General features: G+C 49.7%; 42 protein-coding genes and 3 tRNA genes (1 of these 45 running past the window's edge). 28 read left to right on the top strand and 17 right to left on the bottom strand.

Going from position 1 to position 57671, the window contains the following annotated elements; genetic code table 11:
* The 5 genes from EK22_RS09805 to EK22_RS09780 all read right to left on the bottom strand — a co-directional run.
* Nucleotides 1-1479 carry the 5' portion of a TonB-dependent receptor gene (locus EK22_RS09805; RefSeq protein WP_036250488.1) on the bottom strand. 621 nt of this gene lie to the left of the window's left edge, so the window shows 1479 of its 2100 coding nt (coding positions 1-1479); the start codon lies at nucleotides 1477-1479; its stop codon lies beyond the left edge, outside the window.
* 126 nt (nucleotides 1480-1605) lie between these two features.
* Complete coding sequence (locus EK22_RS09800; protein WP_369798206.1) at nucleotides 1606-2025, bottom strand: transcriptional repressor; 420 nt, start codon at nucleotides 2023-2025, stop codon at nucleotides 1606-1608.
* Between the two features lie 528 nt (nucleotides 2026-2553).
* The gene (locus EK22_RS09790; RefSeq protein ID WP_020160379.1) at nucleotides 2554-3177 is read right to left on the bottom strand and encodes a response regulator transcription factor; all 624 of its coding nucleotides are present in this window, start codon (nucleotides 3175-3177) and stop codon (nucleotides 2554-2556) included.
* Entirely contained in the window at nucleotides 3164-5020 is a 1857-nt protein-coding gene (locus EK22_RS23150; protein WP_152565068.1) for a PAS domain-containing sensor histidine kinase, read from the bottom strand. The genes EK22_RS09790 and EK22_RS23150 overlap by 14 nt, the downstream gene beginning before the upstream one ends.
* Before the next feature lie 117 nt (nucleotides 5021-5137).
* Nucleotides 5138-8038 (bottom strand): CheR family methyltransferase, encoded by a 2901-nt coding sequence (locus EK22_RS09780; protein WP_036250481.1) that lies wholly within the window; start codon nucleotides 8036-8038, stop codon nucleotides 5138-5140.
* 648 nt (nucleotides 8039-8686) lie between these two features.
* Between EK22_RS09780 and EK22_RS24695 the strand changes: the two genes are divergently transcribed.
* The 6 genes from EK22_RS24695 (at nucleotide 8687) to EK22_RS09750 (ending at nucleotide 15762) form a co-directional block, all read left to right on the top strand.
* Nucleotides 8687-8854 carry a hypothetical protein gene (locus EK22_RS24695; protein ID WP_020160383.1) on the top strand — a complete coding sequence of 56 codons (168 nt, stop codon included), beginning with the start codon at nucleotides 8687-8689 and terminating at the stop codon, nucleotides 8852-8854.
* 376 nt (nucleotides 8855-9230) lie between these two features.
* Nucleotides 9231-11387: a sensor domain-containing protein gene (locus tag EK22_RS09770; protein ID WP_020160384.1), complete on the top strand. Its 2157-nt coding sequence runs from the start codon at nucleotides 9231-9233 to the stop codon at nucleotides 11385-11387.
* A gap of 155 nt (nucleotides 11388-11542) precedes the next feature.
* Complete coding sequence (locus EK22_RS09765; protein ID WP_020160385.1) at nucleotides 11543-11743, top strand: DUF2934 domain-containing protein; 201 nt, start codon at nucleotides 11543-11545, stop codon at nucleotides 11741-11743.
* Between the two features lie 101 nt (nucleotides 11744-11844).
* Nucleotides 11845-12591, top strand: coding sequence for a hypothetical protein (locus EK22_RS09760; RefSeq protein WP_152565067.1), 747 nt, complete (start codon nucleotides 11845-11847; stop codon nucleotides 12589-12591).
* A 244-nt stretch (nucleotides 12592-12835) separates the two neighbouring features.
* Nucleotides 12836-14785, top strand: coding sequence for an ATP-dependent zinc metalloprotease FtsH (gene ftsH / locus EK22_RS09755; RefSeq protein WP_020160387.1), 1950 nt, complete (start codon nucleotides 12836-12838; stop codon nucleotides 14783-14785).
* A 149-nt stretch (nucleotides 14786-14934) separates the two neighbouring features.
* Nucleotides 14935-15762: a zinc metalloprotease HtpX gene (locus EK22_RS09750; protein WP_161786416.1), complete on the top strand. Its 828-nt coding sequence runs from the start codon at nucleotides 14935-14937 to the stop codon at nucleotides 15760-15762.
* Between the two features lie 173 nt (nucleotides 15763-15935).
* Here the strand turns inward: EK22_RS09750 and EK22_RS09745 are convergent, their stop codons facing one another.
* Nucleotides 15936-16256 carry a heavy metal-binding domain-containing protein gene (locus EK22_RS09745; RefSeq protein WP_020160389.1) on the bottom strand — a complete coding sequence of 107 codons (321 nt, stop codon included), beginning with the start codon at nucleotides 16254-16256 and terminating at the stop codon, nucleotides 15936-15938.
* 928 nt (nucleotides 16257-17184) lie between these two features.
* Between EK22_RS09745 and EK22_RS09740 the strand changes: the two genes are divergently transcribed.
* The gene (locus EK22_RS09740; protein ID WP_036250475.1) at nucleotides 17185-18924 is read left to right on the top strand and encodes a multicopper oxidase domain-containing protein; all 1740 of its coding nucleotides are present in this window, start codon (nucleotides 17185-17187) and stop codon (nucleotides 18922-18924) included.
* Nucleotides 18925-19015: 91 nt separating this feature from the next.
* On the opposite strand, the gene EK22_RS09735 is transcribed toward EK22_RS09740, so the two are convergent.
* On the bottom strand, nucleotides 19016-23299 hold the full coding sequence (locus tag EK22_RS09735; protein ID WP_036250473.1) for a DEAD/DEAH box helicase: 4284 nt from the start codon (nucleotides 23297-23299) through the stop codon (nucleotides 19016-19018).
* Nucleotides 23300-23623: 324 nt separating this feature from the next.
* On the opposite strand from EK22_RS09735, the gene EK22_RS09730 reads away from it, so the two are divergent.
* The 6 genes from EK22_RS09730 (at nucleotide 23624) to EK22_RS09705 (ending at nucleotide 29798) form a co-directional block, all read left to right on the top strand.
* A complete protein-coding gene (locus tag EK22_RS09730) occupies nucleotides 23624-24667 on the top strand; it encodes an alpha/beta hydrolase (RefSeq protein WP_036250470.1) in 1044 nt (347 codons plus the stop codon).
* An 83-nt stretch (nucleotides 24668-24750) separates the two neighbouring features.
* A complete protein-coding gene (gene egtB / locus EK22_RS09725) occupies nucleotides 24751-26058 on the top strand; it encodes an ergothioneine biosynthesis protein EgtB (protein ID WP_020160393.1) in 1308 nt (435 codons plus the stop codon).
* Nucleotides 26048-27016, top strand: coding sequence for an L-histidine N(alpha)-methyltransferase (egtD, locus tag EK22_RS09720; protein WP_036250468.1), 969 nt, complete (start codon nucleotides 26048-26050; stop codon nucleotides 27014-27016). Before egtB ends, egtD begins: the two co-directional genes overlap by 11 nt.
* 247 nt (nucleotides 27017-27263) lie before the next feature.
* A complete protein-coding gene (locus tag EK22_RS09715) occupies nucleotides 27264-28466 on the top strand; it encodes an ammonium transporter (protein WP_081917834.1) in 1203 nt (400 codons plus the stop codon).
* 12 nt (nucleotides 28467-28478) lie between these two features.
* Nucleotides 28479-29192 carry a hypothetical protein gene (locus tag EK22_RS09710; protein ID WP_036250463.1) on the top strand — a complete coding sequence of 238 codons (714 nt, stop codon included), beginning with the start codon at nucleotides 28479-28481 and terminating at the stop codon, nucleotides 29190-29192.
* 153 nt (nucleotides 29193-29345) lie between these two features.
* Entirely contained in the window at nucleotides 29346-29798 is a 453-nt protein-coding gene (locus tag EK22_RS09705; RefSeq protein WP_020160398.1) for a hypothetical protein, read from the top strand.
* A 212-nt stretch (nucleotides 29799-30010) separates the two neighbouring features.
* Here EK22_RS09705 and EK22_RS09700 read toward each other — a convergent pair whose 3' ends face one another.
* From EK22_RS09700 to EK22_RS09690, 3 genes are read right to left on the bottom strand one after another with little or no spacing between them, the layout of a single operon-like run.
* Nucleotides 30011-33733, bottom strand: a complete 3723-nt coding sequence (locus tag EK22_RS09700; RefSeq protein WP_036250460.1) for an FAD-dependent oxidoreductase — start codon at nucleotides 33731-33733, stop codon at nucleotides 30011-30013.
* A 57-nt stretch (nucleotides 33734-33790) separates the two neighbouring features.
* Nucleotides 33791-34678, bottom strand: coding sequence for a ribosome small subunit-dependent GTPase A (gene rsgA / locus EK22_RS09695; protein ID WP_020160400.1), 888 nt, complete (start codon nucleotides 34676-34678; stop codon nucleotides 33791-33793).
* Entirely contained in the window at nucleotides 34678-35925 is a 1248-nt protein-coding gene (locus tag EK22_RS09690) for a M48 family metallopeptidase (protein ID WP_020160401.1), read from the bottom strand. Before EK22_RS09690 ends, rsgA begins: the two co-directional genes overlap by 1 nt.
* A 90-nt stretch (nucleotides 35926-36015) precedes the next feature.
* Here EK22_RS09690 and orn point away from each other — a divergent pair, with 90 nt between their 5' ends.
* The 4 genes from orn to serS are packed head-to-tail and all read left to right on the top strand — an operon-like array spanning nucleotide 36016 to nucleotide 38902.
* Nucleotides 36016-36579 (top strand): oligoribonuclease, encoded by a 564-nt coding sequence (gene orn / locus EK22_RS09685; protein WP_020160402.1) that lies wholly within the window; start codon nucleotides 36016-36018, stop codon nucleotides 36577-36579.
* 6 nt (nucleotides 36580-36585) lie between these two features.
* Nucleotides 36586-37293, top strand: coding sequence for a fluoride efflux transporter CrcB (gene crcB / locus EK22_RS09680; protein WP_020160403.1), 708 nt, complete (start codon nucleotides 36586-36588; stop codon nucleotides 37291-37293).
* Nucleotides 37290-37607: a DUF190 domain-containing protein gene (locus EK22_RS09675; protein ID WP_020160404.1), complete on the top strand. Its 318-nt coding sequence runs from the start codon at nucleotides 37290-37292 to the stop codon at nucleotides 37605-37607. Before crcB ends, EK22_RS09675 begins: the two co-directional genes overlap by 4 nt.
* 23 nt (nucleotides 37608-37630) lie before the next feature.
* Nucleotides 37631-38902, top strand: coding sequence for a serine--tRNA ligase (gene serS / locus EK22_RS09670; RefSeq protein ID WP_036250458.1), 1272 nt, complete (start codon nucleotides 37631-37633; stop codon nucleotides 38900-38902).
* 499 nt (nucleotides 38903-39401) lie between these two features.
* Here the strand turns inward: serS and EK22_RS09665 are convergent, their stop codons facing one another.
* Nucleotides 39402-40589, bottom strand: coding sequence for an OmpA family protein (locus EK22_RS09665; RefSeq protein ID WP_036250455.1), 1188 nt, complete (start codon nucleotides 40587-40589; stop codon nucleotides 39402-39404).
* 165 nt (nucleotides 40590-40754) lie between these two features.
* Here EK22_RS09665 and EK22_RS09660 point away from each other — a divergent pair, with 165 nt between their 5' ends.
* The 5 genes from EK22_RS09660 (at nucleotide 40755) to EK22_RS09640 (ending at nucleotide 43044) form a co-directional block, all read left to right on the top strand.
* Nucleotides 40755-41204, top strand: coding sequence for a tetratricopeptide repeat protein (locus EK22_RS09660; RefSeq protein ID WP_027147423.1), 450 nt, complete (start codon nucleotides 40755-40757; stop codon nucleotides 41202-41204).
* Between the two features lie 7 nt (nucleotides 41205-41211).
* Nucleotides 41212-42615: a glutamate--tRNA ligase gene (gene gltX, locus EK22_RS09655; protein ID WP_020160409.1), complete on the top strand. Its 1404-nt coding sequence runs from the start codon at nucleotides 41212-41214 to the stop codon at nucleotides 42613-42615.
* A gap of 47 nt (nucleotides 42616-42662) precedes the next feature.
* Nucleotides 42663-42738, top strand: a tRNA-Ala gene (locus tag EK22_RS09650).
* A gap of 29 nt (nucleotides 42739-42767) precedes the next feature.
* Nucleotides 42768-42843, top strand: a tRNA-Glu gene (locus tag EK22_RS09645).
* A gap of 125 nt (nucleotides 42844-42968) precedes the next feature.
* Nucleotides 42969-43044 (top strand) — tRNA-Glu (locus EK22_RS09640).
* A gap of 199 nt (nucleotides 43045-43243) precedes the next feature.
* Here EK22_RS09640 and EK22_RS09635 read toward each other — a convergent pair.
* From EK22_RS09635 to EK22_RS24690, 3 genes are all read right to left on the bottom strand, one after another.
* Complete coding sequence (locus EK22_RS09635) at nucleotides 43244-43453, bottom strand: hypothetical protein (RefSeq protein WP_036250451.1); 210 nt, start codon at nucleotides 43451-43453, stop codon at nucleotides 43244-43246.
* 246 nt (nucleotides 43454-43699) lie between these two features.
* Nucleotides 43700-43759, bottom strand: coding sequence for a hypothetical protein (locus EK22_RS25570; RefSeq protein WP_235209278.1), 60 nt, complete (start codon nucleotides 43757-43759; stop codon nucleotides 43700-43702).
* 825 nt (nucleotides 43760-44584) lie between these two features.
* The gene (locus EK22_RS24690) at nucleotides 44585-44752 is read right to left on the bottom strand and encodes a hypothetical protein (RefSeq protein ID WP_020160411.1); all 168 of its coding nucleotides are present in this window, start codon (nucleotides 44750-44752) and stop codon (nucleotides 44585-44587) included.
* A gap of 258 nt (nucleotides 44753-45010) precedes the next feature.
* On the opposite strand from EK22_RS24690, the gene EK22_RS09625 reads away from it, so the two are divergent.
* The 4 genes from EK22_RS09625 to EK22_RS09610 all read left to right on the top strand — a co-directional run bounded on the left by EK22_RS09625 (nucleotide 45011) and on the right by EK22_RS09610 (nucleotide 49522).
* A complete protein-coding gene (locus tag EK22_RS09625) occupies nucleotides 45011-45457 on the top strand; it encodes a host attachment protein (RefSeq protein WP_036250449.1) in 447 nt (148 codons plus the stop codon).
* Between the two features lie 358 nt (nucleotides 45458-45815).
* Entirely contained in the window at nucleotides 45816-47903 is a 2088-nt protein-coding gene (locus EK22_RS09620; protein WP_036250596.1) for a V-type H(+)-translocating pyrophosphatase, read from the top strand.
* Between the two features lie 18 nt (nucleotides 47904-47921).
* Entirely contained in the window at nucleotides 47922-48236 is a 315-nt protein-coding gene (locus EK22_RS09615) for a hypothetical protein (RefSeq protein ID WP_020160414.1), read from the top strand.
* Nucleotides 48237-48340: 104 nt separating this feature from the next.
* The gene (locus EK22_RS09610; protein ID WP_036250447.1) at nucleotides 48341-49522 is read left to right on the top strand and encodes a BaiN/RdsA family NAD(P)/FAD-dependent oxidoreductase; all 1182 of its coding nucleotides are present in this window, start codon (nucleotides 48341-48343) and stop codon (nucleotides 49520-49522) included.
* A 233-nt stretch (nucleotides 49523-49755) separates the two neighbouring features.
* Here EK22_RS09610 and EK22_RS09605 read toward each other — a convergent pair whose 3' ends face one another.
* Nucleotides 49756-50931, bottom strand: coding sequence for a hypothetical protein (locus EK22_RS09605; protein WP_235209274.1), 1176 nt, complete (start codon nucleotides 50929-50931; stop codon nucleotides 49756-49758).
* Nucleotides 50932-51795: 864 nt separating this feature from the next.
* Between EK22_RS09605 and EK22_RS25255 the strand changes: the two genes are divergently transcribed.
* Nucleotides 51796-51954: a hypothetical protein gene (locus tag EK22_RS25255; RefSeq protein WP_235209273.1), complete on the top strand. Its 159-nt coding sequence runs from the start codon at nucleotides 51796-51798 to the stop codon at nucleotides 51952-51954.
* 118 nt (nucleotides 51955-52072) lie between these two features.
* On the opposite strand, the gene EK22_RS24235 is transcribed toward EK22_RS25255, so the two are convergent.
* Nucleotides 52073-52462 carry a hypothetical protein gene (locus EK22_RS24235; RefSeq protein WP_152565066.1) on the bottom strand — a complete coding sequence of 130 codons (390 nt, stop codon included), beginning with the start codon at nucleotides 52460-52462 and terminating at the stop codon, nucleotides 52073-52075.
* Between the two features lie 51 nt (nucleotides 52463-52513).
* Nucleotides 52514-54283: an alpha/beta hydrolase gene (locus EK22_RS09590; protein WP_051961837.1), complete on the bottom strand. Its 1770-nt coding sequence runs from the start codon at nucleotides 54281-54283 to the stop codon at nucleotides 52514-52516.
* 1431 nt (nucleotides 54284-55714) lie between these two features.
* Here EK22_RS09590 and EK22_RS09585 point away from each other — a divergent pair.
* A partial coding sequence (locus EK22_RS09585) for a condensation domain-containing protein (RefSeq protein ID WP_152565065.1) occupies nucleotides 55715-57671 on the top strand: 1957 nt, incomplete at its 3' end.

The raw sequence follows: 57671 nt of genomic DNA, 5'->3' as shown, positions 1-57671 counted from the left end.
GTTATGCGCGGTTTCCTCGCGCAAGTCGGCATTGCCTATTTCATAGTTGCGGGTAGCCAGATGCAAGCCGTTGGCGAACAGTTCCTGCACGCCCGGGGCGCGCTCGGCGCGCGAGAAGGCCAGGCTGACCGATTCCTGGTCGGTGATGTTCCAAAGGGCCGACACCGAGCCGCTGATCGGCGTATGCGTGCGTGCCGTCCGGCTTTCAGGCGAGATCGTCTGGTGTTCGCCGCGCAGGCCGAACTCATAAATCCAGTCGCCGTGGTGGATGTCTTCGACGGCGAAGAAACCGTAGGAGTCTATTTGCGATTTCGGTACGATGGCTTCGGCGCCGGTCGCTGAAAAGGTGCTGTTTTTGGTTTGCATGCCGATGACGCCGTGATCGAAAACAGCCCATGATTTCTGTATCATTTCCAGCCGGCTTTCGAAGGTTTCGTTTTCGTAGCGCGTGCTGGGGCTGTTGTTTTCCAGTTCCACATGCTGATAATCGGTGTAGGCCAGGCGCATGCGCAAACTGTCGGCATGCGCGAAAGGGTCTATCAGTTCGCCTTTGATGTCGTAGCGTGTTTGCCGCATATCGACGCGCACGGCTTCTGGCATCTCGGCTTGATCATCATGACTTTCTTCTTCGTGGTCATGATCATGAGCGCCTGGCGGTACGCCGTAATTGTTTTCCAGATGATTGATGGAAAAACCCAGCAAGCCTTTGTCGCCGATTATGGAAAATCCGGCGCTGCCGTTCTTGGCGCGCGCGTTACTGTTAGGCAGGCGTCCGTTGCTGTTGAGTATTTCCTCTTCATGCTCGTCTTCGGTGTGTGTCGCGGCTTCGGCGGATTCGTCGATAGCCAGTCCCGGAATTTGCATCGGGATGCTTTCGCGGAACAGGCCGTCCAGATGCCAGGCGAACATGTCCTTGCCGCCTTCCAGTTTAAAGGCGCTGGTTTTGCCCTCGAAAACGGAATTATAGCGCTGTTCGACGGCACCCTGAATCAGGCGGTCGGGAACCTGCTCCGGGATACGGTTATCGATGACGTTGACGATGCCGCCGATGGCGCCGCTGCCGTACAATAAAGTCGCGGGGCCGCGCAGGACTTCGACTTGATCGGCAAAGAACGGTTCTATGCTGTTGGCATGATCAGGGCTTAATGACGATGCGTCATTGGTGCCCAGGCTATTTTGCAGAACCTGTACGCGCGGCCCGGACTGGCCGCGAATAACGGGCGTGCCGACGCCCGGCCCGAATGACTGGCTGGTAATGCCGGCTTCATCTTTCAAGGTTTCACCAATCGTACTTGCTGCTTTCAGGCGCAGTTCATCATCGTTTAATACCGTTACCGGGCGTGCGGCACTGGAGATCGTTTGCGTCAGTGGGGTGCTGATGACGATTGTTTCCAGCTTCTGGGGTTGTTCGTCATCTGCTTTAGCGGTAACGCTGACCGCTCCAGCCGAGATGAAAAAAAGGGCGATTTTTTTCTTCATTGTTGTTAGTTGGATGTGTTAAATATTAAGTAGCAAATAGATTGAAATGGGGATTACGCGATTATTCTTAAATTATGTTATAACATAACAACCAAAAAGCCTGATTCGTGCGGATATTGGCCCGACTCAGGCATTCGCTCTCGCGCAAGCGGCACAAGTGCCGTGGATCTCAATTGATTTATAACTGATGATAAAGCCGGCTTTTTGGATTTCCGATGTCAGGGCGTGCATGACATCGAATGCGGCGCGCTCTTCGATCTCATGGCATTGATCGCAAATCAACAATAATTGCTCATGCTGTCTGTCGGAGCAGTTGCAGCCGACATAGGCATTAAGGCTTTCCACTTTATGAATCAGGCCCTGGCCCAATAGGAAATCCAGCGCCCGATAGACGGTTGCCGGTTTGGCGGAATAGTTCAGCGGCTTGATGTGATCGAGTAGGTCATAGGCCTTGACGGCTTTGTGGCTTTCCCAGATGAGTTCCAGTATTTTGCGGCGAATCGGAGTCATATTTACCCCTCGCTTGACGCAAAGCCGTTCCGCCATGCTGATGGCTTCGGTAATGCATTTTTTGTGATCGTGAGCAAGGGGTGCTTGTGTATTGTGAGAATCGGGTTTGCTCATGGTTGCATTATGGATTTGAACGTTAATCAACTGAATTTGACAGCCGTCAGCGGTGCGGCGGCTGTCAGGAATTCAAAAATGTTATGTTATAACATTTTAAATAAAAAAAATAGCGCTTATACGGATTGGGACGTGCTGGTTGGAATTAATGTACTGGTTACGCACGAATCATTTTATGTTTTTCTGTGAACATTGCGGTACCTGAGTCGCGCTGTAGGTGAGAATTCATTTATGCCCTATGGGTACTTGTGCCCAGAAGGGTTTCGCGTTGCCTGTTAGTGTGCCGGCACTCCGGCTTTTTCCTTGGTCGAATACCCTAAAGGACCAGTGAGTTCGACCCTGCGGGCACCTGAGCCAATTATCTGCGTAGTGGCATCAGTTAATGTATTTTTAGCGGATGATCGATTAAATTGCTGTGCGTGGTTATCGTGCTAAATAGGGATTGGTTTTTTACAGGAGGTCGCATTGCATGGCCATCACCATCAATTCGGCGAGATTTTCAGCCTGCATCTTTTCCATGATATGGGCTCTGTGTACATCAATGGTACGGTTGCTGATATCGAGTATTCTGGCGGCCTCTTTGTTGGAATGACTTCTGACTATCAGGCTCAGCACTTCTTTTTCGCGGGCCGTTAAATGATCGAGGCGGTCAAGTATCTTGCGTTTCTCCCTGAGTTGTTCCCGGGTTTGGGCATCCTTGCTAAGGGCTTCCTCGATACGGCTCAGCAGAATTTCCTCATTGAACGGTTTTTCCAGAAAATCGACGGCTCCGGCTCTGAATGCTTTTGCCGAATCCGGCACATCGGCATGGCCGCTGATGAAGATTATGGGGATATCTATGCCTCTTTTGATGAGTTCTTCCTGAAGGTCGAGTCCGCTCATGGATGGCATCCTAACATCCAGAAGCAGGCAACTGGGTTGCTCAGGATTATAGTGATCTAAAAAGGCTTCAGCCGATTCGAAACTCATGACAGGCTGTCCTGTCGATTCGATCAATAGCGTCAGGGAATCGCGCACGGCAAATTCATCGTCAACTAAATAGACTATAGGGGTCGCCGGCTTATTGTGCGTCATCAGATTTCCTCCGTACCGGTATAGTAAAGTAAAAAGTACTGCCTTTTCCCGGTTTGCTGGCAAAGTATAATGCGCCATCATGGGATTTGATGATTGATTGGCTGATGGATAATCCCATTCCCATGCCGGACGATTTAGTCGTATAAAAAGGCGTCAATATCTTTTTTTGGCTGGACTGGCCAAGTCCGATGCCGTTGTCTTTAACTTTTACTTCTATAAAGTGATCATCATTCAGCAGTGTCTGAATAAACAGTTTTCGCGGTTTATTATGTGGTAAATTTTTTAGGGCATCAATGCTGTTTCTGACTAGATTTAAGATCACCTGTTCAATCTGAACACTATCGACATAAATGGCAGGCAGGTCGTCCGCCAGGTTAAAAGTCAACAGAATATTATATTGTTTTAAATCGGTCACCGATAAGCTGACCGCATTTTCGATCAGCGCGTTCATGTCGGCGGTCGAGCGATGTATTTTCTTGGATCTGACAAACTCCCGCATGTGATGAATGATTTGTCCTGCTTTCAAGGCCTGATCATGGGTTTTTTGCAGGATTGAGCTGAGCTTCGAAAGGTCGGGTTTTTCGGCCTGAATAAAACGCAGGCAGGCCTGCGTGTAGTTGACAATCGCTGTCAGCGGTTGATTGACTTCATGGGCGATACCGGACGCCAGTTCTCCCATCAAACCCAGGCGCATAACATGGGAGAGTGCCTCCAGGTGCTCTTTTTGCTGGCGCTCTTGCATCTTGCGCAGGCTGACGTCACGGACGATGCTGGTGAAATAGTCCTGGCCATCAAGCGTAAATTCGGCGATGGAGATGTCGAGTGGTACCGCGGAACCGTCCTTGCGCATGCCTTCCACTTCGCGAATGCGGCCCAGGACTTTTGGCATGTCGGCTTCCTGCTTATAGCTTTTTCGTTCCCGATGGGAACATTTGTTTTGCGAAAGAGGCATGAGTTTATTGATGCGCCGGCCAATCAGTTCTTTCTCGGTGTAGCCAAAAATGGTTTCGACCGCGGCATTCACGGAGATGATTTTGCAGGACATGTCGCAAGTAATGATACCTTCTATGGAGGCATTGAAAATGGAATTAAGCTTTGCCTCGCGTTCCAGTATCTGCTGTTTTGAATGCCTGAGGTCTTCAACCAGCTTGGTCAGGTTCTGATTGCTCTGAGACAAATCGCAATCCTGCTTAAGTACCTTTTGGGCCAGTTTTTTATTGAGATTGGCGATGGTTGCCTCGGCGCGTTTACGCTCGGTGATGTTGTTCAAGGTCAGCCAGATTTCGCTGTCATTATCATTGATGTCATTGATTTTACCCTGGCATTCCACATAGACAACATCATCGTTGCTGTGTTTGAGCCGGACATCCAGCGTTTGATTGTTTTGTTCCGTCACCAGGCTGCGCAGGAATAAATAATACGGGTCCTGGTCAGCCGGATCAATATATTGAGCCAGCTTCCGGTTGATGAGCTTTTCCTTGGGATGGTCTAATAAACGGGCGGCGGTAAGGTTGGCTTGCAGAATCACACCGTCTTTATTCAGGGTCAGATAGCCTACCGGGGAAAGATTATACAGGTTGGCGTACAGATCACGAGAGGCGAGCAGTTCCTGATGCGTTCGGCTAAGTTCCTCATTCTGTAATTCAAGCTCTATCTGGTGAACCTGGAATTCGAACAGCAGCTTTTGAATATCCTGGCTGGACATGCGAGTAATATCGGTGCCGGATTTGCTAAGCATCGTTTCCGCCCGTTTGCGAAGATTTTCTCGGTATTGGACCAGCAGGTGCTCCGCATCTGTTTGGAGAATTTCGTAATCGGTATTCCTGTCAAATGAATTAAACATGGCGATTGATTCCCGCGGATAGGTGAAAAAATGGGCGCACACAGTCCATGCGGGTGCTGGCCGGGGTAATGGTGCGGAATTTCAGCCTGAGCATTAGTGGAGTTTGGAGGGTTGTGCTCATGACTTATCCCGTTCGATGTCCTCGATGGTCAGCAGTATGCGCCTGTTTGTCGATGCCTGCTGTAGTAAGCGGCCATTGAGGATTAAATGTTTTTTCCCGATTACCGGGAATTCATAGCTGTGGTTAAACGCCTCAAAGGTCGTGTTGTGATTCAATGTTTTGCTTAGATGGCCGCGCAGTTGTTCCGTGTCCCAGGCAGCGCCATTGATAGTGAAGAACGATTGTTCTGTCAGATTTTCATTAGCAGGATTGAAAGCTTTATAAAATGCCGGATTGGCGGTAATGATATTGAAATTTTCATCGAGCACCAACAAGGGATGGCAGACCGTGTTGACGATCGCACTGGCCATACTGGCATCTACCGCCGCCTGTTCGGCTTTTTTCAATCTGCCGATATCGATAAACGTGATAACCAGTCCGTCAATCATGTTTTCCGCGGTTCGATACGGCAGGATACGCAACAGGTACCAGGCACCATTTGTGGATTGTACTTCCGTGTCCTTGTAAATCAGCGTTTGCAACACCGCTTTGGCATCATCGATCAAATAGTCATATTTAAGGCTTAAGGCCAGATCGCCAAGAGGTCGCCCTATGTCGCTGTTGATCAGGTTGACAATGTTGACGACCGATTTGGTGAAGCGTCTTATTTTAAGGTTGTTGTCGAGAAAAATCGTCGCGATATTCGTGCTGTTCAGAAGGTTTTGCATGTCATCATTAATCTTGGACAGGGCATCGACTTTCGTTTGAAGCTCACTGTTGATGGTATTCAGTTCTTCGTTCAATGACTGCATTTCTTCCTTGGAGGTTTCCAGTTCCTCGTTGGAGCTTTGCAATTCTTCATTGGTGGACTTGAGCTCTTCGTTCGAGGTTTCCAGCTCTTCTATCGTTGCACGCAGGGATTTTTTAGTAAACAGCAACTCCTGCGCGAGTTGCTCTTTATCACTCTCATTGCCCGGGACCGGGTTGCTATCCTGCTCGCCAGTCTGTGTGACGAGTTTGTCATGATGCGGATGAAAACTGACTAAAAACAAATCCTGCAGCGCTTCCGGCTCGAAAATCCTCACCAGTTTCAGGTCGATCGTTTCGATGCCGTTGTTGGTTTTGATTCTGAGTCCATTGCTGATGATGTCCATATCACCTTTTTTTTTGGCTTTGCGCAGCGATGTCGCCAGCGGTACGCGCAAGCCTTCCCGGGCCATTTCAATGATATTCCAGTTGGGCTGGCCTTGCGCGGGTTCCAGATAATTTCCCGTATGGCCATGAATATAAATAATTTTGCCGTGTTCGTTGATGATAATACAGACCGGTGCGTAGTATTCCAGCAACAGCTTTTCTATTTGTCGGGCGATATGACCGGGTTGAGCGATTGGTTTGGGTAATTTATGTGCCATTGACGAGACGTTGTGTGAGCTTGTCGGTAGTAAGCCGGGTTTGGATATCGGCAAATCGATATGGATGTTTTTTCGCTGATAAATCTTGCATTTTTTGTCAATGACTGAGAATAGATGGTTAAAATTGCCAATCGATTCGGATGTGCCGAGAAACAGAAGTCCGCCGGTTTTCAGCGTATAGTGGAAATGTGGGAAAATCTGCTTTTGCAGTTCGGCGCCCAGATAAATCAGCAGGTTGCGGCAACTGATCAAATCAATACGCGTGAATGGCGGGTCCTGAAGCAGATTCTGTATGGCAAATATCACGGTATCACGGATTTCCTTGCTGATACGGTAGCGATTGTCTTCCTGATCGAAGTAGCGCGCCAGCCGATTCGGTGAAACATCGGCGGCAATCCCGATCGGATAAGTACCTTCCCGTGCCTGGTGAATGGATGACTCGTCCAGGTCGGTGGCAAAAATCTGAAAACTGTATGATTTTTTATATTGCTCGTTATACTCTTTAAGCAAAATGGCAAGGGAATAGGCCTCCTCGCCGGTGGAACAACCCGGAACCCATACACGCATTTCGTAGTTGTCGGGTTTATCTTCAAATAGTTTCGGCAAGGCAGTGTGTTTTAGCGCCTCGAATGCAGGCTCGTCTCTGAAAAAATTGGTGACGTTGATCAACAATTCCTTGAACAATTTATCTATTTCGACCGGATTCTCTTGCAAAAATCGCACATAAGCATCCGTATTTTTGATTTGATGGATATTCATGCGCCGGTTTATGCGGCGGTTGACAGTAGTGGGTTTATAGGCCGATAAATCATGGCCTGTACGATTGCGCAACAGAATGAAAATTTTTTGGATTGGTTCGGTGGCTGCCAGCATTTCCGCCGGCTCCAGCGTCTGAAAATTGTTAAAATAAGACGCTTCAATATATTGGACCAATTGTTGCCCCATTTTTTCAGCAGGCAATATAAAATCAATATCGCCCATCGCTATGGCATTGTTGGGCATGCCGCCAAACTTTGCGGTTTCAGGGGCTTGCACCATGGTCATGCCCGACACTGCCTTAATCGTTTTAAGGCCCAAAGTGCCATCCGTGCCGGTACCTGAAAGCAGGATGCCAATGCTCATTTCCTGTATATCTTCCGCCAGGGAACGTAAAAAGAAATCAATAGGTAAATGCATCGTCCCATGGCTGGATCTATCCATAACATACATTCGATGATGGAATAGCGCCAGGTTTTTTCCGGGCGGGCATACAAAGATATGATTTTTTTTCAACACCATGCCGTCTTCAACGACAATAACCGGTATTTCGGTAACTCCGGATAGTAAATCGGATAATAGCTTCGTGTGCCCGGGCTGCTGCTGGTGGTGGGTTATGATGACAAAGGCAAAACCGCTATGCGATGAAAGATTGGAGCAAAATGCCTCCAGGGCTTCCAGCCCGTCCGCTGAAGCTCCGATACCGACCACGGGCAGCCTGGAATTCATCAAGTGCTTTTTATAGTGCATGTCTCGAGCACTGGACTCTAATGCGATTCGTGGCTCTACTTTACTGCCGCCTGATTTCACGGAATAGAGACCTCTAAATTGCTACCTTGGCTGAATTAAGTTCTTGTTTTATCATATTTTTTTAATTATAGAAATTCAGCTTAACACACCAGATTAATGTTGAAAACAAGCGATCATCACTAGCCTCAGTGCCTTGTTTGATGAGGTGCGCAATATCAATTCAACTTATATGGGAATTAAGGAAGCATCTGAACCAATGACTCCAGCAAAGCTGGAATTGGATAGTTATGAATTTTTCCAGAATGACTGTCTTTCGATAAGTTGCGGACCACTTCTCATGAAACAGGGTCTCAATCTGAATCAAATAAAGTTTGTTAGAAAAATACTACATTTTGCGATAGCCAGCCATGCGTAAAAATACTTAGGTGAATATACGAATTTGTTAATCAAGTTTTTTCTTTTATAAATATGCGAACCATAAAAAACAAATTTAGAAAATCTGAGAGTTTAGCTTCTGTAAGAGCCCGTTTGGGTTAAGTATTTTTTTATGGATGCTTTTCAGGGGTTGCACGTTTTTTTGAATGGGATGGCTTTTTAAATTTAATTATGGTTGATATTCAAAAATTCAGATGAAATAGTGAGTTCAAAATGGCAGTTAATGTATCTAAACAACATCAAAGTTTTGATTGGCAATATAAAATAGCTGGGATTGATATTGAGTTAAAAGAAAAAAAATTCATGGATGATGAATTTGAATATTACAAATCCACCAAAACCAGATCGAAGAAAAAATTTCGGCAAGACATGCAAAGATAAGTAGAAGTAATTCTGTAACCATCGGGTAATCGATCGGTAAATTATCAGTCGGCGCGTTGACCGGAATGCCGAAGGAATGAGGATAGCCGTAGGTCGATAAGGATAATCGCATCAAGTAACGATCATTAAAAACTAGTTAGATTTTGCTGTTCCTCTTCGCGTTTTTTGGAGTCGAGCGTGAAGAGGGCTCCAGTTTTTCGTATCGCAAAACAGTGGCTTAAAGAGGTCGCTTTCAAGCTGAAGTTTGGGATCCAAATGGAGAGAATCAATATGTTGATCCGATGTAAAAATTGCCACACAAATTGTCAGGCATATTTGAAGTATTCAGGCGCGGTAACACCTTTATCATGTAATGTGATGAGGGAGTAAGTAAATTATGTTCAATTTATTTAAGGATGAGTCACAAAGCGTTAACTCTTTTTTTCTGTTCATGCAGAGCTTGGCGAATCGCAATCTGGTTGCGGAAGCATTAAAAGTCAGCGAAGCTAAATACCGCAGTTTGCTCGAAAACATGGGGCTGGGCGTGATCTATCTGAGTAATGTGGGAACGGTGATCTCCGCTAACCAGGTTGCTGGACAAATAATGGGGATGCCGCTTGATAATATGATGGGGCGCGCATTGACCGATACTTGCTCAAGAATTGTTAAGGAAGACGGCTCGGTTCTTGCTCATGATCAGCATCCGGCCATGTTGGCCTTGCGTACCGGCAAGCCTGTGGAAAATGTCGTCATGGGGCTGTTTAATCATGCACAGCAAAACCATACCTGGGTGATGTCCAGTTCGGTACCGGAATTCCTACCGGGAGAGCGAGAGCCTCATCAGGTTTTTATGACTTTGACCGATATTACCCGGCGAAAGCGGGCCGAGGAGGAGTCAAGTCTGGCATCGGTTATCGTTAATAATACAGGCGAAGGCATTGTTGTCACAGATCAGGACAATAAAATCATTTCGGTGAATCCTGCCTTCACGATCTTAACCGGTTTTTCCCGTCAGGAGGTTTTGGGCAAGAGGGCTCATTGTTTTCAATCCCCAAAAGATGCCATAAAAATTGATGAGGCGTTGCGCAACAGCAGAAAAAACGGCAACAGTTGGCAAGGCGAGCTATGGCATCGGCGCAAAAATAGCGATGATTTTCCGTGCTGGACGACCATTAACCAGGTCAAGGACGCAACGGGCAGGACAACGCATCATGTTTACGTGGTTATGGACATAACCCATCTGAAAAAGGATCAGAACCGCCTCGGGTTTCTGGCCTATCATGATCCGTTGACCAAACTGCCCAATCGGATGTTATTAAAGGACCGTATCAATCATGCGCTGCAGAATGCACGCCGGGAAGGTTCTCAAGTGGCCGTTTTGTTTCTCGATCTTGACCGCTTCAAGATCATCAATGATACCTATGGGCATGCCGTTGGCGATGGTTTGTTGAAAGAAGTGGCAACGCGGATCAAGAATCTGGTCAGAAAAGAGGATACTGTCTCACGGTATGCCGGTGATGAGTTTATCGTGTTCATGGAAGATGTTTCCGATACCAAAAGTCCTGCCACTCTGGCCCGAAAGCTGATTGAGACATTTAATATCCCGGTGGAAGTCAAAGGTCATACCCTGCAAGTAACTACCAGTGTCGGCATCAGTTTGTTTCCTCGGGATGGCGATGACTCCGACAGCTTGATAAAAAATGCCGATGCAGCGATGTATCGAGCCAAAAAAGAAGGTCGCAATAATTTTCAATATTACAGACCGGAATTAACCACGCAAGCCTTTGAAAAAATGGCTGTAGAGACTGAGTTAAGGCAGTCGATAGATAAGCGTGAGCTGGTTCTGTATTACCAGCCGCGGGTTTGCCTTAAAACCGGAAACATCGCCGGTATTGAAACATTAGTGCATTGGCAGCATCCGGTGATGGGACTGATACCGCCTGCGCGCTTTATTCCCGTAGCCCAGGAAAGCGGGTTCATTCTGGCGCTGGGCGAATGGATGGTTGAGGCAGCTTGCAGACAGATGCGATGTTGGCTGGACGAGAGGGTGCCGGTAAATAAAATCGTAGTGAATGTGTCGGCGTTTCAATTACTGCGTTCCGATTTTTTAGCGACAGTGGAACGCATACTGCGCGAGCACGAGCTCTCGCCCCGTTGCCTGGAATTGGAAATTAATGAGTGCAGTCTTATGGACAATGCCGAGCACATCATCAAAGCCTTGAATGGATTGGCTGACGCAGGCATGGATTTGACTATTGCCGATTTCGGCAAGGGCTATTTTTCACTTATTAATTTAAAACGTATTCCGGTTAAGAAACTGAAAATTGACCGTTCATTCGTATCTGAAATGTTGTGCAATTCCAACTACGAAGCCGTTATTCGTTCAGTGATAGCCTTGGGAAACAGTCTGAATTTACAGGTCATTGCTCAGGGGATTGAATCCGAAGCTCAGAAAGATAAGCTGATAGAGATGGGTTGTAATTTGGGACAGGGTGATTTTTATTTTCCACTCGCTCTGCCTGACGCTAAAAATCTCACCAAGTTGATGTCGTGAAATTGATACATTTTCCAAAATCAAACAGTATTGGTTATCTTTGATGCTGAGCCTAAACATTTGATTGGGTAGGTGATTATACGGATTGTGGCTTTATTCATCTGTTCATAAAATGAACCTCAATGACTATTTCTTCGCAGTGTTTAGGAAGAAAAATGAAAGATGAATGTAAACCCGTACAACATATACCCACTACCGCTATCGATCCCGAAGTATTTCGGGATATGGTGGCAGAACGCGCTTTCTGCAAAGCCGAAAAAAGAGGTTTTGCAGCCGGACACGAACTAGAAGACTGGCTTGAAGCCGAACAGGAAATTAACAATCAGTGTTTCTATTGGTTTCAGGAAGTAGAGTGATTCTCTATTAACAGGAATTTCCCACTCTCTGCAGTCTTTATCCAAAATAAATTTAATTATTAATGTGTAAATACACGGAATCATACTCTATGGTATTCGATATGAAGCGAAACAAAGTAATTGATGTTCCACGCTTTGACAACAAGTCCGCGGAACTTAAGCGATGCATCGCTTTTCATGAAGCTGGGCATGCGACAGCTATTTATTTAAACAACAAGGCACGTGATCTTCCCCCGGTTTTCTTTCAAATCTTATTTAAGGATATAAAAGAAGCGTCTCCCGAAGACTTTGAAAATGCAGGCCACACAGTTCCGGGTGAATGTATCGCTAAAGTGGAAGGAGGACGGTTAATTCAGTCGTTGCCTCATTCGATGGAAGCCTTGCTGGAAAAAATAACAGGCCAGGATGACGCAATGAGTCGGACGGTAAAAGATTATGTCACCGCTTTTGATGCGGACATCGTTAACTTGCTGGTCGGTCCATTGGCCGAAGCCAAACATGTTGCTGAAACCGATAACGAGTTATTCAATCATCGTTTGGTCAATATAAACGCGTTGAAGAATTATGGCGGCAGTTCTGATATTGAATCGGCTTATGAATATTTACAGAGTTACTCATCCAACAAACAGCAACAGGATGAGAAATTGAATGAGTTATTTAATGTAGCCTTTAACTTTGTAAACGATCATGAAAACTGGAAAGCGATTTCCAAACTGGCCGGTTATATTGCCGATTCGAATAAAAATACGATCAGCTGTGAAGAGGTTATTGCCGTGCTTGAGTCATCGAATACGATTGATTTCGCACATGAAATGCCGCAAATTGATCGCCGTGCGGCATGTGCCTGAATGGTAAGGGCTTTCCAGGCTGCACGGATGCAATGCCAATCAAATAGAGATTAAAACGCGCCCGCCAGGCGGTTGGGGAGTCATTTTTCTATGATCACAGAAAGCTCTTCATGGGTGCGGAAGCGGTCTTATTCGCATTTCTTCAGGGGCAGGCGGATATCCGCCCATAGGCGATTTGGACCGCTCATCATTTAAATATCTGTGCCGCTTTTAATGCACCGCTTTAGGTTGAGGGATCAGTATAATGGATAAGCCGGAAAACAATATTAAGACTTTATTAATCAATCTATACAACTACCTGAAGAACTTGTTGCAGACCGTTTCCGGTTTTTTTTCCAGGCAGGAGCCAGAGGTTGAACTTAATAAACCCGTGGCTGAAAAAACGCCCGGCTCCAAGCAGCGCAAAATCATTTACCTGGCGCTATTATTCATACTGACCCTGTCTGTGCTAAACAGCATCCAGGAAGTTCAACGCGATGAAATCCCTTACAGCCAGTTTCTTAAATATCTGAAAGAAGCAAAAATCGAGAAGGCCGTCGTTACCGAGCGTTACATCACCGGCGTGATCAAATCCGACGATCCGAACGAGCCATCCAGGCCATTCATGACGGTACCGCTGTGGCAAAACGATCTGGCTGAAATGCTGGAACAGAATAATGTTGAATATGTAGTCAGGAGCGGGGAAAACTGGTTGGCCAATATTCTGTTCAACTGGATCATACCGATTCTAATATTCGTCTTTATCTGGTCCTGGATTATTCGCCGTACTACCGGGGGACAAAGGGAATTTCTGAATCTGGGTAATAAAATCCGTATTCACCAGGATACGTTGCCCAAGATTACCTTTGACGATGTGGCCGGCGCCGACAGCGCCAAGCAGGAACTGAAAGAGTCCATAGATTTTTTGAAATCACCGGAAAAAATTCAACGACTGGGCGGGCGCATGCCCAAGGGCATATTGCTGGTCGGACAGCCCGGAACCGGTAAAACCTTGCTGGCACGAGCGGTTTCCGGCGAAGCGGGCGTGCCTTTCTTTAATATCAGTGGTTCCGAATTCATCGAATTGTTCGTCGGGGTGGGCGCCGCCCGGGTTCGCGACCTGTTCGAACAGGCGCGCAATAAAGCCCCCTGCATGATCTTTATCGACGAACTTGATGCCATCGGCCGGTCGCGCAGTGGGCCGGTAACATTCGGCGGTCATGACGAACGCGAACAGACTCTGAACCAGTTGCTGACCGAAATGGACGGTTTTGATACGTCGGTCGGCGTGGTGGTCATGGCGGCAACCAACCGTCCCGAGATTCTGGATAAAGCGCTGTTGCGCGCCGGGCGCTTCGATCGTCAGATTATAGTTGATAAACCGGATCTGCAGGATCGCATCGAGATTCTTAAATTACATACCAAGGCAATGGTTATGTCCGATGACATCGATATCACCGTAGTGGCCAAACGCACGCCGGGACTGGTCGGCGCCGACCTCGCCAACATCGCCAATGAGGCGGCAATCATAGCGACGCGGGTTGGCCACAACAAAGTCGAAATGGAAGATTTCGAAGCCGCTATCGATCGCATACTCGCCGGTCCTGAAAAGAAAAATCGCGCATTAGGTCCCGATGAAAAACGCAGGGTCGCCTACCATGAAGCGGGGCACGCGCTGGTCGCCGAACATGTGCCGACCGGACAACCGGTGCATAAAATTTCTATTATTCCTCGCGGTGTATCGTCTCTGGGTTTTACATTGCAACTGCCCGTGGAGGAAAAGTTTATGTCGACTGAAAATGAGCTTAAGGATCAATTGGCTATTTTGATGGGGGGGCGTATTGCCGAGGAATTAGCTCTGGGAACCATCTCGACCGGTGCCCAGAATGATTTGGAAAAAGCCAGCGAGATTGCCCGCAATATGATTTGCAGTCTGGGCATGAGCAAAAAGCTGGGGCCGTTGACTTACGGCAAACGGCAACAGTTGCAATTTTTGGAAACGGAAGTGTCGGAATCCCGTAATTACAGCGATGAGACTGCTCGTCTTATTGATAATGAAATCAAGGCGTTGGTTGAGGAAGCCGAAGCGCGCGCCCGTGAAGTGATTAGCACCAATCGGGAGGTGCTGGATAAGTTGGCGAATTTGTTGCAAGAAAAAGAAGTCGTTATTAGGGAAGAAATTACAGCACTACTTAAAAGCGAGATGAAACAGTGAATATGCATGCAATCCTAGAACAAAAACAATTCAATCAGCACCGGCTGACTAATTTTTTTCAGTCGATGATTTTACTTGGTTCAATGCTATTCCTATTAGCCCTTATCAGTTATTTGTTAACGGGGCTGGAAGGATTAAAGTGGATGGTGATGATCAGCATAGCCCTGCTGCCCATTGTCATCAAGTTCTCGCCCGATATCATTCTTAATCTGTATCGGGCAAAGCCGATGAGTCATAATGAGATTCCCGGGCTGCAAAAACTGGTTTCGGAATTGGCGGAAAGCGCTAAACTTGGGGCCGTTCCACAACTGTATTATGTGTCCAGCCGCACCATGAATGTTTTTGCCATAGGTAACCATGATAAATCCGCTATCGTGCTGACTGACGGCCTGCTGCGCGCACTGAGCGTGCGTGAACTTACCGCTGTTATCGCCCATGAAATCATCCATATCAACAATAATGACATTCAGGTGATGGATATCGCCGATATGCTGAGCCGAATGACCAGTTTGTTGTCTACTTTGGGTCAGTTATTATTGCTGATCAACTTGCCGATGTTTCTGCTGACCGGGGTTGTAGTGCCTTGGACGGCAATAATAATGATGCTTTTTGCACCTATTATCAATAGCCTGCTACAGCTCGCGTTGTCGAGAGCGCGCGAGTTTGAAGCCGATGTGAATGCCGTTTACCTGACAGGCGACCCGGATGGATTGGCGAGCGCATTATTCAAGATGGAATATTATAGCGCGGGCTTGTTCGAGTGGTTGTTTCTGGCCGGACACGGAACGCCTGAACCGTCATTGCTAAGAACGCATCCTGCGACCGAGGAACGGATAAAACATTTGAAATCCTCTTTCAAAATAATGCATAACCCTGCCACCGATTCCTCGGGGCTCTCCAAACCGCTCACGATTCCATTACATTTACAAAGAGTCCAGCGCAGGCCACGCTGGAGAATAGGCGGTTTATGGTATTGAGCCCGGCCTGTTGCCCAAATTGCAGAGGCCCGACCGCTGAGAAAATTTGTATTGGAGCAATTTCAGGCCGGGGTGGCTATTTTCCTGTCCCGGCTTTTCCATCAATCCGGGTAACGAGAGCAAGTCATTCGGGTCCTTAATAGCCGACAGGCGCTCCCGGTCCGTCTGAGTCGCTACTCAATAACGACCGCCGTTCCGCTGGCAGAAACCATTAACATGCCATTCCCTTTACCAAGAACCTCATAGTCGAGGTCAATTCCGACGATGGCATTTGCCCCCATGTCTTGCGCTTGCTGCCGCAATTCCTGAAGCGCGATTTCCCGGGCATGTTGAAGCTCCCTTTCATAAGTGGCGGATCTTCCACCAACCAAATCTCTGATTCCCGCGAAAAAGTCCTTGAACAAATTTGCGCCGAGGATGGCTTCGCCGGCTACAACACCACAGTATTGTGTGATTTTCTTGCCTTCGATATTCGGGGTGGTGGTAATCAACATGGTTTGTCCTCAGTCGGTTTTGGAGTGGTGTGCTTAAGTATAGCCATACAATTTAAATTCTAAATCACGAAATCATGCCTTGGAATCAAACTATTGACGCTGTAATATCCGGTCAGGACTTTACCTCTCGGCAACTGCCCCTGCATTACTCTACTACACGCCATCCATGGCATTATGCATTTTCTGAATTCATTACATCCCTGTAATTCAGCGGTTGCCGAGGACACGAAGAAAAAAATAAATCAAATCAATGCATTAAACTTCGTGCTCTCGATTACTTCCAGACGCAATTTTATCACCTCCATCCTTAGGGACGTTCGTGCCATCCGTGCTTAAATCCTTCAAATTGAATACTTTCACACTCACAAAATTGCTGCTTCATAAAAGAGAATTTTCCCGATTTCAGGCAAAAATTTGCCATTTAAGGTTAAAAATCACAGAAAAATGTAATAGAATCAAAAATAATAACATTAAAAAAATAGTGGTATTTAGGGTGGGTTGACAGTCAATCGATTAGCATGGAGCAGGGGGAACTGTTTGTAACTGATTAAGTCGAATGTTTTGTTAATATAATGCGACTGGCACTAATCAGTTGACTTGTGTAAAAGAGGAGAGTGTTCGCAAGGATGAGAGAGATATTGCATGGCGGTTTTGTGCCGGCCATATGGGTAAGCAATGACCCATACAGTAGAGAAAAAACCAGTTTGTCGTTTCAAACAGAATCCTATAAGCAATTATCAAATCACACATCAAGGGTTTGATTGTCATTCAAGACCCACCACAAAATATTGAAAATACTGCCGTTTTTATTTTATTCGGGCGTTAAGAAAGAAATTTGCGCCAGATTCGTTTAAAATAGTCGCGTTTGTATTCTTTCCGTTTTATATCGGCGAGTTATTTTATGAGTGAAATTTTCCGAGGTCATGTTATGCGTAAAAAACTTCTTACCATTAGTTGGAGTATTGCGATGCTCCTTATGCCTCCCTGGATACAGGCAGCTAATGATTTACCACCTTCGGCCAAAGTTGAAATGGGAGAGGTGGAAGAGGTATGTTCTGACTTCACGCCAAAAGAATGGCGCCAGGATCAGGTTATTGATGGGGTACAGATACAGGCGTCAAAGTTGTGTACGCCTGATAACCCTGCCGAAATTGCCGCTTTTGTTAAAGGCACGAATGGCATTTCCATGGAAACCTTGATGGAAACTCAACTGGCCGCCGATGCCATCACCAAATCGGATGATATGGATGGCGATGGCGACCCCGACAAAATTGTCATCAAACTCGAAATCGTCGAACTGAACGGTCATTCCCCCGATAGCCCTGAATTGACTACCCAGTTTGATATAGCGCCGGGTATACGGCCGACTTTCTGGGTCTTTGCGCCCAAGACCCGTGATATGTCGACCTTAAGCTTATATGAGCCTCAGGCCAATCCTTTGCTGCGCGTGCCATCGCCGGCTATCCGTGTCGAACAGGATGACGTGGTCTGGCTGGTTGTTGAAAACACCCATTATCTGCCGCATTCCCTGCATCTGCATGGTGTCGATCATCCCTATATGGACCGCATGGACCACGGCAACGATGGCGTAGGTCAGACCAGCAACATGGATATCATGCCAGGCGAAAGTAAAACCTATGTGTTCAGGCCGCGTCAACCGGGAACCATGTATTACCACTGCCACGTGCAGCCACACACCCATATTCCCATGGGCCTGCAAGGGATGCTCATCATTGAGGAAAATCGCCCGAATAACTGGCTGCAAACCTTTAACGTCGGTAATGGTCAAGTGCGTCATCCATCGGTGGCCGTCCAGGAAAAATACGTCAGGGAATATGACTTGCATTATGAGTCTGCTGATAAGGAACTGCATGAAATTGTCGCTAGATCAGCCAATGATCCGCGCCTGCTTGCCAAACATCTGAATGTCGATTACGACGTAACCGAAGCGACCGATGACTATTTCATGCTCAACGGCCGTTCTTTCCCTTATACATTAAGGGAATCGCTGATCGAGATGGAGTCGGATAAGAAGGTCAAATTGCGTATTTTGAATGGCCATACCGAAGCTTTGGGTGTCCATATCCATGGTCACAAACCAACCATCACGCATTATGACGGCGTCGATAACGGCCCGAGTTCATATATCACGCGCGATGTGCATGCCATGGTTCCCGCCCAGCGTATCGATCTGGAATTGAGCGGTGTTGATGACGGTCTACATAGCTTTGGCCAGGGCATCTGGATGTTCCATGACCATGTCGAAAAGTCCTTTACGACCAACGGTACGGGCGAGGGCGGCGATATCAGCCTGGTAGTCTATAAAGACTTCCTGGATGAAAAAGGCATCCCTAAAACGCATGGCATGAGCCTGACACCTTACTTCTCGAAGGATTTCTGGAAGAAAAATTATCCGATCTGGCAGGACTATGACGCTTGGCGCAGTTTAGGTTTGCCTGAGGTTAAAGGCGCCGAAGGCCAGGCAACTTCGGCCACGGCTACAGTTCCTGCTCAACAGGCAGCGGTCGGATCCGCGCCGACTGTTGAGGAAACCTCTGCCATCGGCAGACTGTTCTATGGCATTCTGCTGGGTCTGTTTAGCTATGTGCTGATCGTTAAAAGGCAGTTCATTTTCGATCACCTGCGCAAGCTGACAAAACAGCAGTAAAAGTGTAATCAAGAAGCGTCGGGCCTCGTTCCGATGCTTGGTCGAATAAAAGCCACCGCCGGTTTACTGTCGGTGGCTTTTTTATGTTTCTCTAGCGTCGGCGCAATAAGGCATTCTTGAGCTGCCACTGGTCCTGGGGCTCAATGTCTTCCAGAAAATCGACTTTTCCTTGTACTCCCATGGCGGCCGGGACGCCGTCGCGGTACAGAATGCGCCGGCTTGCCTGCGTCGGCACGCGCAGTCCGGGCGTGATGATGCCGGTCAGATTCAACGGATCGGCGGCGCTGATGGCGATCAGGTCGCCGCGCTTTGCCTGCTTGCGAATGTCGCGCAGAACGCCGACCGCCTCCGGCAGCGCATACTGCTCGCCGGCAAAACCCTGTACGAAACGCCCGCCGCGCAATTCGCCGCGCGCTTCCATGCGCCGGAACACATACAGCAGTTCCCGCCAGCTCGGCAGGTTGTTTTCCTGTTCCAGCACTTTCCGGAATACGACGCCATAACGGCGCAGCAAAACCTGGGCAATATGCTCGCAATGCTGATGGCGCTCCGTTTCGGCCGCCGGATGTCTGCGGATCAGCGACCAGCGGCCGGCCGCCGCGAACGGGTCGTAAAACGAATAGCGCTGGCTGAGCCGGTGCTGGGTTTGCCGGGACGTAATCAGCGTGCGCAATCCCTGAAAACTGTCGGCCGTGACCAGACCCCAGGCGCTCAGCTCGGCCAGCGCTTCTTCCAGTTGCGACTTCAGCAGGCCGGTTTCGCCGAGCAGTTCCTCGAAAAAACTGGCGCCCCATTGCTTCAGCGCCTCGTAGACTTTTTCGGCTTTGCCCGACAATTCCAGCGCTTCAATAGCAGGCAGCGGCGCATAAGCGCGCCAGTGCGGCAGATGCGCGCGGGCGATGAAACTGAAAGCCGTGCTCTTGCCGGCCGGGCTCTTGCGTTTTGCGGCGCCGGCGGGCAGGTGCAGGCGCAGCCAGCTGATCTTGCCGGCGCTGCACAGCTTGTCGAGATCGGACGGCGCGTAGGGCCGGATGCGCGCGGGCAGGATATCGGCCTCCCAGCTGGCCGCCGGCAGACTCAATCCCTCAAGCTGCAACAAGCGCTGCTGCAACGCCGTCTCGCCGGTGCCCGGTTCGTCCAGCCCCTGCCAGCGGAACAGAAAACGCATGAAGTCGGCCGGCGAAACCGGCTCGATCTCGCTGCGCAACTGTTTCAGCGTGTAACGGTGGATGCGGGCCAGCAAGCCACGCTCGCACCATTCGGTGGTTTCGGCGCCCGGCGTGAATTTGCCCTGAATGATGCCGCCTTCCTGTTGCAGGGCGAGCAGGGCGATTTCAATTTCGGATACATCATGCCGCATCGATGCGGCCAGCTGCGCGGCCGTAACTGGCCCCAGTCCTTCCAGGCGGCTGCTCAGGATTTCGACCAGCGCGCGCTCCCGATCCGCGGCTTCGTTCGCATCCACAGGCCGGATCACCGGGTCGATCCTGGCATCGGGGAAAACTAATTGCAGCGCTTTCAGACGCTCGACCGCAACCCACAGGCGCGTATCGTCGGCTATAGTCATGACCGTCGCGCGCCTGACCTTCATCAGCGACTCCAGCAGCTCGGGCCAGCCGTGCGCGAGACGCTCATGCAATGACGACAGCGGGCCGCGCTCGCCTTCGGCCTCGGTCAGAAAGCCCAGCACCACCAGCGCGTCATGCAGTTCGTCGGGTGTGTGCGCCTCGGGCCAGGCCTCCATGCGTACGCGCGCGATGGCCTCGGGATTCAATTGGCCGGTTTCGGCGGCCGTCTGCGGGTCCATGAAGCGGCGCTGCTGCACGGCCAGTGTGCGGCGCTCCTCGGCCGGGGCGTCGTCCAGAAACGCGTAAGGGCGCGCGTTTAGGATTTCCAGCGCCAGCGGCGACGGGCTGGCCAGATCGCGCGCAACAATGTCGACCGTGCCCTGTTCGATGCCGGCCAGCAGGCGCTCCAAACCGTCGATATCCATCAGCTCATGCAGGCAGTCGGACAAGGTCTGATTGACCAGCGGATGGTCGGGCACTTCGCGGTCGCCGGCGATGTTCTCGAAGCAGGCGAGCTGATCGGGAAAAATCACCGCGATCAGATCCTCGGCGTTGTTGCGCTGGAAATAGGCCGGAACTTTCTTGCCGGCGCGGTTGCGCGGCACGGCCAGCGCCGTGTTGGCGACCCAGCGCCAGCGCGTCGGGAACATCGGCGCCGCCAGCATCGCCTGGACCAGTATGCCCCTGACGGTCGCGGCTTTCAGGTACTGTGCGGGCTCTTCCAGCGGAAAGCTGTGCGTCGGCCCCAGCGACAGCACGATATTGTCCTCGCTGGCCGCGGCCTGCAGCTCGAAGTTGAAGCGCCGGCAGAAGCGCTTGCGCAGCGCCAGGCCCCAGGCCCGGTTGATGCGCGAACCGTACGGCGAATGAACGACGAAATGCATGTCGCCGGTTTCATCGAAGAAACGCTCGAACACGATGCGCTGCTGCGTCGGCAGCACGGTCAAGGCCGCCTTGGCGGCGGCCAGATACAGCAGCAGTTGTTCGGCCGCGGCGGCAGGCAGCTGCAGGTCGTCGGCCAGATAACGGTAGGCCGCCTCCTGCCCAAGTTCGAGTCTGGCGTCCAGCGTCGCGCGCAGGTTTGAGACGGCCTGCGACAGCTCATCGCTGCGGCCCGGCGCTTCGCCGAACCAGAACGGAATATTGGGCGGCTGGCCGTGCGCGTCCTCGACATACACGCGGCCCTGCTCGATCTTGAGCATGCGATAGGAATTGTTGCCGAGCTGGAAGATATCGCCGGGCAGGCTTTCAAAGGCGAAGTCCTCGTTCAGTGTGCCGACGAACAGTCCCTCCGGCTGCATGATCACATCGTAGTCGAACTGGTCGGGAATGGCGCCGCCGTTCGTCAGTGCGGTCAGCTTGGCGCCCTTGCGCGGTCGCAGCAGGCCGTTGACGGCATCGCGGTGCAGGTAGGCGCTGCGCCGGCCGCGCTGCGTGTGGAAGCCGTCGCTGAGCATCTTGACGACGTCGAGAAACTGCTGGTAGCTCAGCTCGCGGTAATGCCAGGCGACGACAAAGGCCTTGAACAGTTCGGCTTCCTGCCATTCGCGGCAGGCGACTTCGGCCACGATCTGCTGCGCCAGCACGTCCAGCGGCGCGTCCGGCATCTGGATGCGGTCCAGTTCATCGCGCTGAATCGCGGCCAGCATGGCCGTGCATTCAACCAGATCGTCGCGCGACAGCGGAAACAGGCGGCCTTTCGGCACGGCGCCGAGCCGGTGTCCGGAACGCCCGACCCGCTGCAGAAAGGTCGAAATCGCATGCGGCGAACCGAGCTGGCAGACCAGATCGACGTCGCCGATGTCGATGCCCAGCTCCAGCGACGCGGTCGCGACCAGCGCTTTCAGCGAGCCCTGCTTCAGGCGCTGTTCGGCCGACAACCGGTGTTCCTTGGCCAGGCTGCCGTGGTGCGCCGTGACGTACTGTTCGCCCAGCCGTTCGGCCAGCGCCGCGGCCGCGCGCTCGGCCAGACGCCGCGTGTTGACGAAGATCAGCGTCGTGCGGTGCTGGCCGATCAGTTCTTCCAGCCGGTTATAGATCTCGCCCCAGACTTCCGCCGCCATGACCGCTTCCAGAGGCGAGCCCGTGACTTCGATCTGCAGATCCCTCTGGCGCACGTGGCCCGTATCGATGATCGTGCAGTCGGCCGCCGTCGTGCCGGTCAGATAGCGCGCTACCGTTTCGATGGGTTTCTGCGTGGCCGACAGGCCGATGCGCACGGGCGGGGTTGCGGTCAGCTGCGCCAGACGCTCCAGCGACAGCGCCAGATGCGCGCCGCGCTTGCTGCCGGCCAGTGCGTGAATCTCGTCGACGATGACGCTGCGCACGGTGCTGAGCATGGCGCGCCCCGAATCCGAGGTGAGCAGGATATACAGCGATTCGGGCGTCGTGACCAGGATGTGCGGCGGCCAGCGCTTCATGGCGTGGCGTTCGGCCGGCGAGGTGTCGCCGGTGCGGGTCTGCGCGCGGATCAGCACGTCGGGCAGGCCAAAGGCGGCCAAGCCCTCGCGGATGCCGCTCAGCGGCTCTTCCAGATTCTTGTGAATATCGTTCGACAGCGCCTTCAGCGGCGAGATGTAGAGAATGCGCGTTTCATCGGGCAGCGGCGATTCCAGTCCCTGTTGCACCAGCTGGTCGATCGCGGCCAGAAACGCCGCCAGCGTTTTGCCCGATCCGGTAGGCGCCGCGATGAGCGTGGATTTGCCGGCGCGTATGGTCGGCCAGGCCTGGCATTGCACGTCCGATGGGGCGTTGAAATGCGCGTTGAACCATTGGGCGATAACGGGATGAAACGATGTTAAGGGCATGGCGCTGACTGATGACAAGGGATAAAATATTCCAGTGAAGAAGCTAATGTTCGATAGGGTGTAGCTTCAACCGTTGCATAGTCTAGCATTGAGAGGTTGCGGTTTGCTTGACTATCTATCATCCAGTGGTAGGGCGGCTGCTCTATATTTATTACTGCGGAATAAATGTAAAAATATCTATTGTTTCAATGGCTTGAATTTTCCATGTGTGATAGCGTAACAATTTTGTCATACTTTCTCTGCCTCTATTGCAACTTACACCCCTGATTAGCTCTCTATAGTGCGTACCTATCGATTTTTTGTAAGAACGAATAACAATCGCGAATGAAAAGCCTTATTTTTCCTTCATTGCTCAGCTTGTCGATGTTGATGCTGGCAGTGATTTCTGCTTGTACCCTTTCCGCCTGTACCCCAGCAATTTATAAACCCGGTCCCCATGTCACGAATGGGCAAATACTGGAAAACCTTTATGTAACGTCCGATGGCATCAGCTTACCGCTCAGGCAATGGCTGCCCGAGAATAATAAGGCTTCGGCGGTATTGATAGCATTGCATGGATTCAATGACTACAGCCGTTTTTTGCAGCAGCCCGGCGATTTTTTCCGGCGGAACGGCATTATCAGTTACGCCTATGATCAACGCGGCTTCGGCGGCAGTCCGCATCGTGGACTGTGGAGCGGCGTTGATGCCTATGTGCAGGATCTGGATTTATTTGTCCGGCTGATCAGGAATAAACATCCGGGACTGCCGGTTTATTTGTTGGGTGAAAGCATGGGTGGGGCTGTTGTTATTGCAACGATGGCACGGTCCTTGAGAACACCGGTGGATGGACTGATTCTGGCTGCTCCGGCTGTCTGGGGACGGGAAACGATGCCCTGGTATCAACAGACACTGCTGTGGGCGCTGTCGCATACCATGCCCTGGCTGACGTTGACCGGAAAAGGCATCGTCAAGGTCACGCCATCCGATAATATCGAAATGCTCAGGGAACTCGGGCGTGATCCATTGGTCATCAAGGCTACGCGGGTTGAAGCGCTGTACGGCCTGACCAATTTAATGGACGCGGCGCTGCACAGCGCCAAGGAAATACAGACGGATACGCTGGTTCTGTATGGCGAAAAGGACGAGATTGTTCCGAAACAGCCTACGTTGCGTTTTCTGCAGGATCTTATGCAAAACCGGCAGCATCGAAAAAGAGTCGCTTTCTATGAAAACGGTTATCACATGCTGCTGCGTGACCTGCAGGCTCCGGTATTATGGAAAGACATCGTCGCCTGGATTAAATCATCGGCGGCGCCGCTGCCATCCGGTGCCGACAAACACGCCGAACAGGTATTGGCGGCCGTCAGGGAAAATGGCAACTCCTGAAAAAATTGAGGGTTTTTCGGTTTGACTTGAACCGTGTTCGGATTTAGGATGCCAGTCAGTTTAACTCTGGTAAGGGGTTTTTCATGCGCCGTATCGACTTTGCAGTTTTTGGAAATTCGACAGCACTGGATCATGCCCTGGCGGACGAAGTACTGACGCGTTATCAAACCGTCAGGTCCGAAACGGAACAACTGTGCGAACCGCTCGCCATCGAGGATTATGGTATTCAGGCCATGCCCGATGTCAGCCCGCCCAAATGGCACCTGGCTCATACCACCTGGTTTTTCGAGACCTTTCTGCTGCTGCCTTATCTGCATGGCTACCGCGTTTTTCATCCCGATTTCGGCTTTTTGTTCAATTCCTATTATCAAACCGTCGGCAGCTTTTTCCCGCGTCCGCAGCGCGGCTTGCTGTCCCGTCCGACCGTGCAGGAGGTCTACTATTATCGCGCCTATGTCGATAAGGCGATGGCGGTGCTTGTAGACAGCGCTGACGCTTCCCAACTCGATCAGATTATTTTTCGTACCGTATTGGGCATGCATCACGAACAGCAGCATCAGGAACTGCTGCTCGCCGATGTGAAATATAATTTTGCCATCAATCCTCTGTATCCGGCTTATCGGGCAAAGCTTGATCGTATCGAGCGAGAGCCGGCCTCACTGCAATGGCACGAGTATGACGGCGGTATCCATGAGATCGGTTTCTCGGGCACGGGTTTCGCCTATGATAACGAAACGCCCAGGCATAAGGTTTATCTGGAAAATTTTTGCCTGGCCTCGCGACTGGTGACGAATGGCGAGTTTCTGGACTTTATCGAGGACGGCGGTTATCAGCGCGCCGATCTGTGGCTATCCGACGGCTGGACGGTGGTGCGGCAAAAAAACTGGCAGGCGCCGCTGTACTGGAAAAGTCTGGACGGCCAGTGGTGGGTCATGACTCTGGCCGGGCTCAGGCGTCTGGATCAGAACGAGCCGGTCTGCCATGTCAGCTTTTATGAGGCCGATGCCTATGCGCGCTGGCGCGGCAAGCGGCTGCCGACCGAGGCGGAATGGGAGGTGGCGGCGCAGGATCGCGAGCCGCGCGGCAATCTGCGCGAAGCCGGTTTTCTGCAGCCTGTTGCCGCTGATCCTGTGATCCAGTGTAAGCCTGATCAATTATTTGGCGATGTGTGGGAATGGACGCAAAGCCCATACCGGCCTTATCCCGGATTTCAGCCCCTGGCTGGCGTGCTAGGCGAGTACAACGGTAAATTCATGGCAAATCAGATGGTGCTGCGCGGCGGCTCCTGCGTGACGCCGCAGTCCCATATCGCGGCCACTTACCGCAATTTCTTTTATCCCGCCGATCGCTGGCAGTTCATGGGCATACGGTTGGCCGACGATGCGAACTGAACTGCTCGAACCGCGGCTTTGTTTCTCGGACCTGAAGCCGCCGCAGGCCGATTTCCGGAGCGAAGTCATTGAGGGACTGCGACGCCCGCGGAAGACGCTGTCGCCGAAATTTTTCTATGATCCGGAAGGCTGCCGGTTGTTCGAGGCGATCTGTGATTTGCCGGAGTATTACCTGACCCGCACTGAAATCGCCATTCTGACCGAACACGCAGACAGCATTGCACAGACACTAGGGCGGGGCGGGACGCTGATCGAACTGGGCAGCGGCAACAGCCGCAAGGTTCGGCTGCTGCTGGAGGCGCTGAAACCCGATGTTTACATGCCCGTGGATATCGCCGGACAGCATCTGCTCGCCGCCAGCCGGGAACTGGCGGTCGACCATCCATGGCTGAATATCCACGCCGCCTGCCTGGATTATTCTCGGCATTTCGAGTTGCCGTTTCTGCCCGAAGGGCAAAGGAAAACAGTCTTTTTCCCAGGCTCCAGCATCGGCAATTTCGAACCGGCTGAGGCGGAGATTTTGCTGCGCGGCATTGCCCGGTGCGTGCAGCCTGACGGTGGCCTGCTGATCGGTTTCGATCTGAAAAAGGATGCAGCCGTATTGCAGGCGGCCTATAACGACAGCGCAGGCGTGACGGCACAGTTCAATCTGAATCTGTTGCGCTGCATCAATGCCGGGGCGGCGGCGAATTTCGATCTGGGGCGTTTTCGCCATCACGCTTTTTTCAATGAGCCGAAAGGGCGCATCGAGATGCATTTGCGCAGTGAATCACATCAGCGGGTTGTCGTGGCCGGCGAGACTTTCGAGTTTCTGGACGGCGAATCGATTCATACCGAAAACTCCTACAAATACGGGATCGAGGAGTTCCGGACGCTGGCCCGTCATGCCGGGTTCGAACCGGGCCGTTGCTGGCGTGATCGGAACGGCTTGTTTTGTGTCCATTATTTTGGCGTATGAAGTAAAACACATCTCGCACCAAATTACGGCTGACTGGTTTCCCGTCAAGGTGAGTGCGCACCATATTGGTTCGTTATTGCTGCGTTTCAGTTAAGCACGACAGGAGGGATTTTATTTAATTGTTCAGTATGAGTTTGAATCAACTTTCGATATAGACGTTTTAACAGCCCGTTTATCGTTCATCCTGATGACTTGGCTTGATGCTTGCTAGCACCATTTACGAAGTTTTTAACGTATAAGGATGATTATGAGCGAACTACAAGTTATTTGGACGGCAATGTGCGTGATGCTGGTGTTTTTTATGCAAGCGGGTTTTGCTTTGCTGGAATCGGGCACTTCAAGGGCGAAAAATTCGATCAATGTATTGATGAAAAATTATATGGATATGTGTTTGGGCGGCTTGATTTTCTGGGGCATCGGTTTTGGTTTGATGTTTGGCTATAGCGGTACGGGTTGGTTAGGGAGTAACCATTTTTTTCCGCAACAATTCACTCCTGCCGAAGCCGTTAATCTGGCTTATCAGACCATGTTTGCAGCGACGGCCGCCACCATTGTCAGCGGCGCGGTGGCAGAGCGTATGCATTTTACCACCTATCTGATTTTCAGCGCTTTTGTGACTGCGGTTATTTATCCGATATTTGGCAGTTGGGCCTGGAACGAGCAGGGCTGGCTGAAAGGCCTGGGTTTTGTGGATTTCGCCGGGTCAACCGTGGTGCATTCGGTTGGCGGATGGTGCGCCCTGGCAGGAATTATCGTTTTAGGTCCGCGCTTGGGGCGCTATTCAAGGCAAGGGGAGACGCGCGAAATCCCCGGCCATAACTTGCCGTTTGTGGCGCTGGGCGGGTTTGTTTTGTGGTTGGGCTGGTTTGGTTTTAATGGCGGCAGCATCAGCGGTCTGGAACATGATAATCTGGGGCTAGTGCTTTTAAACACCCATTTGGGCGGCAGCGCCGGAGCGCTGAGCGCCTTATTGTTTATGTATTTCAGAAAGCGGCCCGTATTAATGTCCGCAACCGTCAACGGCAGTATTGCCGGCTTGGTCAGCATCACCGCGGGAGCGGCTTCTTTATCGCCGTTGGCGGCCATTGTCGTGGGCTTTACCGGCGGCGTTTTTTACCTGCTGGCAGTCAACCTGCTGGACAGATTGCAACTGGACGATGTCGTCGGTGCTGTTGCGGTGCATGGCGTGGCTGGAGCATGGGGCACTTTGGCGGTGGCGTTATTTCCGCAGGGCGCTTTTAGTGTCTCGGCTCTTTTCGTGCAACTAACCGGCGTTGTGACATGTTTTTTATGGGCATTTCCTAGCGCGTTTTTGTTTTTTAAATTGCTGGATAGCTACCTGGGCGTCAGGGCCTCTACGCTGCATGAGCAGCGCGGACTGGATTACACCGAGCATTATGAAGTGGGGTATCCTGAATTTCAAAAACGACTGGATTCCAATGCGGCATAAGGAGCTGCCGTGATGAATGATACTAATAAACGCAGAAGGCAGGCGGCCTGGGTTTGCTTTCAGCCGCATCTTGCCGAGGACCAGCTGTTCAAGGCGATTCATTTACTGGAACGAAGCTATCAAGCCGACAGCGTAAGCAATTTGATTGCTTATATCAGCAAAGTTTGTTCGGAATTCGGTATCGGACCGGAAATCCGCAAATCCTTGTATGGCCGGTTTCATCAATTAATGGCCGAGGATACCGATTTACAGATGGACCCTTTGTCGACGATGCTTGAACAAAATCAGTCCCAGCCGCTGCCAAAACCGGTGCAAAGGCGGCCGGCGCCGGTATTGTCAGCGGTGGAGCGCATCGAAGAGCGGCAAGAAGCAATGGCCTCATTGCCTGCGCATACGGTTGTATTTTCGGATTTCATGAAACAACTGACGGCGTATCTGCCGGAAAAAAACGCTTTATTCGAGGTGCTGATGGAACTGGCCGAAGATAAGAAAACAGGCGCAAGAGAAAATGCCGGCCACATCAGCCGATGGGCAAACAAGCCTGATGACTTCGGCTGGGCTGAGAATTTAGACGAGAAAGCTCTTGCCGGTCTGGTGCATCTTGTTTACACGGCATTGTGTGAAATGCTGGGGCCTGTTGCTGCTGACGAGTGTTTTCATAAGGCTATAGCGGTCTGTGAACAAAAACCGGAAGCCAGGCAATTTTCGCCTTCACGGTTCCTTTAAATTGCACGACGGCCGGTTCGGACCGGGCCTGTCTGGCTGAGGCGCAACGCCCGGAGCGTTCGAATTATCATAGTGTGTACGTTTCCGTACCGACGCTATCGGTATTTGCGGGCAGTATTGCGTTTTGAATACTTCATCCTAAGGAGGCTAGCGATGAGCACTACCGTTGAAACTACAGATAGGGTACGATCCAGCAGCTCGCAAGCGATCAATCGTCAGATAGATCGGGAGATCGAGGCTCGGATCCGGCGTTTCGCGACCCGGAGCAAAGAGGATATTTCGCATCGCATCTGGGAGCTGGATCATGAGTGGGATATAGAGCGCGTGCTGGAAACCAACGCTTCCGTGCTGGCGTTTACCGGCCTTTTTCTCGGCAGCAAGTACGACAGGCGGTGGCTGCTGTTGCCGGGTATTGTGTTGCCTTTTCTGTTCCAGCATGCCATTCAGGGCTGGTGTCCGCCGGTCCCGATTTTTCGTCGTATGGGCGTGCGCACGCGCCAGGAGATAGAGCGGGAGAAATACGCCTTAAAGATTTTGCGCGGCGACTTCGAAAAGAGTCATATTGGCGATCGCGCCGAGGCGGCACTGGCGGCAGTGAAAATGTAAGCGCCAAGGCAATGCCTTTGCCGGTGTCATTCTAAGGATAAGCTGAGAAATAACTTCCCTGAATTTTTAGATGTGGGGGCGACTTAAGTCGCCCAGGGCGAATACCCTAAAGGGCATAAATGAACTCGCCCCTACATAAGTGCTTATTTTCAGCGAAAAATCGGAAAGTTATTTTTAACCGAATCCTAAGCCACACCGGCATGGCGCGGGGTTTACGGATGATGCTCTGCTTCTTTTTGTTTTTCCAGCAGATAGTCCAGCCAGAGATTCGACAGCTTTTCCTGTACCGAATTTTGCCGCAGCCGGCCATGCAGATGGCCAAAGTCCACGCGGTCCAGTTCCTGATCCTGGTTATAGCAGGAATAGACGAAGGATTCCTCGCCCGTTTGCGGGTCCGTATGCTTACACAGGCACTGGGCGCAGACGCCTTTCATCATGCATTGCATCGGCGAGTTGATGGAGCCGATGGCCACGTGTTCTTTCAAGTAAGGTTGCAATATGCCGAAGCGGGCTTCCTTGACGGCCGCCATCATGCGGTCCGAGCCGATCACCACCAGATGATCGACTTCGGACAGGCGGATGGGTTGTTCGCCCAGTTCACCGGTGGCGTAAGCGATCATGGCTTCCAGAATGTTGCCGATAAAGGTTTTGTCCTGCGGACGTGACGGCCTGATGGGTTCCTCGACATCGGGCGTTTTATCGACCGACCAGATAATAATATCCGAAGCCGCCTCGATATCCTCGACCTTGAAAACATCATGCTTGTTTTTGTAACCGGCAAAGTAAATCACCCGATTGCCGGCTGCCCGCAACGCTTTGCCGATAGAGAAGAGGACGGCATTGCCCAGGCCGCCGCCCAGCAGTAGCACGGTTTTGCCCTGCGGAATTTCCGTCGGCGTGCCCGTGACGCCCATGACGATGAGCGGGTCGCCGATGTCCCAGCCGAAGCACAGGCGCGTGGAGGCGCCCATCTCCAGCGCAATCAGCGAGATCGTGCCTTTTTCCTTGTCCACTTCGGCGCCGGTCAGGGCGATGCCTTCCGCGGCCAGCACCGTGTCTTCGACGACCGGGGCATGGGCTTCAAAGTTCTGCACCCGGTAAAACTGCCCCGGCTGGAAGCGCTTGGCCTGCATCGGCGCCTTCACAACGACTTCGATAATATTCGGCGTCAGGCGGTTGATGGCGACAATTCTGGCTACCAGAGCCTCGTCGAGGTTTGCGAACAGGGTCCGCAGCGCGGCATCGCGTTGTGGTTGTTGTGCGGGATCCAGGCCGGTCAGTTGTTTTTCGAACAGTTTGACGATATAAGGATAGCCGTCTCTGGCGCTGGCCATGGCTTTGACGACATTGCCGGCGTAGACCGGATGATTGTCGCCGGCAAAACTGATGAATTTATCGCCTTTCCGGTAGGAGGTCAGCGGCGCCGGCTTGCCCAGTTTGGGCGCGGCTTCGTCAGCCATGGGGACCAGTTCCAGATCGCCGCCTGGCCATTCGGGCTGATAGCGCTGAAAGAATTGCCGATCCATCTCGAAGGTGTCGGGATGCTCGCTTTGATAAATCGTATTGGGCGATGTGCCGGCGGCGATATAGAGGTTGCGTAATGGCACGGTCACATCGACGCCGGCGCTCGTCCAGCGGCCGTTATCCAAAGCCATCTGCTCAAACAGTACCGCTTTCAGATGGCCGTGCTCATCGGCCCGCGCCTCCTTCGGGCTCAGGCCTTCGGCCAGGGCAATGCCTTCCGTGAGCGCCGAGGCGATTTCCTCGTGATTTTGCCGATAAGCCGGCGAATCCTTGATGCCCTTGCGGTAGAACAAGGTAACTCCGCCCCATTTTTCAAGCAGGGGATGAAAGTCCGGTTTCTCGCCGGCGGCGTCGGCGCGCTGACGTTCGGCCCGTATTTCATGGCCGTGGGCCAGAAACTCATCAAGGATTTCGATCTCTTCCGCATCGTAGCGGATGCGTACGCTTTTCTCGCCGAATACCTGCACCAGCTTTTCATAACGCGCCAGTATTTTCTCGACCTGTACCGGGTAATAGGCCAGGAGTTCCGTGCAGGTGTCGATCGCGGTCAGGCCGCCGCCGATGACGCCGGCCGGCAAACGCACATGCAGGTTGGCCAGTGAGGAGGTTTTGGCGGCGCCGGTCAATTGCAGCGCCATCAGGAAGTCGGAGGCTTTGCGGATGCCGCGGATCAGATTGTTCTTTAAGTTAATGATGGTCGGCTTGCCGGCGCCGGTGGCAATGCTGATATGGTCGAAACCCAGGTCCCAGGCGTCGTCGATGGTCAGCGTGCCGCCGAAACGGATGCCGCCGTAAGCGCGGAAATTCCGGCGACGGAGCAGGTTGACATAGATGACTTTCAGAAAGTTCTTGTCCCAGCGCACCGTAATGCCGTATTCGGCGACACCGCCGAAACCGGCCAGCCGGCGCTCGTTCAATTGCTCGTAAAGAGTGCTGAAATCCTCGATTGGTTCGGGCGGCGTGTCGGCATCGCCGGTCAATCCGGCAGGCAACGGCTCCAGTTTCAGGGCATCGATGGCGGCGACGCCGAAACCTTCGTTCAGCAAATAATGGCTCATGGTGTAGCCGGCCGGCCCCAGGCCCACGACCAACGCGTTTTTGCCGTTATAGGGCAGGGCGTAAGGACGCTTGATATTTAGCGGGTTCCAGCGCGTCAGCAGGCTGTAGATTTCAAACCCGTAAGGCATGAACAGCACGTCGGTCAGAACATTGGTTTCGATCTGCGGAATGTTGACGGGATCGGTTTTTTGATAGATGCAGCCCTTCATGCAGTCATTGCAGATGCGGTGGCCGGTGCCGGGGCACATGGGGTTGTCGATGATGACGATGGCCAGCGCGCCGATATTGTCGCCCCGGCGTTTGACCAGATGCATCTCGGAGATTTTTTCATCGAGCGGGCAGCCGGTGATGACCACGTCCAGCGGGTTGGTTTTGAACGTCTGGGTTTTCTTGTTGCGCATGCCTTTGGAGCAGGAGTCCGTGTCGCGCTCATGGCAGTAGATGCAATGGTCGACTTCATACAGCGTCTGCCTTTCATCAAAGCGTGGATCGGTCAGGGCGAAACCATCGCGCCGCTTGCGGAGTTCTTTCGGCCCCATCCAGACTTTATAAGGGCCGCGATCGATGATTTCATGCTCGACGAGATCGTCGAAATCGCGTTTTTCGGGTGTTTTGAAGCTGAGCCAGTCGGCGACCGTCCGGCGGACTTGCGGGTCATTGAGGGCGATAAAGCTCCAGCGCTGCACGATGTCCAGCAGGCGGCTGACGAATTCGGCCGCATCCTGCAGGGCCAGAATGTCGGCGAACAGAATGGCAACCGAGCCATGTTCGCCAAGGTGCCGGCGCAACGCCTGCACGACCTGATCGGCATCGGCGTAGTCGCTGGTTTGGCCTTTGGCGATGGATTCGTAATGGCGGGCCAGTCGCGTCAGTTCGGCGCCGACGCGGGCTACGCGGCGTTCGGGGTCGGTATCGGCATTGGCTTCCGGAAAGCCGGCTTCGATCAGCAGTTCAAGGCGACTTAGTGTGGCGGTAATGTCCCACTGGCTGACATCCTGGCCTTTAAATAGCGTATTGAGCTTGTCGACGACGTCGTGCTTGTAGGCAAAGATCGTCTCGAAGTCGTCCCGGATTTTTATGGATTGGTTCTGATGTTGCTCGGAGACATTGAACAGTTTGGCGACGAACTGGCCGACATAAGGCCCCATGCGTACCAGCAGGTCGGAAATTTCCACCGGTTGCAAGCCCGAGCCCTGAGTCAGTCGGTAATCTTGAAAGGCTGCGAAAAGTTCGGGATTTTGCTGCTCGACGGTCTTATCGAATATCGCCAGTAAATCCTTCAGGCGCGCGGAGTCGTATAAATCCGCGTAGTTGAAACCGGGGATGCCCAGCTTGAAGATACTCTGTTCCATACTTTCTATACTCCGGTCGGCTTGATAATGATCATTGATTCTCTTGATAATAAGAGGCTATGTGGGCGGCATTTTCTCCCTAAGTTTCAAAAAACGCTGATAGCGCTTCATTGAAATACGGCCATTTTCGGCCGCTGCGCGCACGGCGCACCCCTTGTCGTGTAAATGACGGCAGTCATTGAACTGGCATTCATCCAGCAAAGGTTGAAATTCTCTGTAACCATAAGCCAGTTGCTGTTCGGTAAGACCTGCCAGTCCGAAAATGGCGACTCCGGGGCTGTCGATCAGATCACCGCCTTGCTCCATGTGATACAGCGTCGCGGCCGTGGTCGTGTGGCGGCCATGCTTGGTCGTCGCCGAGATCGTATTGGTTTTAAGTTCCTTGTCGGGGATCAGGGCATTCGTTAAGGAAGACTTGCCGACACCCGATTGGCCCGCCAGGATGCTGACCTGGTTTTTTAACGCCTGTTTCAATTCCTCCAGGCCTTTATGATCTGGGATTCTGGTGCTGACCCGGTACAGGGCATAGCCTAGCTTCTGGTAGTCCAGCAGTTCCTGCTCGATACTATCCGATTGCCCCAGATCGATTTTGTTAAGCACTAAAGCGGCATTGATATGATGGTTCTCACAGACGGCCAGGTATTGATCGATCAGCAGAAAATCGCAATAAGGTTCGGTGGCGAACACCACGAAGACGGTGTCGATATTGGCGGCTACCGGGCGGACCTTGCTATTTCTGGAAGGGCGTGCCAATAACGACCGCCTGGGCAGGATTTCTTCGATACGGCCCTGGTCGGGCGCCGATTGCAGCCACAATACTCTGTCGCCGACGGCGACGGTATCGAGCCGCCGGCGGGTCTGACACAGGTAGATTTTGCCGTCGGTTTCAACGGCGATGCCCTGGCCTAAATGAGAGAGCACCAAGCCTTCAAGGAGTTCAGCCATTATGCGCTTTGTATCTTGGATTCCAGATGCGCGATGCGAATAGCCGCCGGCGGATGACTGTAATGGAAAGCCGAGTAGAGAGGGTCCGGCGTCAATGTGCTGGCGTTTTCCTCATACAGCTTGACCAAGCCGCTGATCATCTTGCTGGCCTGGGCATTTTTTGATGCGAAATCATCGGCTTCGAATTCAAACTTACGTTGAAAATAAGCGCTGACAGGCTGCATGAAAAAGGTAAAGGCCGGCGAAACCAGCATGAATAACAACAGGGCGGCGGCATTGGACGGTTGTTCCACGCCGAGTCCGGTATAGAACCATTGCTGATCGATCAGCCAGCCCAGGACCGCCAGGCTGATCAAACTCATGATCGAGGTGGCGATCAGCATTTTAATCACATGCTTGCACTTGAAATGCCCCAGTTCATGGGCCAGCACGGCTTCCAGTTCCTCGTCATCCAGGGAATCGACCAGCGTATCAAAGAACACGATGCGTTTGTTATTGCCCAGGCCGGTGAAATAAGCGTTGCCATGGCCCGAGCGCTTGGAACCGTCCATGATGAAGATGCCCTGGCTGTTAAAGCCGCAACGCGCCAGCAAGCCCTGAATCCTGTCTTTCAGCGCACCTTCCTGCATGGGGGTGAATTTATTGAATAGCGGCGCGATGACGGTAGGGTAAAGCCAGCTCATCAGGAGTGAAAAGCTGATCAGGATAGCCCATGCCCATAACCACCAGAGGTCGATATTGTCCATTACCCACAGGATCAGAGCCAGCAAAGGCAGGCCGATTGCCGCGACCAGCGCCATCTGCAGCAACTGGTCTTTGACGAACTGTTTGGGCGTGCTTTTGTTAAAGCCGAATTTTTCTTCAATGACGAACGTCTGATAAATGCTGGTCGGCAGGTCAATCAGGGACATGGCCAGGAAAACTGTGGCTATGGCGCCGATGCCGGCTATCCGAGACGACAAGTCAAAAGATGCCCAGAATTCGAAGGCGGCATTGATGCCTCCGCCTACCGTCAGCAGCAGCAAGACGATAACGCCGATAATGCTGTCAATATCGCCTAGTTTGCCTTTTTCAATGGTATAGTCGGCTGCTTTTTGATGGGCTTCCAGGGAAACGCTGTTTTTAAACGCTTCGGGCACGTCGGAACGATGACTTTTGACATGGGCGGCCTGGCGTTTGGACAGCCAGAACTGAACCGAAAAGGAAATTATCAATGCGATTATAAAGATAATGGTAAAGGTATTCATGGGTTTAAAACGCAAGTTTAAGAATTAGGCATACAGATTAGCCAATGCTACAATTTACCGCAACCTTATTAATATTATGGAATCAATAATATGGCGCAGGATCCACAGAATCTCATCTGGATAGATCTGGAAATGACGGGGCTGAATCCCGATACCGATTTAATCATTGAGATAGCCACGGTCATCACCGACAAGGACTTGAATATTCTGGCTCAAGGTCCTGTACTGGCGATTCATCAGTCCGATGCGGCGCTGGCGGCTATGGATGACTGGAATCAGAAATACCACGGCAAATCCGGCCTGATCGATCGGGTCAAGGCTTCAACGATTGATGATGCCGAAGCCGAACGTCTGACTCTGGAATTTATCAAGGAATGGGTGCCGGAAAACAAGTCGCCCATCTGCGGTAACAGCATTTGTCAGGATCGGCGTTTTCTTTATCGGTATATGCCAAAACTGGAAGCCTATTTCCATTATCGCAACCTGGACGTTTCAACGCTTAAGGAACTGGTTGCCCGATGGGCGCCGGAACTGAAAGGCGGTTTTAGTAAAAAGGCCACGCATATCGCTCTAAACGATATCGTCGAATCGATCGAAGAACTGCGTTACTACCGGGATCATTTTATTGCCTATAAGGGCGCGGGCAGCGCCTGAGTAAATATGAATCAATTGATTGCCGTGGCACTGGGCGGTTCGCTTGGCTCAGTACTGCGTTTTTTAGTTTCAACAGGCGTTTATCAGTGGCTGGGCCGGGGCTTTCCTTACGGCACGCTAGCCGTCAATGTCATCGGCTCGTTTTTAATCGGATTGCTGGCCGAGGCACTGATTTTGCAGCGTATCACTTTCGCAATGGAATACCGGGCCGCCATTCTGGTGGGCATCCTGGGCGGATTCACGACGTTTTCGAGCTTTTCGCTGGAAACGATTTATTTGATGGAGCAGGGCAGTTTCACCAAGGCCGGCCTGAATGTCCTGATCAGTATCAGCGCCGGGTTATTGGCCGTCTGGCTGGGTCTGCTTTCAGGACGGTCGCTGTTTCTTTATTCGGACGGTGTTATTCAATGGCCGGGCGGGCTGTTTCCTTATGCGTTGGTTGTGGTCAATGCCATTGGTGCTTTCTTGATAGGTATTGTAGCGACTATCCTGCTGCAGAAAGTAGCGCTGTCGATGGAATACCGGGCTGCGATTATGATAATCATCGTAGGACTTTATTTAACCTTGTCAGGTTTGTATCTGGTTCTGTATTTGATTGAGCACGGTTATTCATTTGAAGCGCATTTGAATTTAATGCTGGGCATTTTTGTCGGTAATGGTTTGATCAGTGTTTTAGTACTTTGGACAGGTTTATGGGTAGGCAGGCAGATATGAATACAAGAGATATAACGATTGCCAGAGTCTATATGCTGGAAGGTCATGATTATCTTGATCGCGTCCTGGACATTCTGCGCAACGAAGAAAAAATTACAGGCATCACGGTGATACGCGGTATCGCCGGAATGGGTGCTTCAGGCGAGATCCATACGTCGTCGCTGCTTGATCTGTCGCTGGAATTGCCGTTGATCATCGAGTTTTACGACGAGCCTTTGAAAGTCGAAAAGGCTATTCATGAACTCCAGTTAAAACTGGATCTCAAACATATCGTCAGCTGGCCGGCAACAGCTCATACTCACTCAATTTCTTAATTTCAAAAGGTAACTACACCGTCATGTTAGATCCCCATATATTTAGAACTGATCTTGATTATGTGAAGGAACAATTAAGCAGGCGTTCATTCAGTTTTAATACGGAGTCTTACACTGCCCTGGAAGCCAGGCGCAAAGACATACAGGTTAAAACCCAGGAACTGCAGAACGAGCGTAACAGCCGCTCTAAGTCGATCGGGCAGGCCAAGGCCAAAGGCGAGGATATTCAGCCTCTTTTGGATCAGGTTCAGCATTTGGGCGATCAGCTGAAAGAGGCGGAAACGGAACTGTCCGGTATTCAAGCGCAAATGGCCGCCTTGATGGAGAGCATTCCTAACATACTTGATGTCAGCGTGCCGGACGGCAAAAGTGAAGACGATAATATCGAAATCAGCCGTTGGGGCGACATTCCTGTGTTTGATTTCGAGCCCAAGGATCATGTCGACCTGGGGTCAAAGAGAGGCATGGATTTTGAGCTGGGCGCCAAAATCGCCAGCGCCCGGTTTGTGGTCTTGAACGGCCCATTGGCAAGACTGCAGCGCGCGATCATTCAGCTGATGCTGGATATGCATACGCTGGAGCACGGTTACAACGAAACGTATGTGCCGTTTCTGGTTAATGCCGACAGTCTGCGCGGTACCGGTCAGTTACCTAAGTTCGAGTCCGATCTGTTTAAGGTCGACAATGATCCGGCCTTTTACCTGATTCCCACCGCCGAAGTGCCGGTCACGAATATTGTCAGGGACGTTATCGTAGACGCCAAGGACATGCCGCTGAAGTTCGTTTCGCATACGCCCTGTTTCCGTAGCGAAGCCGGCGCTTACGGACGCGATGTGCGCGGCATGATCCGCCAGCACCAGTTTGAAAAAGTCGAGTTGGTGCAGATCGTCAAGCCTGAAGAGTCCGCCAAGGCGCATGAAGAACTGACCGAGCATGCCGAAAACGTCCTGAAAAAACTGAAACTGCCTTATCGCAAGGTGTTGTTGTGCGCCGGCGATACCGGCTTTTCATCATCGAAAACCTATGACCTCGAGGTTTGGCTGCCGGGGCAGGGCGCTTATCGAGAAATATCCTCATGCAGTAACTTCAGGGATTTTCAGGCCCGCCGCCTGCAGGCGCGCTGGCGCAATCCGGAAACCGGTAAACCCGAGTTGGTGCATACCTTGAATGGTTCAGGTCTGGCGGCCGGCAGAACCCTGATTGCGATCATGGAAAATTATCAGGATGCCCAGGGACGGATCCGCATTCCGGAGGCCTTGCTGCCTTATATGGGCGGATTGGATATTATTGAGTAATTTAATTGGTATTATTCAACGGCGGACCGATTTTTTATAATCGGTCCGCCGTTGTGCTTTGCAATTTAATATGATTGCTCGACAGAATATCATCAGTATCTTGCCAGGTTCTATATATGCGCTCAAATAAGTAATAATGCGGAAATAGTACTTTATATCGAAATGGTATTTGTTGATTTTTAAAATGCGAATTCGTTGTACTAAACTTTAAATCCGTTAAATATTATTGGTATGTTAAAAGCAAGGCATTTTTTAGGAGTTATATAAAACAGTTTTTATCGTAGGTAGTGGCTATAGTCCGTATTTTTTCTGATGAATCAGTCCGGGTTGCCTTCGTGGGACAATGCTTCGTTACCGGCAATAGTGAGAATCATTATATTATTTTAGTTAATAATGATCTGGCGAAATCAATATTTCCCTTATATCAAGGATAAACCACCGGCTATTATGGCCGGTGGCTGTTATTGAAATTACTCCGGTTGTTCGTATCAAGCGGCGATTATTTAATTACTTCCAGTTGTACGCGGCGGTTGTTAGCCCGGCCTGCTGCCGTCTCGTTAGTATCTATAGGGCGAGTCAAGCCATAGCCGTGAGCCGATAATGTCACATTGACATTGACCGCGCGGTCCAGATAAGCTTTAACTGCTTGAGCGCGGCGTTCCGAGAGTTTCTGGTTATACTCGACAGAGCCTTTGCTGTCGGTATGGCCTTGTATTTCAACTTTCAGACCAGGGTTGTTGTTAAGAACAGCGGCGACCTTGTCCAGTTCACCATAATATTGAGGTTTGATGTCGCTTTTATCGTAATCGAATTGCACGCCTTCGATAATCCAGCAACCGAACTTGTTGACGTGTGCGCCTTTAGGTGTATCAGGACATTGATCCTGGCTGTTTGGGACGCCGTCTCCATCGTCATCGCCGTCGATTGCGACCGGCGTGCCGGCTGTTAAGAAGATGCTATGGACAAATTTGCCCATATCATCGGGATTTGCAATGCGGTCAGCCGCTACCCCGTAGCCGCAACCGGCCGTTTTCCATAATCTGTTTAATACGATTTGGCCTTGCTCATCTTTTTTATTACCGACCCAAACGGTATAAACACATAACCTGTCACCGTACTGTTTCTTTAAGGATTGAACCGCCGTTACGGGGTCGCTGTCCAAGTTGTGGCCATCGCTGAGTACTAAAAGCGCTATGTTGCCGGATGTTGTCGACAAGTCCTTGGACGTTGCGTTAATTGCCGAGCCCATGCGTGAGCCGCCGCTGGCGCAGGTTAATGAGTCGATACCTTGGCCGAAAGTCGATTTTGAATAGCTTGCGGGTGGCAGATTGAGTTTCGTAAAGCCCCATGATAGGCATGGGCCGAAACCAAAACTGCGAATGCTCGAAGTCAATTGCAAATCATCGGGAATGGTTTGGTTTATTCTATTGAGTATTTCTTTTTCGACCGCGAATTTGGTAGGGGTCGGCTGGCCGGGAAAACCTAGGCCTTGATAAGCTTCATTCATGGATGAAGAGGAATCGTTAATAACAAAGAAATTATCCGTTTTTTGCTTATATTCGCCTGAGCGAATCAGGGTATTCAAATCATTAGCGTGAAATAGCTGAAAAGTGCTGATGGGTTGGGATGCGCAGCCTGACAAAATTCCGCCAGTTATAAATGCAGTAATCATCATTATTTTTTTCATTTATTTTCTCCTTGATCATGCTGAATGGAAAAGGTGATATTTTTATTTATTATCAATGATTTAAATAATATTAGGTGCTGGCTTTTCTTAAATGAATAATTCACCTTTTTAATAAGACATGAAATAATACAAATGGTTTTATAAATATGAATATGAGGTTGGAAAATGGTTAGACTATTAGTTTTATTATCAATGTTAATGGCCAGTATAAACATACAGGCGGCAGAAAGCGATATTCAAAAAATGGCAGAGCAAGGCGATGCCCTGGCGCAGGCTAAATTGGGGGCAATGTATATATTAGGCCGAGAGGATATTGAACGCGATGAACAAAAAGCCGCCGAATGGATGCTGAAAGCAGCAAAGCAAGGCCTTATTGAAGCCGAAGTCGTTATGGCGGCCTTATATGATAGAGGATTGGGTGTGCCGCACAATGTTGATATGGCAACGCAGTGGTATGAGAAAGCAGCGGCTAAAGGGCATGGTGCCTCGCTTGCGCTTCTAGGAAGAAATGATACGGCTAAAGGCAGTGTAGCCTTTAATTATAAAACGGCTCGCTTGAGCGCGGCCCGGCAAATTCCAACAGAATACGCTAAAAAAATTTTACTGAAGAAATAAATATCAAATGAGTACAAAAACACGTTTTGCCCCGAGTCCGACGGGCTATTTGCATGTAGGCGGCGCTCGTACCGCCTTGTTTTCCTGGCTTTACGCGCGCAAGCATGGCGGACGGTTTATCTTAAGAATCGAAGATACCGATCTGGAGCGCTCAACGCAAGAGTCGGTGAATGCTATTCTGGAAGGTATGACCTGGTTGGGGTTGGAGTATGATGAGGGGCCGTTTTACCAGACCCAGCGCTTTGATCGTTATAAAGAAGTTATTCAACAATTGCTGGATCAGGGCGATGCCTATTACTGTTATTGCAGTAAAGAAGAGTTGGATCAATTACGTGCCGAGCAAATGGCTAACAAACAGAAGCCGCGCTATAACGGTAAATGCAGGGATTCTGCAGAAGGACCCGGAGAGGGGATGCCGGTCATACGCTTCAAAAATCCGACTGATGGCGTGGTAACCATTCCCGATCTGGTTAAAGGTGACATTGTCGTTGCTAACAAAGAACTCGATGACTTGATTATTGCCAGAGCCGATGGTACGCCCACTTATAATTTAACCGTTGTGGTTGATGATATGGATATGGGCGTGACGCATGTCATCCGAGGCGATGACCATATCAACAATACGCCGCGGCAGATGAATATTCTCCGAGCATTAGGCGCCGAGATGCCGAAGTATGCGCATTTGCCCATGATATTGGGTTCCGATGGCGCTCGATTGTCAAAACGACACGGCGCCGTCAGTGTCATGCAGTACCGTAACGACGGTTATTTGCCGGATGCTCTGCTCAATTACCTGGTCAGATTGGGTTGGTCTTATGGCGATCAGGAGATTTTCTCGCTGGATGAAATGGTCGAGTACTTTCAACTGGAAAACGTTAATGTATCGGCATCCGTGTTCAATAATGAAAAGCTTTTATGGCTGAATCATCAATATATTATGAATAGCGATCCTGTTCATGTCGCTCGCCACTTAAGCTGGCATATGGGCGAGTCAGGCATTGATCCTTCAGACGGGCCGGATTTGATTGATATTGTAAAGGCGCAAAGAGAGCGCAGTAAAACGTTGGTTGAAATGGCGAATGCAAGTGTTTATTTCTATAAAGATTTTGACTCATATGATGAGAAGGCCGCTAAAAAGAATCTTACTTCGAATGCCGAGGAAGTGTTAGCGCGGTTGCATGATGAATTTTCCGCGGTCACTGAATGGGTGGGGGAAGAATTGCATCAGATTGTTATTAATGTTGCCGAAGAGATGGGGCTCAATCTGGGTAAGGTGGCTCAACCTTTGCGAGTCGCTGTTTCCGGAACCTCTGTGTCGCCCGCAATTGATGTGACTTTATCGCTGCTTGGTAAGGAAAAAACCTTGGCAAGAATATTACGATCCATAAATTATATAAAAAATTTAAATTAAAGGTGGACAGGACTAAAAAATCGTGTAAAATGGCGGTTCTTTACTGAGGGGCCATAGCTCAATTGGGAGAGCGCAACACTGGCAGTGTTGAGGTCGGCGGTTCGATCCCGCCTGGCTCCACCAAACAGCAAAGGCTGACTAAACCAGTTTTAGTCCCCATCGTCTAGTGGCCTAGGACACCGCCCTTTCACGGCGGTAACGGGGGTTCGAACCCCCCTGGGGACGCCATGAATCTTATAGCCCCATGCTAATGCATGGGAGTTTTTATAAGTTCAGGATGTTTAGATACTTCAGTTATAGTATTGGCAGTTGTTTATTTTTGCCAAGAGTTTAGGCTGACTAAACCAGTTTTAGTCCCCATCGTCTAGTGGCCTAGGACACCGCCCTTTCACGGCGGTAACGGGGGTTCGAACCCCCCTGGGGACGCCATTATATAAAAAAAGGATATCAGTATACTGATATCCTTTTTTTATGTCCGCTATTTTTTCAGCTTTCTTAAAATGTGATTTAAGAACTGGTTCATAAAAAGTCCCAGAAAAACAGAGCCGCAGCTAGCTTTCCGAAGACATGTACCATAATCTCATTGTAAGAATGTACATTACTGGTGCATTCAATGCCTGTCTTTACTTCAATCCAGGTAAATAATGCGATACGGCTGGCGAACGCGAGAAACCGTTGTGGACAGCCATTGATTCTGTGGCTCCAGATAATAGCGTTGCCTTTTTCGTTTTTTAACCGGCGTCAAGATGCGTTCATGGTTGTGAAATTGCTGCCGAATCTGATCAAATACCTTGCCATCATGGTTACTGGCGCCTGTCACCCCGATATGCTTAGGCATTGGCAACGAGCCTGATCGGCGACGCCTTATGACATGCACCCAAACACCGTAATGGTACAACTTCTCTGTTGATCGGTAACCCGAGTCCGCCAACTCTTTAGCCGCACAAGCGTTAAACCGGTGACCTTGCTTGACCAAGACTACTGGGAAGAAGTCAATCAGCCAGGCTTACCCTGGATTCTTGTTTGTCAATGGCCAACAGAATTGAGCCAGTTTCGGCTATTAAAATTGAGCCACTTTTTCCGGTTAATATGAATTGTTTAGCTTCGCTTTCAGCCGATAATTTTCCCCGCCGATCATAAAAATATGTGAGTGATGGATGATGCGGTCGACGGTAGTCGCGGAGAAAACAAGGGTGTAAATGCCGATCCGCGTAGTCTAAATACTCTTGATCGCTCTGTGCTTATCCATCACTCCGAACAGGTAAGGATTTGGTCGTCAATAATTTTCCTGTTTAAACATTAGGATGTGTCGACGAGGAGGCGCATCGTTCGCGAGCGATGCGCTTCACTGCGCCGCCTGGAGCGCCTACTTTTGTTCAGCACATCCTATCAAGAGTCTAATTTCAGGAAGTCATTTTTAGCCAAATCCTAAATAGTATTTCGCCAATTTATTTATGACGGGCAAATTGTAGGCGCGAATTCATTTATGCCCTATGGGTACTTGTACCCCTTGAGGGTGTTCGCACCCTATGAATGCTCTGCAAATCATACTCGTCAGAACAAGACTGATTATGTAATAGCGATGACTTCTTCATTGGTAAAGCTTAATTGCGAATATCAATAGTTTAATGGTATCAACTCGCTTCTATTCAGCTCTTGATTCGCATTTGAGTAATGGCGCGATTTAGTTTTTTCCATGTGTTAAATCATTGGTCTGTTTAACTTCCATAAATAACCTTTGTAGCTGATTGATGCTGTGGCATGACAGGCATTGACCCTCGTTGAAATAGGTTTCTAACTGCGGATTTTGGACAAGAAATTTGTTACTGTCATGTTGCTGTATTTTTTGATACGACTTCTGATCTTTTGGGAGTTCTGATGCTTGAACTTTTGCAAATACTAGATTACATGCTAAAGCGACAATAATGAGATATTGCATAGTCATTAGTAAGTATGGCTTGGAATCGCTTTATTGATCATGAGTTTCTCGTTCATTATCATATGAAATTGCCAGTTCAGAATAATAAATAGATTCAACAATCATGTTCTGATACTCCTGTGGTTCCATATCACTTTCGGGGTTATCTTGCAGCAAGACATGAACATGATCTAATTCATTATTATAAGAAGCAGCCACTGTATTTCTCTCCTGTTCTCATTATGAAACTCACGTTTTTTTATTAAATCCCTTTTGCCATTTTTTTCTAATATTTATAACGTAACGGATAGAGTAAAGGAATTAGTGCAATAACTTAAGTATAAGTACTTAGCAAGAAATGAGATATAAAGTAGTTATTTTCAAAAAGCCATAGGTAAGGATACGTATGGATCTTTTTAATAATTAAGAAATAATGACCATTGACCAATTAGGCAATTTCTTAACGAGGAAATAGCTATGAAATTATTCTGGATACTTGTTGCCGATAGTAGTCGGGCACGAATATTTACTGCTGATACGCCTTCTTCGCCTTTAGAAGAGATTGAAGACATTGCCCATACGGAAGGGCGCTTATTTGATCGAGAAATAACGTCGGATTTACCGGGAAGGATGCGCCATGCCGGCGGTGCGGGCGGGCATGCTTACGATCCTGCCAGCGATCCAAAAAAGCACGAAGCCAGCAATTTTGCCCATTCTATCGCTAAGCTTCTGGAAGAGTCGCTCAATGCGAATAAATATGATCGGTTAGTGATTATTGCAGAGCCTTCATTTCTGGGAATGCTGCGTAATAATTTATCGGAACAGGTTAGAAAAAATGTCTGCTTAGAGCTTGATAAAGACGTTACTACACAAAGTGCTGTTGATATTCGCGGATACCTGCCGAAATATTTGCCCAATTTGTGAAATTAAATTGAAGAAGGATGGAGGCTGATCTTGACAGTCGGTTAATTCGCTTAGGTAAAGAAGAATTTAGAAACTTATTTCTTCTTACTTAATGGCGCTGTTGTTTTCTTAAATTTTTATAAATTATATTGGGCTATTTTAATGGCTAAATGACTGATTATGAGTGCCTGTATTTTGTAATATTTTTTACATAATAATTTGTTTTTGAATGAGTTATATTTCTGGTTATTTTTTTAATATAACAACTTGAAATAGAGCCATAAAAATCAGCAATTGTTTTAGTTGGTAAAGATACGTTACTGGATGATGCTGGTTATCTAATATTGAATGGATTGAAAATATAAAAATGGGGAATGCAATGATACTGACGACTTTTATTCCGCCATTGTTTGGCCTATTAGGGCTACTGGCCGCCTATATAATTTTTCATAAAGTGATGCGTTATCGCGAAGGCTGCGAAAAGGTAGCAAAAATTGCGCGTGAGATCCACCTGGGGGCAATGGTTTTTATGCGGCGCGAATATACGATGCTAATCTTGTTTGCCGGCGTATTGGCTGTATTGCTGTTTTTTTCGCTGGGATGGAGGACAACATTGGCTTTTATTGTCGGTGCCACAACGTCTGGACTGGCCGGCTTTCTGGGTATGTTTACTGCCACTAGAGCGAATGCAAGAACAACTACCGCGGCTTATGAGGAAGGCATGTCCTCAGCGTTATCGGTTGCTTTTTTTGGCGGTTCAGTTATGGGACTGGCTGTGGCCTCTTTAGGGCTGTTGGGGTTGGGTTCGCTCTATTTGTTTTTTAGTGGTGATGCGGAAACAGTCCACGCAATTCATGGTTTTGGCATGGGGGCATCAACTGTCGCCTTGTTTTCACGCGTAGGCGGCGGCATTTTTACCAAATCCGCCGATGTCGGCGCTGATCTGGTGGGTAAAATTGAGATCGGCATTCCCGAGGACGACCCGCGTAACCCCGGCGTTATCGCCGATAATGTAGGAGATAATGTTGGCGACGTGGCCGGCATGGGGTCGGATATCTTCGAATCATATTGCGGTGCCATGATAGCCACGATCGCCATGGCCGGCTCCATGGCGTCGGATATTATTGATCCCCTGGGAGTGCGTGAAGATCTGATGTTTTTGCCTCTGGCTTTATCTTCCGCAGGCTTGATCTGTTCCATCGTCGGAATTACTTTGGTGCATCAAGCGGGTAATAAACAAATTGAAGTTCTTCTGCAGCATAATGTTTTAGGGTTTGTCGCTAAACCTTTAATGGAACTAAAATTAAATGCCAGCGAAAAGCCAGAATTGGCCTTACGTAGCGGTACCTTAGGCGCATCTATTCTGTTTATTTTGACAGCTTTTTTGGTGGTGGCCGGCATGGGGATTGATCTAAAAGTCGCATTAGCCGTGCTGGCTGGTGCTGCTGGAGGCGTCATTATTGGTTTAGTCACTGAATATTATACAGCCAGTAGTCCGGTCCATCGGATCGCCGAGTCAGGTGAAACCGGGGCGGCCACAGTGATGATCACGGGCTTGGCTGTCGGAATGGAGTCAGTCGCCATACCGGTACTGACAATTTGCGCGGTAATTTTGGTAAGTAGCTCACTGGTTGGACTGTATGGTGTTGGTATTGCCGCAGTAGGCATGTTGGCAACCGTGGGTATCACTATGGCAATCGATGCCTATGGACCCGTTGCCGATAATGCTGGTGGTATCGCTGAGATGGCAGGACTGGGTCCTAAAACGCGAGCGATTACAGATTCTCTTGATGAAGTGGGCAATACCACTGCCGCCATCGGCAAGGGTTTTGCTATCGGTGCGGCGGCATTGGCGGCTTTGGCGATTATTACGGCTTATGTCGAAACCATTAGCATGCGCATTGAGAATTTTCAGTTAAATTTAAGCAATTCGGATGTGCTGATCGGTCTCTTTATTGGCGGCATGCTGCCTTATCTCATTGCCTCGATTACTATGACAGCGGTCGGTGAGGCGGCATTTGAGATGATAAAGGAAATTCGCCGCCAGTTCCGCGAGATTCCGGGTTTGCTGGACGCGAGTGCCGATCCTGATACTGCCACTTGTATTGATATAGCGACTGCGGCGGCGCTCAAAAAAATGATTTTACCAGGGATAATTGCGATTGCCGCGCCGCCTGTGGTTGGCTTTATACTGGGCCCTGAAGCTTTAGGCGGTATGCTGGGCGGGGCGTTGCTTTCCTGCGTTTTATTGGCATTAATGATGGCAAACTCAGGCGGTGCCTGGGACAATGCCAAGAAATATATTGAAAAAGGCCATCACGGCGGCAAAGGATCTGAAGCCCACAAATCAGCAGTTGTCGGAGACACCGTTGGAGATCCTTTTAAGGACACGGCCGGCCCATCAATGAATATTCTCATCAATGTAATGGCTATTGTCAGCCTGGTTATTGCTCCCTTATTAGGTTAGCGGAAAGGGGTATTGATTATGAAAGCGTATTTGTTATTCTCCGGCAGCGGTACCTTGGTGGTTCTATCTCAGCACGATGATGTTGAGCACAAGTTATTTCTGGAAAAATTGGCGGGCAAGGGTATTTATAAGTTTATCGCTCACGAAATTCCCTTGGAATTGGCAAAAGAACGCTATGGCAAGCACTTTGATATCGCAACCCATGATTTGTATGAAACGGATCATTTACGTGTGGTTGATTACAACGGTGAGCGGGCAATGAGGCTGTTCAAATTCAGTGAGCTCGGCCCTGAAATCATGCATGAGCCAGATAGTTTTCCTGAACTTTTCTAGTGCTTTAGCGAAACGAAATTTTATCAATATGCATTCAAGCTTTTTATAGTTAAACGATGACCTGATTTATTGTATAGTTGGCTGCTTTTGTGTAGGTGTAGGTCATGAAAGAGGCCGATGTCATTATTATCGGAGCAGGTGCGTCGGGCCTGATGTGCGCAATAGAAGCCGGCAAGAGGGGCCGGAAAGTCATTATTCTGGATCATGCTAACAAACCCGGCAAAAAAATCCTGATGTCAGGCGGCGGCCGCTGCAATTTCACTAATTATGAAGTTGGGCCTGATAACTATATTTCGCATAATCCGCATTTTTGCAAGTCAGCGCTCAGTCGATACACGCAATGGGATTTTCTGGCCTTGATCGGGCGCTATCATATTCCTTTTCATGAAAGAGAGCACGGACAGTTGTTTTGTAACGAAAGTGCTCGCGATATTCTCAATATGTTGTTAGCCGAATGCGATGACGCGGGAGCGACTGTGCAGCTAAGCACACATATAGATACTCTTGAACAAGCGGCTGACAAGCGGTTTTATCTTACAACAGACAATGGTAATTATATTTGTCAGTCATTGGTGGTCGCGACCGGCGGCCTGTCGATTCCTAAAATGGGCGCTACGCCGCTAGGTTATAAAATTGCGCGGCAGTTTGGCATAAAAGTGCAGCCTACGTATGCGGGCCTTGTGCCGTTTACATTGCAACCGGAAGATAAAAGCAAATTTTCAGCTTTATCGGGAATTGCCGTTCCCTGCGTCATCAGTAATAAAATCCGCAGCTTTAGTGAAAATATTTTATTTACACATCGGGGCTTGAGTGGGCCGGCTGTCTTACAAATTTCATCGTATTGGCATCAGGGGGAAGAAATCAGCATTAACCTGCTGCCAAGAATAAATCTGGATGAGGAACTGAAATCAAAGCGACAGCAAAAAATTAACAGCAAGCTGAAAGTTTGCCTGGGAGGTTATTTGCCCAAGCGATTGATTAGCAGTTTATTCGCTGAAGAAATTCTGGAGCGCTCTCTGCAGGATCTTTCCGATACACAGATTCGGCAAGTCTCAGAACAGATCCATAACTGGACCATTAAGCCTGGCGGTACTGAGGGCTACCGTACTGCTGAAGTGACTTGCGGCGGGGTTGACTGTGATGCCATCTCGTCCAAAACCATGGAAAGTAAAGCCGTGCCGGGACTTTATTTTATTGGTGAGGTGCTGGACGTTACCGGCTGGCTAGGCGGATACAATTTTCAATGGGCGTGGTCGTCAGCCTGGTGCGCAGGGCAGTATGTGTAGAGATGGTGTACGGCTAAATAGAGTTTTGTTGGTATCAGGGATGAGCCAATAAATCCTGATTCATAAGACTTCCACCTACGCCTGCATGTCGTGAAGACCGTTGACAGCGGCAAAACGAAACGCGAATAATGGATCGTTCTCAGGCCGACGAATGCCCGAACTGCTTCAAGCATTCAGGCTATGTATTCAACTGAAGGATAAATGCTCTGGTAATCGGAAAAAATTCGGGAGTTTCAGTTTGTTTCCTGATCAGAAAGATTTTTGAGTATGTCTTTTAAGGAAACAAGGTTCAGCGTCATTCTGAATAATACGACATTGTTTTGTAACAAACCGTAACAATTATATGTCCTTAGCATGATATTGGTCTGGTTTAATGTATTACTACTAGATTCCGGTAGTTGATCCACCAGAATATGTAGCTTTTCATTATTCCTAATTGAACTTAAATAGTGCCGATCCACTGAAATTTCATGAGACGTGTAAACCATGGGATTGAGCTTAAAGTCATGATTTTCCAATTGTGCCTTTTCCAATAACGCACCGGAGCTAAGGCTGCAAGGAAATATCTCTGGGTACTGTGCAATCTGCCTTAACTCATCGAAATAGTCGGATTGCTCGGCGAAAGACCCGGATAGAAAGTTTTTAACCGATCCATTATTTAGATATTTCCGTTTAAGAAAATAATGAGTGCCGGGAACGATGGTGCAATCCGGGACTTCATCAAGATCGGGCAAATTGTCAAGTTTGGTGTCAGCTAAAAATAGTGACTCTTGCGTTTCTTTTTTATAGCCCAGCAACACGGTTTTGCCGTCCGATTTCATTGCAATGCGATTACCGAGCGTCAGACTGGGGGCAGTGTTAATCAGTGTTTTTTTTATATTCAGATAAACGGGTATTTGAGGGCGAACGGCATTAACAAAAGTGATTTGATAGTTACTGAAACGCAGATTGTTTTCGGTAATCACTTTGTTTTCATGATGAGCTTCTCTGTAGAGGCGCATTTGATATTCAATCAGTGTATTGAGCTGAAAACCCAACACGATAGGGCCTTTGAACGGGTTATGCACAATTTGTAGCCATTTGTGTTTATCATGAAACAAATTGAAGTCATCAGAAGCGTTGCGCGCCACTTCGATATGAAGCTGATTGAAAATAAACGGTTGATTATTCATTTGTAATGGCCAAGTTTTTTCGGGCGCTAGAATAGGTTGTTTATCTATCATTTTTCGTTCATAGTCATTGGGCGGCAGATAGCCAGGTTTGGAATGCAAACGCTGGCTGTTGTAAAAGCTTACGATGTAATCGATTATATCCCGTATGGCTTCTTCATGATTATATAATTTCGCCGTCAAACCCGTTCCATTTTCAGGTTCGGAAAGAAGTGCTCCATCATACTGTTGTCGCGGCAAATACCTTTACGGCTCATGCTGTCTTGTAAACCATACCGATCCAGCAAATTCGGATAGTTCTGGCTGGCATGCTGGCTGCCGCGGTCGGAATGGATAATCAGGACCGGCGCTGGTTGATGCTGACAGATGGTCCTCTGCAAAACCTAACACGCCAATTCCGCCGGCATGCCGCGCGCCATGGTCCAGCCCGCCAGCTTGCGCGAATACAAACCCAGTACGCCGGCCAAGTACAGTCAGCCGCTGCAAGTGCGAACACAGGTCATGTCTGGCAACCCAATCATGGTCAGGTTCCGCCGTTTCAAACTGACGATTCAGCACATTGTCGAATACCGGCAGGTTATGCTTGCTGTCGTCAGTATGGTCAAACCACACTTTCACACCGGTTTGAGCAGATGAACCACATCAGACTGCCCACCCGATAACGACCGATCCGAATGCCTTGGGTGTTTAATGCACCCTGTAGAAGCTGCCTGCCGGAACAGCGACTACTGGTTTCGAAAGCACTTTGCAACTGCTCTTTTATGGTGCGGACAGCTTTTGACGCCGAGCACGTCGCCGAGTGGCATAATAGCCTGAACGGCTGATCTCTAAGGCTCGGAAACTATGCTGAACCGGGATGGCCTTTGCTACGACTGTTGATCCAGCCGGTAGTTCATTTCAGTTCCCGGACAAAGAAGGCGGAAGCCTTTTCTTGTGCCATAGAGGTATTAATATCAGGACTTACGCAAGCCTGTGGGGGCGACTTCAGTCGCCCATTCAGATAAAAGGCGACTGAAGTCGCCCCCACAGGTTTTAAACCCGCTTGTTTCGGCGGATGAACAGGCAAACTGCGTAAGTCCTAAATATATTATTATCCAGGCAGAGTTGCCGGTTCTCTATATCCAGTCGGCGGATGCGCTGCTGTTCAGCTGCCAACGGTTTGCCGATACCCGTCTTGCCGACCAGTTCGGCATTCAACTGTCCCACTGTTCCAGGCAACGCCTGACGGCCGCCTCGTTCAGATTTGGGACACTCAACTCTTGATCTTTGATCAGATGCACAATTTTGAGCTTGAAGCTGGCGTCAAATTTTCTCCGTTTAGGTAGGGTGTTTTCCTTCTATAACGGTGTCCATCAAAATCAGACCATTACAATTATCTTTATCATGCTGTTTTATAAATCTTTCGTTTGCTCGTGAAGTTGACAGCGCCTTGCGCACTATCCCTTGCATAGGGATAACAGGTTTCTACGCTTCTTTCCAAAGCCTTAACCAAGGTCATGCCGCCTTCATGCCTAACACTAATTGGGTATGAAGGCGGCATCTTCCAAGCTTCGTCGCGGAGCAGAAATCTGGAACCCGAGTTTGATGCCGATGGAATACGTTTCGACACGTCATCAGAGGTTCGCTCACGTTCGTCTCCTTGACTCACACTTGACGGAGGAATCCGCCTTTTCCAACAACGCTCACTACGGCAGCATTTTGATTGCTGCAATCTGTGGTGGTTGGCCACCTTGGCTTTTAATGGCAGTGAGCGATTTCTTTTCTTGCCCATTGTTTTTTCCTCATAAGTTGAGATCACAATGAGCGGTTTTATCACTTAAAGCTACTGCCTGTTTTCTGGGCCCAGCAGGACTGGCCCCCCGATTTTTTGCATTGTCCGCCGTCTTGCATTCGCTCTGTTAGCTTCAGGTGATGTTTCGTCGGCGGCTATCATCGGTTCCGCCAATGTATCGGCGAAAGGTGTTACATCTTGCTGGCAGCTGGTTTCAGTTCTGGAAACTCTGGAGGTGAGCAAATAGCTAAACACAGTCTGGTCCACGCAGCTCGAGAGAAAAAGTGACGTATGTCCCCAGCCTTCCAGAGTCAAAAGGGCTGAATTGGGCAGGAGACCGTGTACTTGCTGGGCTCCTTCATACGGCGTTAAGGGATCGAAAAGGTTTGCAACGATGAGTATCGGTTTTGAGGTCACGCGGGAAAACGGGCCGAGATAGCGATCCGGATCGTTACTCCGCCAAACCGCGCAAGGGCTGGATTGCCAGGTTGTGATGCGCCCGAATACTCCAACATTTTCATCGGCTGCCGCTCCCGCTAAGGACCAGGCTTCGTGATTATCGGGATTAATGGAGTCGGTACACAAGACCGAAAATTGCTGCGCGGCGAGTGTCTGTGTCGGATCTTCGGGATCAGCCGGATCACCTATGGTGGCTGCTAAAACAGCTAATGCTTCTCCAGCCCTCTTGGCTGTGTCTTCCGAACCATCACTGATAGCGGCGTGAATTTCATTCAAGGTTACCGACAGCAGCGGCCATTCCAATGAGTTCACCAGTGCGCCGAAAACCGTTGCAATGAACCGGTCATAGGTAAGGTCATAAGGACCGGTGATCGGATCGATTATATGAACTGGAGCCGCTCGCAGGTGATCGACCAAGAAATCAAACTTGCTGGCCGCCATATTGCCGAAGGGGCACTGACCTAGGCCCGCTTGATCGCAAAGTCGGAAAAATTCATTCAGCGTCGCCTGCGACCCTTCAGCTCTGCGGAGTCTGGTAGTAACTGGTAGCGTATATCCCTCGTCGCCGTCACCGGTAGTGTAGGCTATGGGATCAACAATGCCATCCAGAACCATGGTTCGGATCCTGTTGGGGAATAGGTTCGCGTAAGTGATGCCGAGAAAGCTGCCATAGCTGTAACCCACATAATTGAGTCTGCTATCGCCAACTGCCTGGCGGAGCACATCGAGATCTCGGGCTACATTAGCGGTTGACATATGATCAAACACACTGCCTCCGTTAGCTTTGCATTTCGTGGCCAGACGCAAATCGAATTTTGCCGTCAATGCTTCTTCGGCAGGAGTGCGGGGGAAAAAGAACGGCGGCGCGGTAACAGGACCGTTAAAGCACACTAGAGGATTGCTGCGGGCTGTTCCTCTAGGATCGAAGCCGATTATGTCGAAGCGTTCGCGGAGTTCTAACGGAAGCACCTGGCCAGCGCCGAGCACGAAGTCGACTCCCGAAATACCAGGCCCTCCGGGGTTGAGGAAAAGCGATCCAATTTTTCTGACAGGCCGGCTTCTTTCACCCATGGCGGCTGGCAATTTAATCAGGGCGAGGTTTAGTTTTCCCCCTTCAGGCGCATTATAGTCGAGAGGTACATCGACAGACCCACAAAGAAATGGGAGGCCGGATTCTCGATAACACGCTTGCCAGTCAATAGCTGGCGGCTTGGATCCACAAAGAAATGGGAGACCGGATTCTTGATAACACGTTTTCCAGTCATTAGCAGGCGATTCCCTGTTTCCGCCCTGGTTTGCCAAAACTATTCCCGGAATAAGTAACAAGACACTAGACCACCGATAAAAATATTTAAGAATCATTATCACACCACTTTAGATAAGGTTTTAATAGGTTCGGTTGCTTTAATTTTTGATAGGCACAGACGGACTATCGGTTGGCAGAATTATGTGTTTAGTCGTATTTTTTTATCTTACTGCCACCTACCACCACCATCACCTCCTTTATTAATAGATAGTAATAAGGTATTTTTCTAACTTATATAATAAGCGGCCAATAAATAACTAACTGCTATGATGAGTTGATTTAATGATTATCTATCTTGAAGAAGTCTTTCTCTGCTTAAGACGGTAGCTATTATTTATTTTTTTATAGCTGAAGTTATATACGTACCACTACTTATGTGTTAGAGATTGGGCAAAATATTTTTACGGCAATCTTGCTGACCGAAATTTAGTAAACAATTCTTTTACTCATGAGAACTTTATGCGGAAAGCCATTGTCATCAATCGCTTGCTTGAAAAAGGCAGTGGCCGTGGATGTTCAAAGCATAAAGTCAACGGTATCGCCGAATATATCAACGGCATGGCATAAGTACCCCCATTTTCCTCTGACTTGATGGAGGTCTCATCCATGCGCCAGGTAGAAGCTATAGCCCGCTTGCGATTTTTTGCTTCCAAAACCAGAGCAGGTGTAACTCATTATCCAACAGTTGAGCGAGGTGTGATCCTTTTCAGGATTTGGTCGTAAATAACGTCCCTGTTTAAACAGGATGCGCCGACGCCAGGGGGGGGCATCGGTCGCGAGCGATGCGCTTCACCGCGCCGCCTGATGCGCCTGCTTCCGGTTAGCACATCCTATGCTGGATGCTAATTTCAAAAAGTCATTTAGCCAAATCCTTAACGCCTCTTTCCGCTAGAATTTCTTCGAGACTCCGAGGAAGCGGCCTAGCGGATATCAGAAAAACATGGCGTGTAAAATACTCCTTTGGAAAGTTGACGCCTTTAAAACGTATTACCCGAGCATTTGATTCCTAAATTGACAATTACCGTCTAACCTGACAAATTTTGCGATACGACCATGAACCATGAAAAGATTTGATTGAATTGCCATAGGTGTTTTTACCAATGAACTACAACTCCACAAAACTATATAATCGTTCCTCAAATTGATTGGCGTCTTAATTGCGCACCTCCATCCAGTTGGATGGGTATTGCGAAGGTATCGAATGCTCGTCCCCCTTATAATGACCGTTAGATAGAGATTATCCGCTTGTAAGGAATTTTGGATAAGGATTGTCAGCTTATGATAAGTGTTAGATAGAGGTTATCCCTTACTAATGGCCGTCAGATAAAGATTGTCGGCTTATAGTGGGCATTAGAACTAAGACTCAATAATTCACTGGTTCAACAATTCGCTGAATTAAATTTAAGCAAACTTACAGTGTTGCGTGAAAAATATGAAAAAAACGGTTGTCCGGGAGTGGCTACTAACGTTATGGCTGACTTCTTGGGATGTTATTTCAACTCAATCTACAAGGATTGGCAAAAATCATGTCCTTATATTATCCATTGACTAGTGCGCAAGCCTCTATATGGTTTGCTCAGATGTTGGACCCTGAAAACCCAGCCTATAACATTGGTGAATATACCGAAATTTCAGGCGCCATTGATCCGGACCTGTTCAGATTGGCAGTGAGCACTGTTCTGGATCAAAGCGACAGCTTTCACCTTCATTTTATTGCTACTGATGAGGGACCTAAGCAATACTTTTCCGGCAATAAAAACTGGGCTATACATTATTTGGATTTCAGTGCTGAACCAGATCCCTATGCCACTGCTAAAGGCTGGATGCATGAAGACATGGCACAAGCCTGCGATATCGTCCATGGTCCAATATCTATATTTGCACTTATAAAAATAAGTTCCGATTTCTTTATTTATTATCAACGCGCGCACCACCTTGTTTCAGATGGATTTACCGGTGCGCTTTTTGCCCGTAAAGTTGTCGATATATATTCTTCCATGAGCGGAGTTAAGCCCTTGGACGACAATACTTCAGGTTCATGGCTCGATGTATTGAAACATGAAGAGAATTATCGTAATTCCGCAAGATACGGGCGAGATCGGGATTATTGGATAGCCCAACTGAAAGACAGGCCAGGGCCGGTAACGCTGTCAGGCAAGCAGCCGGAACCGATTCCATGCAGCCAACATATCCGTAAGACAGATTACTTGGCCTATTCGACGGCAGAGACATTACGCAGTCTGGGCGCGGCCCATGGCGCGAGCTTGACTCAAGTGATCACCGCTGCTGTAGCGCTTTATTTGAATCGGTTTTCAGGCGAGGAGGATATTATTATCGGCATACCGGTATCCGCCCGGATTGGCGCAAAAATGCGCAATATTCCCGGTATGATGTCGAATATTCTTCCACTGAGATTGAGAGTTGATTCCGGACAGAATTTTGGAGAGTTTCTCAGTCAGACGACTAGATCCATGCGAGATACCTTGCGCCATCAAAGCTATCGGAGCGAGGACCTTCGTCAGGATTTTGGCTTACCTCCGAACGGAAGTCATTTCTATGGCATGACAGTCAATGCCATGGTTTTCGATTACGTTCAGAATTTTGCCGGTTATCCAGCCCGGACTCATAATCTTTCCAATGGACCGGAGTTCGAACTTTCTCTAAATGTTTACGACAACCAGAGCGGTTTCGACTTGCGCTTTGATTTTAATGCCAATCCTCTGCATTACAGCGAAAAAAGTTTAGCGACTCATATGCGTCGTCTGCTAGGTTTGCTTGCCAGACTCGCGTCCTCTACGCTCGATGTACCTATAAGCCGGATAAGTCTGCTGGAAGCGGATGAGCTTCAACGCGTACTCTACGACTGGAACGCCACCCAGGCCGACTACCCTCAATATAACTGTGTTCATGAACTGTTCGAGGCGCAAGTGCGGGATACGCCCGATGCTCCAGCGGTGGTGTTCGAGGATCAGACGCTGAGCTATGCCGAACTCAACGCCCGGGCCAACCGCCTGGCGCACTACCTGCGCCGTTCGGGCGTGGGCCCCGATGTTCTGGTGGCGATCTGCGCCGAGCGCAGCCTGGAGATGGTGGTGGGCCTGCTGGGCATCCTGAAGGCCGGCGGCGCCTATGTGCCGCTGGACCCGGCCTATCCGGCGGACCGGCTGGCCTACATGCTGGCTGATGCCGCGCCCAGGGTGCTGCTGACGCAAGAGCGGCTCAAGGGCATCCTGCCCTGGACCGAGTCCCGCATGATCGCACTGGACAGCGACTGGCGCCGGATCGCCGAACAGCCGGACACGAACCTGCCGCCGCAATCGCTGGGCCTGACCTCCCGGCACCTGGCCTACGTCATCTATACCTCCGGCTCGACCGGGCAGCCCAAAGGGGCGATGAACGAGCACCGCGGTGTGGTCAACCGGCTCAACTGGATGCAGAAAGCCT

Source organism: Methylobacter sp. BBA5.1, assembly GCF_000746145.1.
Classification (GTDB): Bacteria; Pseudomonadota; Gammaproteobacteria; order Methylococcales; family Methylomonadaceae; genus Methylobacter; species Methylobacter marinus.
This window is presented reverse-complemented; position numbering and strand designations above follow the sequence as displayed.

Excerpts from the sequence above, each read along its gene's own strand:
- gltX (WP_020160409.1), top strand. The coding sequence starts at position 41,212 with ATGAGTACAAAAACACGTTTTGCCCCGAGTCCGACGGGCTATTTGCAT.
- EK22_RS23150 (WP_152565068.1), bottom strand. The coding sequence starts at position 5,020 with ATGTTTAATTCATTTGACAGGAATACCGATTACGAAATTCTCCAAACA.
- rsgA (WP_020160400.1), bottom strand. The coding sequence starts at position 34,678 with ATGGCTGAACTCCTTGAAGGCTTGGTGCTCTCTCATTTAGGCCAGGGC.
- EK22_RS09615 (WP_020160414.1), top strand. The coding sequence starts at position 47,922 with ATGAAAGCGTATTTGTTATTCTCCGGCAGCGGTACCTTGGTGGTTCTA.
- EK22_RS09710 (WP_036250463.1), top strand. The coding sequence starts at position 28,479 with ATGAATGATACTAATAAACGCAGAAGGCAGGCGGCCTGGGTTTGCTTT.
- orn (WP_020160402.1), top strand. The coding sequence starts at position 36,016 with ATGGCGCAGGATCCACAGAATCTCATCTGGATAGATCTGGAAATGACG.
- EK22_RS09700 (WP_036250460.1), bottom strand. The coding sequence starts at position 33,733 with ATGGAACAGAGTATCTTCAAGCTGGGCATCCCCGGTTTCAACTACGCG.
- EK22_RS09620 (WP_036250596.1), top strand. The coding sequence starts at position 45,816 with ATGATACTGACGACTTTTATTCCGCCATTGTTTGGCCTATTAGGGCTA.
- egtB (WP_020160393.1), top strand. The coding sequence starts at position 24,751 with ATGCGCCGTATCGACTTTGCAGTTTTTGGAAATTCGACAGCACTGGAT.
- EK22_RS09735 (WP_036250473.1), bottom strand. The coding sequence starts at position 23,299 with ATGCCCTTAACATCGTTTCATCCCGTTATCGCCCAATGGTTCAACGCG.
- EK22_RS09675 (WP_020160404.1), top strand. The coding sequence starts at position 37,290 with ATGAATACAAGAGATATAACGATTGCCAGAGTCTATATGCTGGAAGGT.
- EK22_RS09760 (WP_152565067.1), top strand. The coding sequence starts at position 11,845 with ATGAAGCGAAACAAAGTAATTGATGTTCCACGCTTTGACAACAAGTCC.
- EK22_RS09665 (WP_036250455.1), bottom strand. The coding sequence starts at position 40,589 with ATGAAAAAAATAATGATGATTACTGCATTTATAACTGGCGGAATTTTG.
- EK22_RS09800 (WP_369798206.1), bottom strand. The coding sequence starts at position 2,025 with ATGGCGGAACGGCTTTGCGTCAAGCGAGGGGTAAATATGACTCCGATT.
- EK22_RS09730 (WP_036250470.1), top strand. The coding sequence starts at position 23,624 with ATGAAAAGCCTTATTTTTCCTTCATTGCTCAGCTTGTCGATGTTGATG.
- EK22_RS09750 (WP_161786416.1), top strand. The coding sequence starts at position 14,935 with ATGATCAGCATAGCCCTGCTGCCCATTGTCATCAAGTTCTCGCCCGAT.
- EK22_RS09715 (WP_081917834.1), top strand. The coding sequence starts at position 27,264 with ATGAGCGAACTACAAGTTATTTGGACGGCAATGTGCGTGATGCTGGTG.
- EK22_RS09790 (WP_020160379.1), bottom strand. The coding sequence starts at position 3,177 with ATGACGCACAATAAGCCGGCGACCCCTATAGTCTATTTAGTTGACGAT.
- EK22_RS09590 (WP_051961837.1), bottom strand. The coding sequence starts at position 54,283 with ATGATTCTTAAATATTTTTATCGGTGGTCTAGTGTCTTGTTACTTATT.
- EK22_RS09660 (WP_027147423.1), top strand. The coding sequence starts at position 40,755 with ATGGTTAGACTATTAGTTTTATTATCAATGTTAATGGCCAGTATAAAC.
- EK22_RS24235 (WP_152565066.1), bottom strand. The coding sequence starts at position 52,462 with ATGGGCAAGAAAAGAAATCGCTCACTGCCATTAAAAGCCAAGGTGGCC.
- EK22_RS09745 (WP_020160389.1), bottom strand. The coding sequence starts at position 16,256 with ATGTTGATTACCACCACCCCGAATATCGAAGGCAAGAAAATCACACAA.
- EK22_RS09770 (WP_020160384.1), top strand. The coding sequence starts at position 9,231 with ATGTTCAATTTATTTAAGGATGAGTCACAAAGCGTTAACTCTTTTTTT.
- EK22_RS09705 (WP_020160398.1), top strand. The coding sequence starts at position 29,346 with ATGAGCACTACCGTTGAAACTACAGATAGGGTACGATCCAGCAGCTCG.
- EK22_RS09780 (WP_036250481.1), bottom strand. The coding sequence starts at position 8,038 with ATGCACTATAAAAAGCACTTGATGAATTCCAGGCTGCCCGTGGTCGGT.
- EK22_RS09690 (WP_020160401.1), bottom strand. The coding sequence starts at position 35,925 with ATGAATACCTTTACCATTATCTTTATAATCGCATTGATAATTTCCTTT.
- EK22_RS09740 (WP_036250475.1), top strand. The coding sequence starts at position 17,185 with ATGCGTAAAAAACTTCTTACCATTAGTTGGAGTATTGCGATGCTCCTT.
- EK22_RS09635 (WP_036250451.1), bottom strand. The coding sequence starts at position 43,453 with ATGCCTAAGCATATCGGGGTGACAGGCGCCAGTAACCATGATGGCAAG.
- EK22_RS24695 (WP_020160383.1), top strand. The coding sequence starts at position 8,687 with ATGGCAGTTAATGTATCTAAACAACATCAAAGTTTTGATTGGCAATAT.
- EK22_RS09625 (WP_036250449.1), top strand. The coding sequence starts at position 45,011 with ATGAAATTATTCTGGATACTTGTTGCCGATAGTAGTCGGGCACGAATA.
- EK22_RS09765 (WP_020160385.1), top strand. The coding sequence starts at position 11,543 with ATGAAAGATGAATGTAAACCCGTACAACATATACCCACTACCGCTATC.
- serS (WP_036250458.1), top strand. The coding sequence starts at position 37,631 with ATGTTAGATCCCCATATATTTAGAACTGATCTTGATTATGTGAAGGAA.
- egtD (WP_036250468.1), top strand. The coding sequence starts at position 26,048 with ATGCGAACTGAACTGCTCGAACCGCGGCTTTGTTTCTCGGACCTGAAG.
- EK22_RS09610 (WP_036250447.1), top strand. The coding sequence starts at position 48,341 with ATGAAAGAGGCCGATGTCATTATTATCGGAGCAGGTGCGTCGGGCCTG.
- crcB (WP_020160403.1), top strand. The coding sequence starts at position 36,586 with ATGAATCAATTGATTGCCGTGGCACTGGGCGGTTCGCTTGGCTCAGTA.
- ftsH (WP_020160387.1), top strand. The coding sequence starts at position 12,836 with ATGGATAAGCCGGAAAACAATATTAAGACTTTATTAATCAATCTATAC.